This window comes from Sphingomonas yabuuchiae (genome assembly GCF_001477495.1).
In the GTDB taxonomy this organism is placed as follows: domain Bacteria; phylum Pseudomonadota; class Alphaproteobacteria; order Sphingomonadales; family Sphingomonadaceae; genus Sphingomonas; species Sphingomonas yabuuchiae_A.
The window spans coordinates 54,771-112,441 of the sequence record NZ_LDTF01000007.1 but is presented as its reverse complement, the minus strand read 5'-3'; the positions used below and the strand labels follow the sequence as shown (position 1 = coordinate 112,441).

Genomic DNA, 57,671 nt, shown 5'->3' with positions numbered 1-57,671 from the left:
GGAAGGCGCAGTGGGTCAGCATCGCAAGCAACGGATTACCGATCTATAGCTGGGCCTTCGGGAACGCCGCGCCAGGCGGCCGGCCTGTCCCGCCGAGCCACGCCTTGCGCCACGAGATCGGGCATGATCTCTTCATTCGCCACCTCGTTCCGAGTTCGAGGGATGGTCAATATGGAGGCGATGCGCCCGATTGGCTCGACGAGATGGCGGCCATCGCCTTCGAAGGTGCCGACGTAACCGCGATGCGCCGTCGCGAGGCCGCGCGTCTCGCAAAGAGTGGGACGCTCATACCCATGGATCGCTTCCTCACCATGGTCCATCCCGAACTGACCGAGCTTCCGGCATCCGCCGCCGCTTCTGATGGCCCAGCATACCGCATCAGGCTTGCCGCCTCTGCAGACACGCCTCGCTTCTACGCAATGACGCGCGCCTTCTATGACTATCTCGTCGCGCGAACGGGGTCGCCTGCGGTCATCGCCGAACTGGCAGGTGTGTTCCGCAGGGGCGAGCGCCTCGACGCCTGGATTTTGACCCGCAGCAGCAGCCGTGACGAATCCGCGTCGCTCGAGACACTAGATGCCGAGTTGCGCAGCTGGATTCAATCGGACTCCCGGTACGCCGCGACGACTGGTAGCCCGAGCGGCGGCTGACAGATCACTATGTCTCATAATTGGAAACGGACCGGCAAGACACGCCGCCATTTGGCAGGCCTGGATGGCGATAGCGTTGCCGACTGCGCGTCGCTATCGCCCTCAAACGTCGTTAACGATATGATGGACCAGGCTGGCCGACGTGCCCCGCCACCTGTACAACGCACACTACGATGCGCCCTGCTGTACAGCGCGTCCCGGCGACACCGCCTCCTCGCAATGGGGCTCCTTACGAGCGTGGCATCGATTCCCGCCGCGGCACAGGAGGTATCCTCTCCGCCAACTCCTTCGTCATCCAGGCCGGTCCCAGCTGGAAGCGCAACCCTAGGGGATCGCCCCGAGCCCGCGATCGACTTCCGCGGTGCCGATGGCGGGGCGATGTCACCCGAAATCCAGCGCAAGGTCATTGAGCAGTTAAGGAAAGAACCTCTACCGCCCGCCCCCACGCCGCCGCCCCGGCTAACACGGCCAGGTGTCGAACAAAAGGCGGTGACCGGCCCCGACGGCGACGTCGTGGTTTCCGGGCAGCGGGCACGCGGATCGGTGCTGGGCAGCTTTCCACCGGAGCGATCGTTTAGCCCGCTCGACATCCGGGCGCTTGGGGTCAACAACATCGGCGATCTCCTCGACGCGATCCGGCCGCAAGTCAGCAGTGACAGGGGGCGAGAGGATGGCGACCCAGTCGTGCTGCTCAACGGGAAGCGAATCTCCAGCTTCCTGGAGATCGCCAAGTTCCCAACCGAGGCGATCGAGAGGATGGAGATCTTTCCCGAGGAACTGTCGCTGAGGTACGGTTTCCCGGCCGATCAGAAGGTGGTCAATGTCGTCACCTTCGAGCGATACGCCGCAGGTGTCGGCCAGATCGATCACGCCACGTCGACGGACGGAGGGCGCGACACCTCGAGCGCCGACGCGAACTACCTGCGGATCAGGAACGACACGCGGTTCAATCTGAACGGCGAATATAATCGCGCGTCGGCGTTGCTGGAAAGCCAGCGCGACATCGTGCGCGATCCCAACATCGTGGACGACGGGCGTTTCCGAACCCTGCTGCCCCGCACCGAGCAGTTCGCCCTGACGGGCACCGTCAGCGGTAACGTCGTGAAAGGCGTGTCGTCCACCCTCAACGGCCGCGTGCAGGCAAGCAGCACCCGCAGCCTTTTCGGTCTAGCCGGGGACCGCCCCCTCACCCGCGACACGGATGCGAGCGTCCTCCATCTAGGCACCGTATCAAGCGGATCGGCCGGACAATGGTCCTGGACCCTCACCGGCAATTACGATCGCGCGACGGCGGACACCTTCACCGATCCGGGCCGCATCGCGGGAACGCGGGACGTGGCGCGTTCGGTCAATTCCTTCACAAACGCCGATCTGTTATTAAGCGGCTCCCCATTGAAGCTGCCAGCCGGCCCGGCTTCGCTCAGTGTGCGGGGTGGCGTCGAGTTTCGCGATTTTAACGCCAGATCATCGCTGTCAGGCAATGACGGGCGGACCAAGCTCTCGCGCGATCGGACCGCCGTGCAGGCGAGCCTCGACCTTCCCATCACCCGTGCGCGGCCGCAACGCGCGAATGGACTCGGCAGCCTTTCCGTCAACGCCAATCTTGAAGTCGAGGACCTGTCAGACGTCGGGGTGTTACGAACGTTCGGCTATGGGCTTAACTGGTCGCCGCTCAGGGGCATCAGTTTCATCGCATCGATGACGGACGAGGACGGCGCGCCGACGGTCGAGCAACTCGGCGCACCGCTCGTCGTGACGCCGAATGTTCGCACGCTGGATTTCACGCGGCGCGAGGCGGTCGATGTGACGCGCGTATTCGGCGGAAATCCCGCGCTGCGCCCCGACAATCGGCATGTCACCAGGCTGGCGCTCAATCTCCAGCCGCTTCGCGCGACCGACTTCACCGTCAGCATCAACTATATCCGAACACGCACTGACGATCCGATCGCCGTTTTTCCGATCGCCACGCCGGACATCGAAGCCGCGCTTCCAGACCGGTTCGTCCGGGACTCGGACGGCAGGTTGCTCCGGATCGACACCAGGCCGCTCAACTTCGAACGTTCGTCGCAGGACCAGATGCGCTGGGGCCTGAACTTCACCAGACCGCTCGGTGCGGTGCCCCCGGGGCTGCAGAACGCGAACGTCCGGGTGATAGGGGGTGGCGAAGTGGGCCTGCAGGGTGCACTGCCGCCGGGCGCGAGGGTTATCAGGCCGGAAGCCGGAAGCGCAGCGGCCCGGCGGGTAGAGAATCTGACGAGCCGTTTGATCTTCAGCATCTATCACACATGGCGCTTCAGGGACGAAATCATCGTCCGGGAGGGTGCGCCGGTACTCGACCTGCTCAATGGCTCCGCAATCGACAACCGTGGCGGCCGGCCGCGTCACGAGGTGCAAGCGCAGGCCGGCGCCTTTAAGGGCGGTCTGGGCGCGCGGATCACTGCGACCTGGCAGAGCGGGACCTATGTACGCGGCCTAGCCGCCACGGCGGACGGCGCGGCGGGGAATTTGCGGTTCTCCGATTATGGCCGCATGGATCTCGAGCTGTTCGCGAACCTCGCCGATCAGTTCGGAGGCGCCAGCGCGCCGGGCTGGCTCAAGGGCGCACGGATCGGCTTCAACGTCGACAATCTGTTCAACAGCAGGCCCGCCGTGCGGGACGACAACGGATCGACACCGTTCAACGTCCAACCCAGCTTCCTCGAACCCCTTGGTCGCTCCTTGAAGTTCAGCCTTCGAAAAATCTTTTAACACTACTTCGGCAGAAGCGTGCGAGCGGGGCTTCCAACACCGTGGACGCATCGCCATAAGAAGCTAGCCGTCATACTGGCTGGGGCCGTATTTACAGGTTCTGCGTAACACGCTTGGCCACGGACGTGACCGCCCACATTGTCAGGCTGATCGGCACTGAACACCGATATGTTCCTTGCCTATCTGACTTGTGCCTCGCGCCTGGGTTTGACCGTGGCGACGTCGTCGCCATGGACAAGCTGTCGAGCCACGACATCTCCCCCGGTACGCGCGGCTATCGAGAGCGCTGCCGCAATGCCCCTCGGCTTATGGTCCGTCTAAAACGATCTACAGCCGATTCATCCGCTGGAGCCGGCTTGGGATAGGAACATTCAATTGGATATGACGGGCCGATAGCGGAAGGCGTGCCGCCGGGCGAACTGATGATCGCCGCCACGCACTTAAAGTCAAATCGAACAGCCCCAGCCCGAGCAAGGAAAGGCTCACTCCTGATGTATCGGGCACACCAAAAACAGATTTAACTCATAACTGTACAACCCAATTGCCGCCTACTGAGCCATCCTAACCAAAACCCCATTAACAGTCATCACACACGTGTCAGTAGAATCCGAAAAATACTGCTATTTATTAAAGCATCAATCTCGACTGAGAATTCGAAATAATTCTACTACGCCATTCTCAGTCAAAACGACCACAGATCATGATTATCTCCATTTCCTTCCTATAACTTTCTATATCCATTATAACTTATATATTTGGATACTAGAAATACTCACAAGGGAATTGATGAAATATGATCGCGAATCTGATGTCAGCGATGCTGCTCAATATCGCCTACATGCCAACCAGCTACGTTCCTTTTCAGGTGCAAACCGAACTCGGCAGAATCACCCTGCCACGTCTTGAAGTCGAACAGGCAACGCGAGCCTCTGGTATCGACCAGCGTAACGGTTCGATCGTAAGCACCACCGGCAAGGATTTCAACAAATCCATCAACCGCAGCATCTCTCAAGACGATGTTATGATTGACTACGGAGGTCCCGAGCAAGATTCCCAGACCGCTGCGATTGTGTATGCGCAATATCCCATCGTTACTACCCAACGAATTGGGCAAGAATTCGAAAGCGACATGGATATCCTTAGCCCTCGCCGTCGCGGATCTGGCAAAAACCAGGGCGATGATGCTTATGATCGCCGCCATATACGCGATGAAGGTTCCAGCAACCGAACTGACGGCCGCTTCGATCGAGATGCGGTTCGCGCGAGAGGCGACAGCGACCTGCTCCGCGGCCAGGCAAAGAGTGGCATCGTGCTTTTCGTTCTCGCCGGCTGTTGCTTCGGCGCCGCGTACGGCTTGGCCCTTCTGCTCGGGTTGCTGACTACCGGCAGCAGAATTCGCGACGTAATAATTGGCGGGGCGAATGCACTGGTTTGGTGTTTCGTCTTCGCGCAATACATCTAAACGAGCGCGAACGTTTAAAGCTGGCCCCACATAGAACGCCAAGAGGCCGATGATCAACAAGATAACGCCCAACCACGCCTGCACGCGAGGACGGCGAACCATTCTGTATAACGACGATGCCATCGCTCTCATATCTGCCATGATCGTCAATATTGGATTAACAACCCAGCAGCCTTCTTTGATTTACAAGTATTTGTAAAAACTTGATTCACCACACCGCACAAATATAATTTATTATACGAAATCATTCATTTCTTTACGATCTACACAAATTTTAATTATATCTGGATAAGAATTATAACAATATTTACCGCGATTCTAATCTACGCGAATCTAGATTGCCTTGAGACCTTTAGACTCAATGACTCCACGGCAAACTGGGACATCTTCGGGGGTATTACGCCTATTCTCGACGGCGATGATAAGCCGGTACTTGTCCTCCCATCATTCGAACATGAGTGGTTTACGGCTCTCGGAGCCCCACCGAAAAACCGAGCAATTTCAGTCCGTTGCGATTCGCCGAAGGTTGCGGAGATCACGGGGATCACTTGGGCTGCCACCGCGCATCTCGACGGGGTCTTGATCGAGATAATCAGGCGTTCCTATACCCGTCACTTCGTCGTCCTGCGCAGCCGCTAGGTTGTCAGGCACAACGTCGCGTAGCTTAACCGATACCGACGCTTCGCCGAGGATTGGGAGAAGACCATCGCCTCCATCGCGCCAACGACCCGGTACCTCGCCAAGCTCGAATTATGAGTCGGGCTCCCAATGATGGCACTAATTACTCGACACCATCAGGGCGTCAAGCGTCTGCGGCGTTATGGTCCCCGTCACCGGAAGAGAGCGCTGCCCTTGAAATTTGCGAAGCGCAGTCCGGAGTTTCGGACCCACAACCCCATCGATGGCACCATCGTAGAGCTGCCGGGCCATCAAGGCAATTTGGACCCGGCGGACGATGGAGGCAAACCGCTTGGTCCTGCCCGATAGTGTCTTGGGTTCAGCCTCGACGGGGGCGGCCCGCTCGTTAGGCGAGAACAGGGGCGATGGCGCCGGAGGGGTGATCGGTTCCGACCGGACCGGCGGCGGAGTGTAGATCGTTCGCGCCGGTGCGGCCGAGCCGCCGATGTAACTGCCCCCTGTGCTCGAACGGTGACTGGTGTGACTGTAGTGCCCACCACCGCCATAGCCGGATCGATGGCTTGAATGACTGGAATGACTGCGATGGCTTCGATGATCCGCCAGGATCACCGTATGATCCTGGCGGAACACGTCCAGCAGCGACGACCTGTCAGGATCGTCACGCGGACCCGACGTCGTCCTGACGTACATTGCCTGCGCCGGATCGCCGTATCCGAACCCTGCGGCCAGAAGGCTGGGGATGAGAAACCTGATGCGTTTCAAAGCGGCGTCACTCCGTCCTCGGCCTGCTGTATGGGATGCCATTCGAAGAAGCCGCTGCATGCGTCACGCTCGCGACATGGTGCACACGCGTCCGCATAGCGGCGCTTCCAATCGGATATCGATGCACGCGCCAGATCCCGCCAGGGCTCCGGCACGGTGCAGCGAGGGAAGTTGAAGAGCTGGGCGCGGATGCCGTGAAGGGCGGCGTAATCGATCGCGTCGCCGATCGGACCGAAGTCTCGGGCATGTTCGACGAACAGTGATGCCCATCGCGCACGCGCGAACCCGATGTTCTCGAGCTGCATGATCGACCAGACCTCAATGAATCGCAGCCGCTTGGCGACGTACCTGGCCAGCCGGGGGAGCGCGTCCGCGTTGTCGGCAACCAGCACCGTGCGCAGCTCGATGCGCGCGCCAGCTCGCGCCAGCACGGCCATGCTCTTCTCCAGTCTGCTGAGCGCGCCGTCCTTGCCCACGATGCGATCGTGAAGCGCGGCGTCGGCCGCGTATATGGGAATTCCCCAACTGACGCGAGTATACCGCTCATCCCGCAAGCGCGCGACATCGTCGTCATCGAAGAACTGGCCGTTGGTCAGAACATGGAACTCCAGGTCCGGACGCTCGGCCAACACGCGTTCCAGCATGCCGAGGAGGTCGTCCTTGTAGAGTGTCGGTTCGCCCCCCGAGACGCCGATAAGGCTGTCAGATTCGGCGAGAAGACAGGCCTGCTCGAAGAGTGCGAACCGGTCGACGTGCGTCTTCTTCGGCGGTTGAGAGCACATCAGGCACAGCTGGTCACACCGTTCAGTCACGAGCAGCGTGTTGTGGCCCGATCCTCGTCGTAGGATCCGCTCCGCGCGTCCTCCGACCGGATCTACGATGACGACGTCGCGGTCCAGCTCTGTCGCCGAGGCACCATCGATGGCCAATACGCCGTGACGACCGAGATACGTCACGCCTTCGGCATCCTCGTCGACGAGCGCCGCATCGGCTTCATCCACCCCGCCGCGGCCGGTGTTCAGTCGGGCGACATAGGGGGCTTCGGCGTCTGACGCCGCGGGGAGCGTGAGGCGGATCACGACAGACGCACTCCGAACTTGGTGGGCGTGCCGGGCAAGCGGAGCCAGCGTGCCAACGAGTACCGGACGGCGGGGTCGGCGGAATAGATCAGCTCGAAGACGAGGTCGAACATCGCGAGGTGCCTGCGACAGAACTCGGTTTCGTGGCGCGGCAAGTCGATGCGGCCATAGCGCGAGAGATCGTCGACGAGATCGCGTCCGCAGAAGGGCTGATATGCACAACCCATGCAGGTCGGATCGAAGCGGTTGGTCGCGTGCGCATTGAGACGGTCCCTGGCCTCGGCCTCCCAACCATCGAAGACGTCGCCGATCGCCAGGTCGATCACGCCGGAACGCGTCAGCATCCGCGCCTCGTCAGTGGGATATACCCGACCATCGTGATCGACGACGACGTAGTCGACCCCAACGGGATTGGGATCACGCAGATCAACGTGCCGATCGGCTCCCGGTTGGAACACCCGCCGAAGGCATATGCTGAAATAGGTCTCTTCGAGGACCCGGCTTCGATCCTCCCAGTTCCGCTCGATCAACCGCCGGACGAAGGCTGAGTGATAATAACGCCAGGCGGCGTCCAACTCCCGGACCTCGGCATGACGCTTGCGCGCGAAGCCCTGGTAGTTGATCGGCCTCAGGAAGACTCCATCGATGCCGTGGGCTGCGTAGCTGTCGATCAGCCCGTCCATGTCCGGCAGGCGGGCGGGATCGACGGTGGGCAGCGCCGAAACCTTGGTCGGACCGTACCGATCCAACACGAAACGCAGATTGGCGAGGAATGCGTCGGTCGTCGCTCCATCGCCAGTCCGCTGCCTGGCATGCGTGGCGGCGTCACCATCCAGCGACGTGCTGATGAAGACATCGGGCCGATCGAAGAGCGCCAGCACGTCGTCGTCGATGCGTTGCAGGTTGGTGCAGATGACGAACTGGCGGATCGGAATCCGCTCGCATCGATCGATCACTGCACGGATCAGGTCCGGCCTCAAGGTCGGCTCACCGCCCTGGAATTCGATCTTCACCCGCTCGGTCTCCAGGCCATCGATCAGGCGAAGGACCGCAGCCAGCGTCGCCTCGTTCCAGTCGAAGCCAGTGCTGCGCTCCGCCACACGCGAGACCTGACAATAGCTGCAACTGAGGTTGCACCGGAGGGTGGGGACCAGGATCAGATAGTCGAGGGCACCGGCGTGCCCTATCCGTTCCGCGACGCCATAGGCATATGCCACCCGCCCCAGAGGATCGCCATCGTCGATCAGAAGACCCTCGCGGCTCAAGACGTCGCGATCCTCGTCAGTCAGCGCGTCGGCGCACAGGCGTTCGACCATCGACCGCTCGGCCAGCGCGAAATCGCCCGCATCACCGACGAGCAGCATTCCGTCTCCGTTCGTTGGTCGGACCCTAACTGGAGCGAACGTCATGAAAGGAGTTCTGCCAGCACGAGGCGGCGTGCTTCGGCGTTTGCGTGGAGCAAGCGCTCGTTCGTCATGACGCACAACCAGGCATCCTCGATGCGCTCGCGCGTCGACGTCTCGGAACGAAGCGCAAAGCCACCATCGACGCGTTCGATCGCTATCGATGGATCGATGATCGCGAGACGATGCAGCGCCTCTTCCGGCGGATCGACGATGTCGATCCAAATTTCCGCTACGCGGACTTCCCCCTGCAACGCCCTCTCCCCTTGGCGTGATCGGACGAGGCTAGGACGAGCCAAGATGCACCACAATACCCATCACATCCATTTTCGAGGCAATTCCGCGAGTTGAGGCACGCCGGAGAGCATGTATGTTCAACCTGCAGGACAGTGGGGGATGGCGATGAACCGAAGGTCGATCGGCACGGCGTCAAAGAGCTCGAGCCGTGGCGTCGCATGGACGATCGGGGTCATCGGGACGCTGGTCGTTCTGGTGAACGTGTCGAAATGCTCTTCGAATTCGCCACGGACACCGGCGGAAGTCGCGGCCTCCGATCCTGCCATCAAGACTTTGACGTCCTCCGTGGCCGCTCAGACGCCACCCGCAGTCCAACCGTTGAGTTCGCCAGCAGTGCGCGAAGGTCTTGCCGAAATGGGCAAGGCCTTCGCGTCCGAGGGCTTGTCGGGATCCATGATCTACAGCCAGAACTGCTACGACGCCCTGTCTCATGCCTTCAGCTGGCGCCTGCTCGACACCTGCGGCGCCGCCGATCTGAAGGGCGTCGCATCCGTTCCGGAGGACGAGGTGAACAGCATAGATAAGGAGATCGCCTATTTCCAGAGCGAAGTGGCGGCTGCCAGATATCTCGGAGCAACGACCGGTGCCGGAGCTTCGGCCGATGACGCCGACACGCGGCTGGCAGAAATTCAGCGGCGAGTGCCACCGGCCAAGCGCGCCCCTGCTGATGACTCGGAGATCTACAACGCCACCGCCGTTCCGGCTGATATGATGACAAACGTCGATGACGGAGCTCAAGCGGAAGCAACCTAGGTTTTCAACTGCCCCACGATTCTCCTAGTATGCGCTTGATTTCCTCGGGCGTGGGCTCCCGGACCACGTGGCCGTCGAGGACGTCCAGCGCGTGCTGGAGATGCGGCACGCTCGTCCGATCTCCCGCCCCATCCAAGAGCTCCAACGCGCGCTTCATCAACGACCGCGCCATCTCAATGGCGCCACCCTCGTCCGGGCCCTCAATCAAAACGGAAACCTCCCTCGGTCCGGGCGTCCAGGAATAAGGACCGCCGTATCCGAAGCGTGATCGCATGTCACGATAGCGACCGAGCCTGCCCATGCGGCTCCCTGCCGTGATAGGGAGCTGCCTTCGAAGCGAAGGGGACGTGAGCAGTGGCTTGATCACGCTCACTCCCCCTCCATGTCACTTCACCGGCTTCGCGCCGACGGTATCGCACTTGGTGAAACGCCCTTTGGCATCCTTGCACTTCACGGGCTTCGGCTTGGCGGTTTCGCACTTGATGAATTTGCCCTTCGCGTCACGGCACGGAGCTGCATGGGCGGACACAGTCGCGAACGAAGCCAGCGCGGCGGCGACAAGAATCGACTTCAGCATTTCGGCTATCCTCCGGTCGTTGATCGACGCATCCGTAAGTACAGCAGGCGACCGAAGAACACCACGGTGACGACATCTCGAAGCGTCCGCAAGCGACCAAAATACGCCGTTAGCTGGTGTCGCGTTGAAGATCAGCTTCCGCCAAAAACCAGCCGTTCTCAGCGCGAAGCCGTCCGGCAACATTGCGCCATTCCGACCGTAGACGGCCCATGACAGCGATCCTGATTGCAGAAGGTAAGTCACCGTCAATCTTCGCCGTCAGCAGCCTTCGTCGATCGCGCCTCCCGCAGCAGGCCCAGCCACAGATCTGGCGGAAGCGGCAGCCCGGCATGCCTGCATGCCATCGCAAGCACCGGCCAGTGGCCTAGCGAGATAGCGGACAGATTTTCGAACCCCGTCGTTGACGCGCACTCCGCCTCTAGCATGCGCATCGCGCGTTCGCCGTCCGTCGTGATCGGTATTCCGCCGAGCGACGCCCCGTGCGACCGATCGCCCAAGTATAGGAGGTTCTCACTGTCGGCGCCCGCTAGCCAGAACTGCATGTTGCAGTGGCCCAGTTCCTTCTCTGCGAACTCCGAGAGGAAGCGGGCGCCCATGCCCTCGCCGAAGGTCGACGCCCAGAGGGAGAGCAGAGGAAAGAGCGAGCTGCCCTTCGTTTGACCCTCACGGTATTCGGACGTGCGCTCGCGCGGATGGACGAGCAGCGACCGATAGTCGGCGTAGATCGTCGGGTATCTGCTGTGGGACCGGAAGGCGTAGACCGTGCGCTCGATGACCGCATCGGCGTAGTTGCCGGCCGCTTGGTTCCACCCTCCCATCATCGTTAGGAAAATCAGGGCGCTCCCGATCTCGACAGACTGCTCGTCCGTGAAAGGTGTCAGGAGGATCGGGTTGTTGCGGATGAGCTGGACGATCTGCTGCGCCAATTCCGACGCTTCCGGGCAGTCCCAGTCGTCTCGCGCCATTGGCAGCCGGTCGCCGCCTCCCGCGAACCACAGGTGCCACAGCCCCCGCATCGCCATGCGCCCGATCAGCGTGAAGAGCTTCAAGTTCACGTCGACCGGCGAGGCCGATCCTACGGCGACCGAGATCGCGTGTTCGTGATCGACGAAGGGGAGAATCTTCCCGCTGGCAAGCTCGTCCCAGATTAGGAAGTGCAGGTTTAGGAGTTCGGCGAATGCTGACCCGACCTCCTCGGACGCCTTCGTGCTCTTCGGCACATCTGCCCGGATCAGGTGCCACGCAAGCAGGATCGCGAGTTCACTGGCTCGATACGGTCCCTCCACGTTCCCGGCATCCCGTGCCCAGACGAACTGGACCCAGAGACAGATGTAGATCTGGCGCAGGATCGTGGCCCGCTGCCGGGGGGTGGAGTCCTCTACCTTGCAGAGCCCGCGCACAAGCCGCTCGAAGTGCTCGAACGCGATCTGCGGCTCGTCGACCATCGCGACCGCCTTCTGGAAGCTGGCGCGAAGGGACTTGTCGACCAACTGCTCCCGAAGGACGCCGTTGACCAGCAGCCCCGCCATATAGTCGCCGTTCCATTCGGCGAACGAGATGCCGTTCTTCGTCTGCTGCCTCGTAAACTGCGTGACGTTGTCTCGGACTGCTTCCTGGATATCGCCACCAAAGCACAGGCAGATGACGATCTCGAGCTTCGAATAGGCCTCGGGAACGCGCGTCGGGATGTAGACATCGAGTATGTCGTTGATCGAGCCGCGCAGCGCCTGAGGACTGCCGTCCCAGTCTGCGCGGGTCAGATCACCCTGCTTAATCGAAAACAGGAACAGCTTCCGGCAGCCGTCCGCGTCCCGGCCCACCGCCGCGACGTCTACGCCGTATTGGCGGGTACCCACTGACGGCCTAGAGATCACGGTGTAGCCGAGCTCGCTCAGCAGGTCCGGCAGCACCGCGTCGAGCTCTCTGCGCTCCTTGAGGGATGCGAGATACTGTCTGAAGACGAGCTTCATTCCGGGCGAGCCTCCGCTCTGAATGATAGCAACATCAGCTGCAGCCCGACCGGATCCACAATATCCACGCGAGGCACCTCGAACGAGGTGCTGATGCTTCCCATCTCGGTCTCCATACGGCGGGGTTCGTCTCCAGCGTGCTGGACCCAACTCACGGCGCGCTTGCCGTAGAGGATGACGGACTCTGTCGCGATCTGAGCGAAGATGGATTTTCTCCTCGCGTTGCGCATAGCCTCCGACATGCTGTCCGTGTGACGCTCCCACTCCAGCTGACGTTCCCTCTCCGACGGGCAAAGTTCGGGAACGAAGCCCGGCGCCCTCAGCCTCTCCAGGTAGCTGTCCTGTGCTGCGATCGCGCGCGCTATCGCAGGCGCCGCCGGATCAGTCGCGTCTTCGGAGATTGGTATCAGCAGGTCACGGGTCGATCCCGCATAGTTCTGCAGGACCGGATCGACGAGTACCTGCTCTACCTCCGTCGACACTTCCGCGGGGGCCGTCCGGAGGAGCGAGGAAAGCAGCGACGACATGAGCACGGGCTTCAGGAAGAAGCTGCTGACGACCTTGCGCGCCAAGTAGGGATACTCCGCTTCGCGAAGTCCATATCGGGAGAAGTCGACGCGCAGCGGCCGCTCATCCCGGCCGGCGCCGAACATCGCTCGGTCCATAGCGGCGCAGAGCCGGTGGTCGCCGTCGCGCAGCCAGGCGACTACCCAGTCGGGTAGCGCGTCGTTCGGATTCTCAACCACCGCGCGCACCGTGGAGTCGAGGCGGCCCAGCTTAACCGCTCCCTCGTCCCGCCTGATAAGTGCCTCGGCAAGCTGCCTGACATCCACAACCTGCCCCGCCGTCACCATTTTTGACAGCGCGATGTCGAGTAAGTCGATGGCCCCCTTGTTCTCGGCGTCGACCTCGCGCAGCTTCTCCAGCATCCTTGCCTTCAGCGCGGCGCTCAGCGGCTCTGGATACAGGGCCAGCAATCGAGACGCGGAATGGAGCGTATGTTCCCCACCCTTCGACAGCGCCAGACCGGCCAGCGTCTCGAGCGCGTCGATCCGCTCCGCCGGTGCGTCCTTCAGTCGCTCTCCGATCGACGAAACGAAGTAGGCGCGAAATGTGTCGTCGGGGTTCGCCGCCAGCGCCGTTTCCAATGCTTCGAGGAGGCGACCCCAGTCGGCCTCGTCTGACATCCCGATCTGGCCAAGCGCGCTCAGCGCGTCCCACCGCTGCCGCTCCGTCCCGCTTTCTAGGAAGCCGTATGCCCGGTCGACGAACAGCGTTCGGTCGACGGCTACGCCGTTCTTGATGGCAATGATGAGGTATCCATTGGCCTCCGCAAAACCCTCGTCGATCAGGGCGAGGAGTTCGGCCGGACGCGATGGATCGTCACCGCACCACTTCGCAAACTTGTCGATGTGTAGGCCAGCCGCCATGTCGTTGCCGCCGCCGATGCGTAACGTCTCGACGACCCGGACCATCTCCCGGACCGAGCCGGTAATCCTCGGGATGAGCCGCTCATAGAGATGCTGCCCGTCGAAGAAGTTCGGCCCTGTGTGCCGCTCGACGGCCTCCGTCGTGATGATGCTCAGGAGATCGATCTCGCCTGCATTGTGGAGGTCAGCGAGCAGGCCGATCGTAGGGCTCTCCTCGTCCAGCCAAATGCGGCCGTATTCGGCAAACAGGGCGTCGACCAGCGTGCCGTCGCCCCACTTCGTCAGTATCGCATCCCGGTTGGGCAAATGGGCGTCGTTCATTTCTGGAACATATCATGCACACAAGCGGATGCCAGCCCGCGAGCGGCCGCCGACTGCGAAAAGTTGCGACCCCGCTCGGCAGTTGTGGCCGCGCGGACGCCAATCGGGTGCAGCCCTATTTACTGCCGCTGCGCTTCTTCGTTGATGCCGGCTTTCGGTTCGGAGGCCTTTCGCCTAGCGGCAGCCTTCACCCGCGCCTGATCGCGCTGCACCTTGATCGGCACCACTTTCGAAACATCGATGGTGGCAACAATCGGCTGCGGGCCCAGGGCCGACGCTTCGCGGTTCAGCCGGGCCTTCTCGTTCAGGTGGGCTAGGACGTTGTCGAAGGGAACCTTCGGCGCGCCTGGTGTCAATTCCCAGCCGTCGCGCCGTGCGTTCTGGTAGACGAGCAAGAGAATGCCGTGCCGCGTGGTATCATGGCGAAGGTATTGACCGCACAATTGCGTGGCCAAAGCCGCCTCCATCTGTGCGACCGAGAGTCCGTCGGCAACCTTGATCTCGATCGGCAGCTCGACCCCGCTATGGCGGCTGGCGAGCACAATGTCGGGTTCCTTCTCTTCGACATAATGGGTTTCTCGATGGACGGTGTAGGCCTCTTCCTGACGGGCCTCCAAAGTGCTGGCTACCCAGCGCTGGACCGCATTCTCGTCGACTAAGCCCTGCACTGTGTCGCCCTGCGCGAACTTATGGTTGATCAGATCGTGCTGGATACCTTCGAGGCGGCGTTGAGCGATAAATTGGAGGTCGGCGGTCGTTGTCGGCGGACGGTCAAACTTTCGCTCGAACACCAGCAGATCACTTGCCATCCACGCTGGCAGGTAGGCGTCGCCCTCCGCCCGCCGATACGCATGAATGTGCAGCCATTCTGGCTCGATAGGGAAGCCGGGGATATTCGCCAACCGCAGGAGCGCGGCGTGGGTGGCTTCGCCGGGCGTCTGCAACAGCCGATTGAAGATCGCGCTGCGGGCATCCTGCGCCTCGTCACGCAATTCAGGCGAGTAGACCTCCCCGCTCGGTCGATTGATATCCTGGTCGGGCCGGACGCCTTCAAACGCGAGGACCAGAAGCTGTTCAAGCCGCTGTACCGAAAGCGCCACGGGCACCTCGATCGATCGGTGGAAGCGGCCGCCAAACAATCGCGGCAGCAACGTGCAGCAAAGGGTGGCTTGGTCGTTGGGGCCGAGCGGCAGCATCTTCCGTTCAAGCGCATCGACCGCAGGATCGCCAAGAATGCCGAATAGCAGGAAAAGGTAGTAGGCAGCGATGACAGGGTCGGCGGCATTGTCGATGCGCTCGGCGACAAAGGCAGCCACGCCGTCTGGCACATCCGGCAAGGCACGAATGATCACCGACACGGCCTTTTCGAGCATCACGGCCGATATCGAGGGATGCGTCTCCAGATAGCTTAGGAGATCAGGAGCCATCAAACGAGCAAAGGCGGGATCGGCATATTCGAGCCGATCGAGCATTCCGTGGCCTTGCGGATCGGCACGGTCGAGCTGGCGTTCGATCGCCGTCCGCAGCACCGATCGCACACGATCCGGATGGGCCGTCGCCAGCGGTAGCAAATACGCGGGCAGACCGTTCAGTTCGATCATCGCCAGATGGGCGGCTTGGTCGGCGCGCTCCGGACTGATTGTCTTCGCCCAATTGGGAATGGTGCTGGCGGCGAGCGCCATGCCGCCCAGGGCCATTGTGTCGAAATTCGTGACGGATCGAGCGCCGCCTTCTTGTTCGGTTGCCCCTTGCGGTGTGTGAGCATAGGCAAAGGCGATCAACGCGTCGCCGAAACGCCGCGTCAACTCCGGCCCGAAGATGGGGGCCACCACGTCGAGGCTCTCGATCGAGTAGACGCTGCGCGACTGTGTCCGCCACGACAGAAACTGCCAAAGATGGAAGAGGCGTGAATCGACTGAATCGGCTGTCTGCGGCGAGAGGCGGTCAAAGAAGGTCGGATCGGCACGCAGCGTATCGATTAGCTCGATCCAACTCGTATCCCGTTGGGTGGTGCGTTCCTCGTTCCGCTTCCGAAGCTCCTCCATTCGCGCCATGTGTCCGGCCATTTCTGGTGTTTCGGGCGGCGGAGATTGCCAAGCGGTGAGTTGCTCCGATAGGCGGGCGTCGCTCTCGGCCGCTGCAAACATCGACGCGAGGATCGCGGGATCTTGACCGAAATCCCGCCACAGGACGTGCGCGGTCCGCAGCGCGGTCTGTCGATCCCGCGGATCGGTCCGCTTTTGAATATCGGGAACGAGCCAAGCGAGATCATCAGCGGTGAGCACCACCGGCCAACCGAGATGCTGCACCATGAACAGGTTCACGTCGTCGGGGCTGGTGATGTAAGGATGACTGCGGATACGATCGACTGCCCGCCAGAAGGACGATTGTCGGCGCCCCCTCGATGTGCCGAACAGCTTGCCGAGGGCCTGAAAGGCGTCGTTGTTGCCCGAATAGCGTTCGGTTTCCCGAAGGAGCAGGACCAGGTCGGTCACCACGTCGGGAACGAAGTCGGGGTGGCTGTCGAGCAGCCGGTTCGCCGCGGCGCTGGCAAGTTCGGCAAACGCCTCTCGGAACCGATGCTCTTCCCCTTCACCCGTAAATTCGCCGGAGCGCGCAACGATCTGGTCGAGGAAGGCTTGGAGGTCCGCCGGCGACACCAAGTTGGTCGGCAGTTCGGGACCAAGGGGCAAGATCGATTTGTGGCCATCGTCATCGGAGACCCCAATCGCATCGATTAATGCGAAAAACTCGTTAACCGAGATGAAGGTCGGGAAGAGCTTCGACAGTGTCTCCAGAACGATCGATCGCCGGAGCGAAGTATGCTCGCTGACGACATAGCGCGCATAGCGACGACGATCTTCGTCGTCGCCGATCGCCATGAGCCCGCGGCCCGCGAGAAGCTGCGAAATCTCGTCAGCGGATTGGTCGAAGGCGACGGCGCGGACGGTTTCGAGCCCGCCGGCCTGCCGCCCGGCATGGATCAACCGCAGGACGATGTGACGTGCTTCCTCGTCTGATCCCGCCGCTAGCCACCAGTCCGCAAAATGAGGATCAAGCGCGGGGTCCGCAAAGCGGCGAAGACTGTCCTCGATAAACCACAGCTTTTGGCGATCGATCGTGGCGAGCTGGCCCAATGCCGCATCGAGGGCCTTCACCCGCGTTGGGATTGGCAAGGAGCCAGGATCGCCATGCTTCAAGAGGTTGAACGGCGAACGAGCGATCAGAGCCTCCGCGACCGCCGGCGACGTTCCGGATAGCCAGGCGGACGCCTCGACCATGTCCGGGCGCACGAGCCGATAGCCATATAGATCGACGAACAGCAGGTCGAATACGGTCGAGAGGGGGCAGCCTTCATCAATGCGCCGTTGCAGCCAAGTCGCAGTGAGATAGGCGCGCAGCGTTTGCTCATTGTCATTGTGCAGACGAGCCCGGCCCAGCGTGGCGGGATCGAAAACCGGGCGCCGCAGCAGATGTAGCCGGTGCTCGTCGCTCCAATCAGGAAGAAGGTCTTCGAGGGGGATGGACGTTTCTGCGGGTGCGGGGTCCAGCCCCGCCGTAGGGATGCGCAACGTATCCTTCCCGCAGAACAGGAAACCGGCGCCGATTCGATCGAGCGCGCGCCGGCCCGCTTCGCCGCCGATTGGATCGTTGCGGCGGCGCATCGGATCAGGATCGAGGAGGCGCGCCTTGATGCTCTCTTCAATCATCGCGCGCAGTGTCCCGAGCCGCTTGTGCGCTCGCCAGAAATCCACCATCCAGCCCAGGTCGAGAGGGCGTGCGGCAAACGACCATAGGTTCCCGTGCTCGATCGCCTTGAGCAGTTCATCAACGTCGGCGATGCCGACACCTTCCGCAAATTTTCGAACCTGCCATGCTGCGAGCGGGTCCATCCGCAGTATTTCGATCGGCTCAACCTCGCCCCGTGGCTTTCGCTCTTTTCGGTCTAGGGTCGCCCTAACTTCGTCCCCGAGATCAGTCGGTGGGGGCGGCAGCTTCGGGAGGCGCAGCCACTTGTCCATTGAACGCTGATCCGCCGTCTTGTCCCAATCTGTGAACCTCCCCGAAATGTAGAGATGGACTCGCCCTTCCAAACCGGCGATCGCATCTGCCAAGCGACGTGCAACGCCATCGAAGTGATGACCCTGGTCCTTGGCTTCGTCGACTGAATCCACGAAGAGCCAACATTCTGCGTCGGACGACGCTCTCCACTCGCCAAATGCTCGTCGCATCTCTGGCGGCATCGCGCCTTCCAACCCCGCGTCGGCAACGTCGCGCACGGTCACGAAAAATGAAAATAACCCCTCGCTCGCGACCGCGGCTTGCTGCCGCTCGAACTCAGTGGACTTGCCGCTGCCGGCTTCTGCCAGAATGACCACCCGACGCTTTGCGAGCAAATCTGGCCACGTGGAACTAAGTTTGTCGTGCCCAAGCAGGCCATGGAAGCGGCGGTCGTCGTCCTCAGCGGCGGGCCGGAAGCGTCGACTCAGATCAATGAGTTCCCCTGTCATCGCCGCTAATATATGGTGGGCGTCTTCGTCTCCAAACTCATAAAGAATGCGGCGGACCACTGATCAGCTGCAGCAAAGGCCGAAGTGCTCGGCACGACATACCTCATCACACCATCGTTCCCCGAATGTGCGATGTCGGAGAGAGCAAGTTGCTTTCGTCTCAGTTGCCGCAAAGATGACACGGCGGTAGGTAAACGCCGAATGTCGGTTCCTGACGAAACCGGTCATTCGGCATGTCGCGAGGGAATGACCGCTAAGTCCCACGAACGACCGGCAGCACGCGACCAGCTCGAGACGTTGCGAGACTGGTGGTGGAACGACGGCGCATACCGAAACCCGCCATCCCGCTGTGTTGATCAGTCGTCGGATCTGATCGAGGAGGTCTAAGGCTGAGCCGACCGCTGGACTGCCGCCGGCTGGGAGCGGCTTGGCTTGCTCAAGGCTGATTGGCTGAAAGCTACTGTTGTCGTAGGCACCTGGCGGACCTATCCTCAAGCTAGGACGAGATGCCATCAGGCATCTCTTGGGGATGCTTGAATGCCTGTGGAGCCTACCGAGCGTTATCGGGTGATATTCACTCGCGACATCGACGAAATTACCTTTCCCGAACCCGCGACAATCGTGATCTCACCGAGCGATATTCGAGAGACGAATGCTGGTTTCCGGATCCTTGTCGAAGTTGTGATAACCCCGCAATTTACCTTCGACCCACATCCCAATTTTCGGATGCAGGCGTTCCTTGGCTTCCACGGCAAGTCGCGAAAGAACGGCGATCTGCGAGAGCTACTTGACGCGATGGACGGCGCCAGGTCGGACATGATCCCGGCTGAGGACATCCCCGACTACTTCACGATGCTTCCCGACATGCAGGCCTATCGGAACATCATCAGGACGCTTGGGCCGCAGGAGGGTTCGCTCGTACTCGCCGCCATGAAAGACATGGTGGCAGCCGGCGCAGGCGCATCTGCCGGTTGGACTCGCGAGGCCAAAGAGACAAAGGTGTTCACCCGCGCGTTCATGCGCCAATCCGAGACCTACTTCGCCTGGAAGAACGCCGACACCATTCTCGATGGTGAAGAGTTCGAGGAAATCGGCGCTCTTTCGGAGGAATTACACATCCGCTTTCAGCTGGAAGGCCGACCAAATCCTCACGATCTGCGCTTCCGATTCGAGCAGGATGAACCGGTGCTGCCGAAGCGCTTCGCGGTCGTCATAGGAAAGAACGGCGTTGGCAAGAGCCAGGTTCTCGGCAGGATCGCCCGGGCAGCCCTACGTGTTAACGGCGAGTTGACCGATGGGGACGGTGGAAGGCCCCAACTGAACCGGTTGCTGGCATTCTACCCGACCCTACCTGGCTCATCCGTGTTTCCAGTGCGTCGCCGCGGTGAGCGTGTTTGGTATCGCCGGCTGTCTCTGACCCACGCTGGCGCCGGTCGATCGCGACAGACTGCGACTGATCTGATCATCCAGTTGATGCGGACTGACGAGCGGATAGCAGGCGTCCCGCGGATTGAAATTTTCCTCAGCGCACTCCGAGCGATCGATGCCTACGACCAGTTGGTACTCGGGTTCGATCGCGCGGGGCGCAATGGAATCCACATCTCGCGGCTGGTCAGCATCCGCGATGAGGACGAGCGGATCGATGTATTCGGATCCATTGAAGAGGGCCAGGAGCCCAAGCGTCTCGTGGGAAATCGCGCCTACCCTCTCAGCAGCGGCGAGCTCTCGTTTGTGCGCTTCGCCGCCCTGGCTAGCCTCTACATCGAGAACAGCTCGCTTCTCTTGTTCGATGAGCCAGAGACGCATTTGCACCCAAACTTTATCAGCCAATTCGTCGCTCTGCTCGACAGTCTGCTGAAGCAGACCGGGTCGGCAGCAATCATCGCCACGCATTCGGCCTACTTCGTTCGCGAGGCATTCGAGGATCAGGTGCGCGTGCTGCGATCGGACAAGGACCGCTGGGTAAGGGCTGTGACACCGCGCTTGCGCACATTCGGGGCGGACGTAGGAACGATCTCCTATTTTGTGTTCGGTGAGGAGGAGCCCTCGCGTCTGGCCAAGCAGGTGGAGGACACGATAGCAGGGAAGAAGCTGCCCTGGCGCAAGATCTTCGACGAGTACAAGGACGAGCTTTCGCTGGAACTCCTGGGTGAGATCCGGGCGAAGGTGGAGGGCGAGAATTGAACCGTCTTCAGCGACCGGTCTTCTTCAACGACGACGCGGCAGTGGTAGCTCTCTCCAAGAATGAGATGGTCGGAAGCTATCCACTGCTCCGCGACAACCTCGCGGCTGTTCGGGCGGGCTACAAGCAATACGCATCGGTGAACGGCGACGTTTCGCAAATTGAAAACGTGCCGATTTCGCCACAACTCGCCACGCTGCTGAAGGGCCACTACACGAATCCCAGCGCAGACATCGCTTTCATTGACAAAATTCGTGCCGATGGTGAGCACAAGACTTGTCCGATGTGCGGCTCGTCGCGTTGTGGCACACTTGATCACGTGATGCCGAAGGCTGGCTATCCCTGCTTCTCAATCTTCGGTATGAATCTCGTACCGGCCTGCAAGTGCAACCTGTTGCGCACCAATCGACTGACCAATCCTGCATTTCCGGGCGCGAGGCTCCTTCATCCCTACTACGACGACATTCTGAGCGAGCGCCTCCTGACCGCACATTTTCGCGATCTCGGTCCAGTGCCGAAAGTCGGCCTTCGTTCGGTCCTGGATGCAGCCCATCCCTTCCGAAACGCGGTGGACTTCCACCTTACGAACGTGGTCAGGAGGTCGGGTGCTGCGGAGTGGATTCGTGGTGAATGGGCCAAGATGGTCTTGAAACCCGGCCTCTTGATCCGTCCCCTAAAAAAGAACCCAGCCACGCGAGCAGGTCTCGTCGATCTCCTCGAAGAGGAGCGCCAGGATGTCGATGAGTCGACGGGCAGCAAGAACAGCTGGATGTCGATAATGCTTTCCGGCTTGCTCGCCGACGACGTGGTTGATTGGCTCTTCGCCGCATTGACTGCGCCAGGCCGGCCGCCGAACGGGCCGTTGGTGTGAGTCTGAGACCTCCGGGAAAGAGAGCTGCCTCGAGTCAGGCGCGTATGGACTCTCGCCGCTCGCAGTCATCCTCGCTGATTTCACCAGTAGACTGACTGCGCGGGCCTCACAGTCGGCCGGTGTCCTCGAGTACCTTACGAACAACGCTCATCTTGGTGCAGACGAGATTAAGCCCGACGCCCCGCTGGGTCACGATGGCTACCAGCTTCGGCACGGTCGACGCGCGGCTCTCTAAGACTTCCGGATCACTGAGCTTCCCAAGATCGACGAGGGGGCCGCCGCTCATTCCCCTCGGCTTTATGGCGTTTTGGGCATTGCCGTCAGCATCATTTGCGCGCCGCCCGTAGCCGAGGAAAAGATGATGGGCGCCGCCATCCGGCAACATTCTCGCACTCACAGCATCGTCGACTATGACATCGGTGTGTTGTAACGCTTCGGGTTTGACCTTTATGGAACTGCGCTCGGTGATTTTGTTGCGGGTGTTAGGAAAGCCGAACGCACTAAACAGGTGACCGGATGTTGCCCCAGATTCCAATCGATCCACTTCTCATCGACAGCGGCGATTACCGCGAGAGCCGTGTCCAGCTCCCCTTCAACGGGGATGACTGCGATATCGAAATGATCGTCTTTCCGCCTTCCAGCCACCTTCGAGGTGATCTATGCCTGTCCACCGATCGGCACGAACTGACCGTCAGCGCCAGCGAACATGCCAGCGTCTTCGCATTCATCGAGCACATGCGCGGCCGTAAGCAGGAACCGCGCGTCGCCAACAGAGATAAGAATCGCTGTTCCAATTTGATCGGGCCGCATTTCGTCTGCGGAGTAGATTGGGAGGGTTGCCGGCAAGAATAGCTTTTCCGCCGCCGCCGCCGCACGTTGCCGCGCCGCCCTGATATTGGTGGCCTCGCCAATCATTGGTATCGTCATGCAATTCGCTTGATACAGCCCACCGCGCCCAATCCATAAAACACGGACGTAGCTACGACTGCTTCCGGCGGAAGTCGCCATTGCTGTATTTTGACAGGAATGACGGCTTCGTCCCACTTCATGCCATTTGGACTGATCGATCATGCCAAATTTGGATTCGAAATCATCCGAAAAGCTGACCAATCCATCATGGGTCTTTTTTGGCTGCAATGATTTCGCATTCATTCACGCATACGGCAGGAACGTCCCTCTATGGTTGTCCGGACAACACACAATGCATCATCTCTCGCGATCTCCTCGTCAACGATATGTATCGTCGCCGAGCATCCGCTGGATCAGGTGTCGAGCAGATCAATCCGTCCGTGGTGAGCGTTACGAGATGTCGCAAAGCGGTAGTAGGCGGCACCGCCGCCGCCAAACAGGCCGATGTTGCACTGATGGGGCGGCCCTTTTGCTCGTTCACAAACAGATCGAGCAGGATGTCCCATGACGGCTCACCGAAGTAGCCGCTGCCGATCACCGCATCGCGATGACGTCTGATGCCCAGCAAAGTAGTCGCCACATCGTATGGTGACGAACCTGCGTTCAGTGTCGTTCCAGCTCCGGCAATCGCGCGGAGGCGATTGGCCATTTCGAGCAATTCCGTTCCATTCTGCATGCCAGTTTGCTCTCAGAAGATTGTCCAATCCCGCTCGGGCACATCGCGCGTCCTGCTGCGGTGGCGTACGATCCCCACCAGAAGGATCAGCATGACGGGATAGGCGCTGTAGGCGTGCGCGAGTTTGTACACCTGCCGCTGTATGACCGGGGCGAGCCAAACGCCGATCTGAAGCTCGACCCCCACCAGTAGGAATGCTGCGAGGACCATCGGCCATATCCGCTCAGCCCACAGCGCCACGACTGTGACCGCGACCAGCGTGATGACGTCGAGAAGCAGAATGCCTGGTTCTCGGACGACGAACACCCCCCGCGCGGCATTCACCATCATCGTGTCGACGATGGCCGATGCTGCGAGAATTCCAGCGACCCAGCGTTCGGGACGCCCGCCACATCTGATCGAATAGACGAGAAGCCCGACGAGACCGGCGTAGAAGACGACGACGTTTAACATAGACGCCGTCGTCCTATTCAGGCGGCCGACCGGATCGCCACGACCGTTCCAGCAGGCGCATCCCGCGCCTCATCGTAGGTCGGAACCGTATCACCCCAGGAGGTCACGGAATGCCCCTTCCGTTCGACGATCTCCAGAGACTTCGAGTGCGCACGCGCGAGATGGTGACGCCCTCGAAGATGATGCGCCATCGCCTCGTTGATGTCCGCGAAGACCGATTGCGGCTCTCCGAAGGTCAGATCCAGTTGCGCGCTGGCCTTCTGTGCGTCGAGCAACAGTTGCGCGTATTCCTGCAGAGCGGCATCGGATGCAGATTCCGCCGCCTTGAGGCGCGCATAGAAAACACTCGTTACCTCGTTCCCCACATTATCCCCCGTCACGTACTGTCGGAGCTCAACGCCCCGAACGATCAGCAGATGATCGGGAGGGATCGTATATCGCGATCCCTCCGACCACAGCCATGGCGCTGAGTCCAAGACCCATGGAAAGCGCCAACGCCACGCCAATGATTACACCCAGGCGATGGAAGGGCCGGAGCCGTTCCAAACCCCGGGATGTGCCCCGGACGTCGTCAGACTGTGTGACGAGTGCTGACACCGGAGTTTCGTCCGGCTCAACCCGGATCGGTTCCCCCGGTAAAACTACGGGACTACTAACCGCCTCAGAAAGCGCCATAAAGGTGGTCGCTGCATGCTGACGATTCCGCGCGCCGAGCAGCGCCACCGCATCGGCGATGTAGCCGTCCACTGTCTTCGGAGAAATTCCGAGATCTGCCGCGATCTCCTTGCTCGTTCGATGAGCGGCAACGCCGGCTAGACATTGCTTCTGGCGATCACTGAGGCGGTTGAGCATACGTCCTGCTTAGCGGCAACGAACTTCGAAAGCACCGATTCGGTTGATTCACGTCCGGGTGAACGAAATCTATGATGGCGTTCCAGGCGCTTGGCATACTGCTCAAGAACCCATCCTCCTCCATATTCTTTAAGATTGCCATGGATCGCATCGTTCGATCCGCTTCACGCTGAGCGTATCGAAGCCCTCCCTAATTCCGGAGAGGACAACCCGTTGGCCGACCCAGCGCCGCACCAGCCACCATGTCCGCAAATTGAGGTCGAGGCGCCATGTACCCCCGCCATCCGCGCAGAGAAGCCAGCCAGCGGTGCCTAAGCTCAAGCGACCGACGACCTGATGCTTGGTTCCGATCGGCACATTGCTCTCCCTGTACAACCTTCGGCGGATAGCCTGCCACAAGATCATAAAACAGGCGAATGCCGGGCTGGCGATTCTACAAACCGACTAGCCACTCCCACTGACGTCCCTGTCCTCAAGGCAAGGCGCCGTAGTCGTGACCACTTAGCCGTCAACCATAGGATGCAAAGGGATTGCACCCGATCAAATGGAGAGCGCGTCTTCAGGTCGAAAGGAAGCTTGGTTCTTGGCAATTATGCTCGTGGTAAGAGCAACGTCTCTGCCGGGACCGATCCTATGGATCATCAACTGGAATTTATTGATGAAGAATCAGGAGAGCAAAGCCCGACCACCCCGCGACCGGCACCCTGGATGCAGGCTCGCGTATCATACCCACGGCTTCCGATACTCAACCATCTGACGGTTGAGGATCTTGCATATCAACGCAAAGCCCGCCTCAAGCGGGATTGCTCAGCAATTGCTCGCATAATGCGTCGAATGACAATGGCGCGCCCGGAACGATTCGAACGTCCGACCCTCAGATTCGTAGTCTGATGCTCTATCCAGCTGAGCTACGGGCGCTTTTTGGTCGCCTTGACCTATGTTTCCACTGGCGCGCCCGGAACGATTCGAACGTCCGACCCTCAGATTCGTAGTCTGATGCTCTATCCAGCTGAGCTACGGGCGCGCTGTGGAGGTGGGCTGATAGAAGCGCTTCGGAATCTTGGCAACCCCTTTGCAAAGGTTATCCACATTTTTTCTCCGGTCGGACCTTTGCCATGCTTTGCGGCATTTGGTCCCTCACTCGGAATGCGGTTAGGAAGATCGCGATGACGCCCAATCGCCTCGCTCCGTTCGCCCGGCCCGCCCATATGATGCGCGCCTGTGTCCTCATAGCCGGCTTGAGCTTGGGCGGTTGCGCGCGGGACCATGACACGACCCCCTATCCGTCGCTGGCGGTGCGGCCGGTCGAGAAGCAGGGCTTTGCCGAACCCGCCGCCAAGCCGGTCGTGCTTCGGGCCGATCCGGCGCTGGACGCGCAGGTCGCGGAGATGACCCGCCGCCTGACCGCCCTGGAAGAGGAGTTCACCAAAGCGCATGACCAGGCCCGCGCCGACGCCGCCAAGGCGCGCGGGGCGGCGGTGGGCAGCGAAGCATGGCTGACCGCGCAGACCGAATTGGCGACGCTGGACGAAATCCGTGCGCGCACCTCTTCGCTGCTGACCGAGATCGACGACCGGGCCATCCAGCGGGCCGCCGCGTTGGAACCGGATTATCCCACGCTGACGAGCCTGCGCGACCGGGCGTCGGCGGCGGTTACGCGGCAGGCGGCGCAGATCAAGGCGATCAGCGACAGCCTCCCCGCCGCCTGACCCCGTCAGAATTCGCGGATGAAGGGCAGGATGCTGGAATAATCGTCGGTCCAGGCGGCGAGACCCGGCGGCGCCACCGCCGGGGTCCAGTCTCCCCCTCGCGCCTCCAGCGTCTTCAGCACGCGCGCGTCCCGCGACAGCGCCAGCCAGACCGAAGCGGTGGCCTGCGCCTCGCGATCCAGATCGGTCGGTACATAGCTCATCCGCGAAATCGCCCAGCCCCCTTCCCTGGCGGCGGCGGCGACCAGCGGCTCCAGATCGACGAAGCGGTTGGAGATATGCACGAGCAGCAGCCCGCGCGGTGACAGGACGCGGGCATAGGTCGCGAAGGCCTCGCGAGTCAGCAGATGCGCCGGAACCGCGTCGGAGGAAAAGGCATCGAGCGCCAGCAGGTCCAGGCTGGCGGGCGCTTCGGCCGCCAGGCGAAGTCGCGCGTCGCCGATGCGGATGACGGGATCGGGCTGGCAACGGCGCAGATAGCTGAACTGCCCAGTGTCGCGCGCGATGCGGACGATCACCGGATCGATCTCATAGAAGCGCCAGCTTTGCCCAGGCTGGGCATAGCAGGCGAGCGTCCCCGTCCCCAGCCCGACCACACCGATCCGCGCCGCCGGGCCGTACAGCATCGGGGCGGCGCGCATCGCTCGGCCGACGCCGGAATAGGGGGCGTAATAGGTGGTGGGCGTCCGTTCCCGCGCGTCCGATCCGCGAAGCTGTATGCCGTGGACGGTCGAGCCATGGTCGAGCTCGCGGTAACCCGGCCCATCGCGCACCGTGTAGACGCCGAAATAGCTGCGCATCCGGGCGTCGCGCTCCATCGACAGCGATAGCGCGCGATAGCCGCCGAACAACACCAGCGCGCCGCCGAGCAGCAGCCCGAAGCCGGTGCGCGCGCCGATGGTCAGGAACCCCAAAGCGGCGATGACCAGGAACGCCGTACCCTGCCGCTCCTCGCCGAACCACGCCGATGGCCCGACCACCCGCAACGCAAGAACCAGACCGATCGCCACCGCCAGTGCGACCAGCATCGCGCGCGGGTGCCGCCACCACAGATCGCGGATCGCCGGCAGGATGAACTGTTGCGGGATCAACATCCCCGCCGCCAGGATCAGCAGCGGATATTCGTACGTCCAGTCGAACAGTACCGGCGCCAGGATGCCCGCGAACACCCCGCCCAGCGCTCCGCCGACCGCCATCCACAGATAGAAGCCGGTCAGCCGATCGACCGCAGGCCGCGCGCGGTACAGGGCGGTGTGCAAGGCGACCGACACCATGAACAGCAGCAGCAACGCCACGACGACATTGGAATAGGGTCGCTCGGGATAGCCGCCCATGATGACCCCGCCGAACAGCAGAAGCGTCACCGGCGCAATCCGGGTCAGCGTATCCGCCGCGCCCCGCCGGGTGGCGAAGGCGATGATGAAGCTCGCCAGATACAGCCCCAGCGGCAGCACCCAGAGCAGCGGCATCGCGACGATATCGGTGGTGATATAGGTCGAGGTCGCCAGCACCAGTCCCGAGGGCACCGCCGCCAGCGCCACCCAATAGCCGATTCGCCGCCATCCCGGCGCGGCCGAGGTCGGTGCAGGGTCGGCCGCCGGATCGCGAGACGCCGGAAGCCGCGTCGCGCAGGCCAGGACCAGCAGCGCGAGCAGGCCGTAGCCCAGGCTCCATAACAGGCTTTGGCCATGAAGCGTCATCGCCGGTTCGACCAACAGCGGATAGACGATCAGTCCGGCAAAGCTGCCCAGATTGGACGCGGCGTAGAGCGCGTACGGGTTACGCCCCGGCTGGGCGAGCGCGAACCAGCGCTGGATCAGCGGTGCCTGCGCCGACACCGCGAAGAAGAGCGGCCCGATCGACAGGCCGAGCAGCCACGGCACCCACAAAGCGGGTTCGGCATCGGGAGGCAGGTTCACCGCCATCAAACCGATCGGCAACCACAAGGCCGCCGCCGCCAATAGCAGGATATGCACCCCCGCCTGCACCTTGGGCCGCCACCGCCCCAGCGCATGGGCATAGGCATAGCCGCCCAGCAGCAGCGCCTGATAGACGAACATCGCCGAGTTCCAGACGGCGGGCGCGCCGCCCAGCCGGGGCAGCGCCATGCGCGCGACCAGCGGCTGGACCAGGAACAGCAGGAACGATCCGGTCAGGATCGTCGCCACGAACAGCGCACGCGCCGCCAGGTCCGGGATACGGCGTGTCACGGGAATGGAGGTCAGGCGTTCAACAGTCGCGCGGCATGGGCGGCGTGGTAGGTCAGCACGCCCGAGCATCCGGCGCGCTTGAACGCCATCAGCGTCTCCAACACCATCGCGTCGCGGTCCGCCGCCCCCGCTGCGACCGCCGTCTCGATCATCGCATATTCGCCCGACACCTGATAGGCGAAGGTCGGCACGCGGAACTCGTCCTTCACCCGGCGGATGATGTCGAGATAGGGCAGGCCCGGCTTCACCATGACGCTGTCCGCGCCCTCCGCCAGGTCGAGCGCCACTTCGCGCAGCGCCTCCTCGGCATTGGCATGATCCATCTGATAGGTGCGCTTGTCGCCCTTCAGCAGACCGCGCGTGTTCACCGCATCGCGGAACGGGCCGTAAAAGGCACTGGCGTACTTCGCCGCATAGGCCATGATCTGGACGTTGACGAAGCCCTCTTGCTCCAGGGCGGCACGGATCATGCCGATGCGGCCGTCCATCATGTCGGACGGCGCGATCACGTCCGAGCCCGCGCGCGCCTGGGTCAGCGCCTGTTCGACCAGTGCGTTGGCGGTGTCGTCATTCACCACATAACCCGCCGCATCGACCAGCCCGTCATGGCCGTGCGTCGTATAGGGATCGAGCGCGACATCGGTCAGCACGCCGATATCGGGCACCGCATCCTTGATCGCGCGGATCGCCCGGCACATCAGATTGTCGGGGTTCATCGCCTCGCGCCCGTCATCCGTGCGCAGGTGCGAGGGCGTATTGGGGAACAGCGCCAGACAGGGAATGCCCAGCGCCGCCGCTTCCCTGGCCCGCGCGACGATCCCGTCCAGCGACCAGCGTGATACGCCGGGCAGGCTGGCGATCGGCTCCTCCACGCCCTGCCCCTCGGTCACGAACAGCGGCCAGATCAGATCGGCCGGGGTCAGCACCGTTTCCGCATGAAGCCGACGGCTCCACTGCGAGGCGCGGGTACGACGAAGGCGAAGCGCGGGATAAGATGCGGTCATCAAAAGGGCTTTTGCGGGATCGGACCGCGCTTGCCAAGCGTTGCGTGCAAAGCGTTCCGGGGGCGAAAGGATTATAGGCGTGCGAGAGATTCGATCGGCAGCGATGGTGGTGAACGCCAAGTCGCGGCGCGGCCAGGCCTTGTTTCAGCGCGCCTGCGCGGCAATGTCGGACCTTCCCTACACGGTCGACGCCCGTGCGGTGGAGGACCCGAAGGACCTGGAGCCTACGGTACGCGAGTTGCTGGCGGCCAAGCCCGACCTGCTGATCCTGGGCGGCGGCGACGGGACGATCAGCGGGCTCGTCGACTTGATGGTCGGGCATGACGTGATGCTGGGCGTGCTGCCGCTCGGCACCGCGAACAGCTTCGCCCGCTCGCTCGGTATTCCGCTCACCATCGAAGGTGCGGTGGAGGTCATTCGCACCGGCCGGCCGCGCCGCATCGATCTGGGCATGATCGACAATGATTATTACGCGAACTGCGCCGCGATGGGGATCAGCCCCAAGATCGCCGAGACGGTCCCGCACGGCCTGAAGCGCGTCGCCGGGCGGCTGGGTTACCTGGGCTGGGCGGCCTATCAGTTCCTGCGCTTCCGCCCCTTCACCCTGATCGTCGAGCAGAATGGCGAGCGCGAGCGGCTGCGCGTCGTCGAGGTGCGCATCTCCAACGGGCCCTATCATGGCGGCACCGAACTGGTGGATGCCGCCGCCGTCGATTCGGGCGAGATCGTGGTCCAGGCGGTGTGCGGTCACGTCAAGCGCCGCCTGATCGTCAACTGGGCCGCCAGCATCCTGCGCAGCGACTATCGCAAGGAAAAGGTCCGTGACTTCCGGGGCCGCGAGATCAAGCTCACCACCATCCCGCCGCTGCCCATCTCTATCGACGGCGAGGTGCTGGCCCGCACGCCGGCGACGGCAAAGATCGCGCCGGGCATCATCGAGGTCATCGCGCCCGCCGAGTGATCATTCCTCCCCTGCAAGGGGAGGAATTTCGGGTTCTACCCCACCGGCATGGCCTTGTTCGTCGGCTGGCCCTCGGCCAGTGCCTGTTCCTCGCATTCCTCCTTGCCCGCCGCCGGAGCCATCCGCCCCTTGCGCCAGCCACCATGGCGGTAATAGCCGATGGTCATCAGCATCGAGGCGAGCGAGCCCGCCGGGAAGCTCCACCAGATCGCATCCGCGCCCAGGCCCGGCTCCAGCAGGTTGGCCAGGCCGAAGCGCACCGGGAACATCGCGATCGCCAGGATGACAAGCGGCCCGACCACCGCGCCGTTGGCGCGCACGGTCGCGGCCAGGACCATCGACACGCCGAACAGCATGAAGCTCCACCCGCCGATCAGGTTGATCCTGGCCGCGATGCCGATCGCGCCCGCCTCATTCCCCAGGAACAGCCACAGCACATGCCGGTCTAGCAGCGTGACGGCCAGCACCAGCACGCCGGTCAGCAACAGGTTCATGCGAAGACCGGCACGGGTAATCCTATCGACCCGGTCCCACTGCCCCGCGCCGATATTCTGCGCCGCCATGGCGCTGACCGCCGCCCCCACCGCCATGGCGGGCATCTGGATATAGGTCCAAAGCTGGTTGGCCGCGCCGTAAGCCGCCGTGGTCGACGTACCATGCCGGTTGACCAACCCCATCATCGCCAGCGCCGAGGTGGAGACGACCAGCATCTGGAGGCCCATCGGGAACCCCTTGACCACAATGGTCCTGAGCAACTCGGCGGTCGGGAGCAGGTAGCGCCACTCCGCCCCGCGCAGCCGGATGACCAGATCCTTGGCATAGAGATAGGTGACGAGCGCGAGCAGCGATCCGGTATTCGCGATCAGCGTCGCGATCGCCGATCCCTCGATCCCCAGTGCCGGGATCGGCCCCAGCCCCAGGATGAAGACCGGGTTGAGCGCCACGTCGAGGACCGAACCGAGCGCCATGAACTTCAGCGGCGTGATCGAGTCGCCGACCCCGCGCAGCGCCATGGTCAGCAATACCGAGATGAAGCCCGGCGGCATCGCCACGAAGATCACGCGCAGATAGGCAAGCGCGAGCGGGAACACCTCGGCCGGGGTCGCCAGCGCGCGGAGGATGGCGGGGGCGGCCAGCCAACCTATTCCCACGGTCGCAGTCGAAATGACCGCGAACAGCCCCAGCGCCGATCCCAGCACCCGGCGCATCGCCTCCACATCGCGCCGCCCCATCGCCTGCCCGATCAGGATGGTCGCCGCCATGCCGAAGCCGAAGGTCGCCGCGACCAGCAGGAACATGATTATATTGGCGTTGGTCGTCGCCGCCAGCGCCCGCTCGCCCAGAAACTGGCCGATCCAGATCGCGTTGATCGACCCGTTCAGCGATTGCAGCACGCTCGACCCCAGGGTCGGCAGCGCAAACAGCAACAGCGTCTTGCCGATCGGCCCGGCGGTCAGGTCACGGCGTCCGCTTGGGGGTTTCACGGTGTCTTGTCTCCGGCCAACCATTCGTTGTCGATGCAACGCGCCATCGCGGCATATTGGGACATCGGCGCCCGATTTCCCCGCCCCGAACAAAGGCCCCGCCCATAGCACCGGTCGAACGCCATCAGCCCGGTGCGGGGCATGACCGTCGGCAGGGCGCCCAAACTCTCGACGACACAGGGCGACATCGCCCGGCCCCGCCGGATCATTGGCCTGCGGTTTCCTTGCGGATGGCGCGTGTCATCTCCGACACCTGCTGCACCCCCTGGGCATGGGGGCGGCTGTCATAAAGTCCGTTCAACAGTCCCCGGTCGAACGCCGTCAGTTCCGCAGGCGCCGTCGCATCGGTGTCGAACAGGGTCAGGATCGTCGCCGACGTCATCCCCTCGACCGGCCTGGTCGCCGCCATGGTCCGCATCACAGCATAATCGGCAATCTGGCCCAGCGTCTTGTTCAGCAGGGCCTGACGCTTGATGACCACGACCGAGGCGGCGATATCCTGACGGATGGGGCTCAACAGCCGTGACGCCGCCCCGACCTTCATTTGGGGCCAGTTCGCCGTTGGACTATCCTGTTGCAGCACCAGATCGCCGTCGCGCGACACCCGCATGGCGGCGTTCCAGGCATAGACGGGACCCGCTCCCTTCACGATGCGGCTGACCGCCGGGCGGGACAGATCGCCGAATATCTGGGGAGAACGCTCGCGCAACGCCAAGAGCTGTTGCTGCGGATCGTCGGCGAACAGGACCAGAATATTGGGTGTGCAGCCATCGGGAGCCATTTTCATGCCCAGCGATTCGACCGTCGCCATCATGCGGCGAAGGATTTCCTCGCTGGCCGCGACCGGCAGCCCGGCGGTACCGATGCAGACCGGCGCACGAAACCGCATGAGCGGCATGGCCGATGTCGGCCGCCCGGTGACGCTTATGACCTGATCGCGCACCTCGCGCTCGGTGGCCTGGGGTCGGGCCGTCACGACGACCGCCTCGCCGGTGGTCACGGACGGAGTCGCCGTCTGCGGCGGTGCCGCTTGTGCCAAGAGCAGCGATGGCGAGGGAAGCATGGCCCCCATCAAAAAGGCCGCCGTCATTCCCCTGCGCATCGCCACTCTCCGCTGGCTGATGAAATTACCCCGCGATCGCGTCCCGGACCGCCTGAAGCGCCTCGGCGCCCTTGGTGCCGTCGGGGCCGCCGCCCTGGGCCATGTCGGGACGGCCGCCGCCACCCTGCCCGCCCAGCGCCGCCACCGCCTTGCGCAGCAGGTCGACGGCATTGTGCCTGGCGGTCAGATCGTCGGTCACGCCGACCGCAACCGAGGCGCGGCCGTCATTCACCGCGACCATCACCGCGACGCCCAATCCGCCCAGACGCTGCTTGGCATCGTCGACTGCGCCGCGCAGCCCCTTGGCCTCGAAGCCGTCGAGCACCTGGCCGATGAACGCCACGTCGCCGATCTGCTCCGGCCCAGCGGCCGCGCCACCGGCCCCGCCGCCCATGGCCAGCGCCTTCTTCGCCTCGGCCAGTTCACGCTCCAGACGGCGGCGATCCTCGACCAGCGCGGCGATGCGCGCGGGCACCTCGTCGGGCGTGGTCTTCAGCGTCGCGGCCGCGGCCTTGAGCATGTCGTCCCGGTGCGACAGATAGGCGCGCGCGCCCTCGCCGGTCAGCGCCTCGACACGGCGCACGCCGCTCGACACCGCGCCTTCGGACACGATCTTGAACACGCCGATCTCGCCCAGCGCGTTCACATGCGTGCCGCCGCAGAGTTCGAGGGAGTAGGTGCCGTCGGCATCCTCGCCCATCGACACGACGCGAACCTCGTCGCCATACTTCTCGCCGAAGAGCGCCATCGCGCCCATTTCGATCGCTTCGTCGGGGGTCATTAGACGGGTGACGACCGGACCGTTGCCGCGCACCTGCTCGTTCACGCGTGCCTCGACCTCGGCGATGTCGTCGGCGGTCATGCCCACCGGCTGCGAGAAGTCGAAGCGCAGGCGTTCGGGGGCGACCAGCGAGCCCTTCTGCGCGACATGGGTGCCCAGCCTCTGGCGGAGCGCCTCGTGCAGCAGGTGCGTCGCCGAGTGGTTGGCGCGGATCGCGGCGCGGCGGGTGGTGTCGATCGCCAGCTTCACGCTGTCACCGACCTTGATGCCGCCTTCCTGGATTTCGGCATTGTGCACGAACACGCGGCCGAGCTGCTTGGAGGTGTCGGTGACGACCGCCTTCAGACCCGTATCGCTGGAGATGGTGCCGCTGTCGCCGACCTGGCCGCCGCTCTCGCCGTAGAAGGGCGTCTGGTTGACGATGATCGACACCGTATCGCCCGCCGCCGCGCTGTCGACCCGCGCGCCGTCCTTGACCAGCGCCAGCACCTCGCCCTCGCCGGTGTCGGAGGCATAGCCCAGAAATTCGGTCGAGCCGGTTTCCTCGGCGATGTCGAACCAGACATCGTCCGACGCCTTCGCGCCCGAGCCCTTCCAGGCGGCCCGTGCGGCGCGCTTCTGCTCGGCCATGGCGGCGTCGAAGCCCACGCGGTCGACCGACAGGTTCTGCGCGCGCAGTGCATCCTCGGTCAGGTCATAGGGGAAGCCGTACGTGTCATAGAGCTTGAACGCCGTCTCACCCGCCAGCGTCGCGCCCGGCGCCATGCCAGCCGTCGCCTCGTCGAGCAGCTTCAGCCCCTTGTCGAGCGTCTGGCGGAAGCGCGTCTCTTCTTGGCGTAACGTGGCTTCGATCAGCGGCTGGGCGCGGACCAGTTCGGGATAGGCCGCGCCCATCTCGGCGACCAGCGCCGGGACCAGCCGGTGCATCAACGGCTCCTTCGCGCCCAGAAGATGCGCATGCCGCATCGCGCGGCGCATGATGCGACGGAGGACATAGCCACGGCCTTCATTGGCGGGCAGCACGCCGTCCGCCACCAGGAAACCGGCCGAGCGCAGATGGTCGGCGATGACGCGGTGCGACGCCTTCTGGCCGTCTTCGGCCTTGGTATGGGTCAACTCGCAGGATGCCGCGATCAGCGCCTTGAATGTGTCGGTGTCGTAGTTGTCGTGCACGCCCTGCAGGACGGCGGCGATCCGCTCCAGCCCCATGCCGGTGTCGATCGACTTCTTGGGCAGTTCGCCGACGATCTCATTGGCCTCCTGCTCGAACTGCATGAAGACCAGGTTCCAGATCTCGACGAATCGGTCGCCATCCTCCTCCGGGCTACCGGGAGGGCCGCCATAGATATGGTCGCCGTGATCGTAGAAGATTTCGGAGCACGGACCGCACGGCCCGTTCTCGCCCATCGCCCAGAAATTGTCCTTGGTCGGGATGCGGATGATCTTGTGATCCGGCAGCCCGGCGATCTTCTTCCACAGGTCGAACGCCTCGTCGTCGGTGTGATAGACGGTGGCGGTCAGCTTTTCGGCGGGAATGCCCCAGACCTTGGTCAGCAGGGTCCAGGCATGGATGATCGCCTGTTCCTTGAAATAGTCGCCGAATGAGAAATTGCCCAGCATTTCAAAGAAGGTATGATGCCGTGCGGTATAGCCGACATTGTCGAGATCGTTATGCTTGCCGCCCGCGCGCACGCACTTCTGCGAACTGGTCGCGGTGGAATAAGGCCGCGACTCCAGGCCGGTGAACACGTTCTTGAACGGCACCATGCCCGCGTTCACGAACATCAGCGTCGGGTCGTTCTGCGGCACGAGCGGCGCGGAGGGCACGATCTGGTGCCCTTCGCTTCCGAAATAGTCGAGAAAGCCGCGGCGGATGTCGTTGGTCGAGGTCATTGACGCGGCTTAGGCGAGGTTTCGCGCGCGCTCAAGCGCCCGCGCGCCAAGGGCGTCCGGTCGCATCCTCAGGCCGCTGATTTCCATCAATCGCCCAGCGCAATCCGCCGGGCAAGTCGTCCGCCGATAGATCGATCTGTAATACGCGGCGGTGCCGTCCCGGAGTGGAGCGGGCGGAGGCGTGGAGGATCAGAGTATGGTACATCCACACGGCCCCGGCCTCCGCCAGGCAAATTGCTTCGCCCATTTCATGGATCACGTTCGATATCGCCCCTTCCGGGATCAAGCCCAGACGATGCGATCCCGGCGCGACCAGCAGCGGCGCATTGTCGGCGTCAACCGGATCGAGATGGAAACGGACCGTCACCATATGTTCCAGCAGGGAAACCGGCGGCGCGACATGAACCCGACCCTGTTTGACGGTCCAGGGGCCGAAACCTTCGACCTGTCTTTGCTTCGCCACTTCGATCGTGCGGTCCTGATGCCAACCCAGCGCCCAGTTCGCGCCGTCCTGCTTGTCGAAAAGGATGGCGCGGACGGGGCGCACGGCTTCGCCCATATAGGGCCGCATCGCAGCGAAAATCCGCTTTACGCCTGCCAAGTCGCCTGCACGGATAGGATCGATCCGCAGCCCCGGCCGCCCCTTCGGCCACCCGTCGAAAAGCCGCGCCAACTCGGCCAGTTCCTCCCCTGCAAGGCGTGACGGCCAGAGCGCATGGCCCTGCTTCTCCAACGATTCGATCATCCGATCGGCGCCTCGATCGACCTGGGCGGGGTCGAGAACCAGACGGGACCGCTATCCGTCATGTGGAAGCAATCCTCGATCCGGATGCCGAACTTGCCCGGCAGATACAGCCCCGGCTCGTTGGAGAAGCACATACCGGAGGCCAGCGGCGTCGCTTCGCCATGCACGAGGTTGACCGGCTCATGCCCGTCCATGCCGATACCGTGGCCGGTCCGATGCGACAGGCCGGGCAGGCGATAGCCGGGGCCATAGCCCTGGCCTTCATAGAAACGTCGCACGGCATCGTCGATGCTCCCCGCAGGTGCCCCGATCCGCGCCGCTGCCCGCGCGACCTGCTGGCCCCTGGCCACCGTGTCCCAGACCTTGCGCTGTTCCGCACTGGCGCGGCCATGGACCCAACTGCGCGAGACATCGGACTGATAGCCCTGTACCGTGCAGCCGCAGTCCATCAGCACGACCTGCCCCTCTGCGACCCGGTGGACCTGCTTGCTGCCATGCGGATAGGCCGAGGCTTCGCCGATCAGTGCCATGCTGAACTCCGGTGCGCCGCCCAGTTTGCGGGTGGCGGCACTCATCAGCGCGCCGATCTCCGCGCCGGTCATGCCCGCCTCGACGCGGGGATGGACCCAGCGATAGGCCGCCATCGTCACGTCGGTCGCCACCTGCATCAGCGCGATCTCGGCGGGCGTCTTCACCATCCGGCATCCGCGCACCACCGGATTGGCCGAGACCAGCCGCGTATCGGGTAGCAGCTTTCGCACCCCGTCGAATGCGAAGAAGCGGGCCGTCTCCTCGATCCCGACCGGCCGGTTCGCCAGTTTGCGGTCGCGCAGGAACCCCGCAACGACGGCCAGCGGATTTTCATTCTCCTGCCACACCCGCACCTCGGCAGGCACGGCCAGCGTCTCACGGACCGAGGGCTCCTCGAAGAACGGCGTGACGATGCAAGGCTGGCCCTCGACCGGGATGATCGCGGCGGTCAGCCGCTCGCTGCGCCACCATTGGACGCCGGTGAAATAGACCATAGTCGAGCCGGGCTCGATCAGGATCGCGCCGATCCCGTTCGCCTTCATCAACGCCTGCGCCCGCGCCAGCCGCCGCCCCCGTTCCTCCAGGCCGATCGGCACCGCCCCGCCGGTGATGTCGGACAGCGCCGACAGGTCCGGCTCGGCGGCGTGCAGCAGGCCCGGCCGGACGAGGAACGGCAGGGCGGCGGCCGCGATCATCGCACGGCGGGACAACAGGGTCTGCATGACGGTGACGATAGAATTCTTGACCTGAGCGCCGCAATGCCCTTGGCTCGCCCGTAGATTTTAATTTGGGGTATGCATGGCCAAGCGGCTGACCTTGTACATCTTCATCGGCCTCGTCCTGGGGCTGGTCGTGGGGCTCTCGCTCAACCTGTCGCTGAATGACGGCAGCGCGGCGGCGACCGCGCAACTCAAGACAATCGCCAGCTATTTTGCGATCGTCACCGGCCTGTTCCTGCGCCTGATCAAGATGATCATCGCGCCTCTGGTCTTCGCGACCCTGGTGTCGGGAATCGCGCAGATGGGCGATACCAAGGCGCTGGGGCGGATCGGGGTGCGCTCGCTCGCCTGGTTCATCTCGGCCAGCCTCGTCTCGCTCACGCTGGGCATGTTGCTGGTCAATCTGCTCCAGCCTGGCGTCGGCCTGAACCTGCCGCTGCCCGCCGTCACCGCCGATAGCGGCGTGGTGAAGGCCGGGTTCGACCTCCAGAAATTCGTCACTCACCTCGTCCCCGCCTCGCTGGTCGAGGCGATGGCGACCAACGAGGTCCTGCAGATCGTCATCGGCTCGCTGTTCCTGGGCGTCGCGATCACGGCGGTCGGCGAGCGCGCCGCGCCGCTCGTGCGCGCGGTCGACGCACTGGTCGCGGTGATGCTGCAGGTGACGGATTACGTCATGCGCGTCGCGCCGATCGCGGTGTTCGCCGCCGTCGCGGGCACGCTGACCGAACAGGGGCCGTCGGTGATCGGCAAGCTCGCCATCTTCATGGGCAGCTTCTATCTGGGCCTTATCCTGCTGTGGTGCGTGCTACTCGGCATCGCGGCGCTATTCATCGGTCCGCGCGTGCGCGACCTGATCGCGCATATCCGCGCGCCGCTGATCCTCGCCTTCTCGACCGCCTCGTCGGAGGCCGCCTATCCGCGCATCCTGGAGGGGCTGGACCGGTTCGGCGTGCCGCCGCGCATCGCCAGCTTCGTCCTGCCGCTGGGCTATTCGTTCAACCTCGACGGCTCGATGATGTACATGACCTTTGCGTCACTGTTCATCGCCCAGGCTTACGGCATCGACCTGTCGATCGGGCAGCAGATCACGATGCTGCTGGTCCTGATGGTCACGTCGAAGGGGATCGCTGGCGTACCGCGCGCCTCGCTGGTGGTGATCGCCGCGACCATGCCGATGTTCAACATCCCCGAGGCGGGCTTGCTGCTGATCCTGGCGGTCGACCATTTCCTCGACATGGGTCGCTCGGCGACCAATGTGATCGGCAATGCGGTGGCGAGTGCGGTCATCGCGAAGTGGGAAGGCCCGCTCGACCCGCCCGAGCCGGTCGATGTGGCGTCGCTCCACGCCCCCTCGGGCACGCCTGCGAAGGACGCCCCCGACAGCTTCCGCCAGATCGGGGGACATTGATCGCCGGACCCTATGCCTCAGGCATAGGCATAGGGTCCGCCCTTGGCGAGCGCCGCCTGATAGGCCGGGCGGGCGTGGATACGCTCCAGCCAGGCGATGGTGGCGGGGCGGCGCTCGTCCAGCCCGGCGCGCGACCGGGCCGCTTCCAGCGGGAAGCTCATGATGATGTCGGCGGCCGTCATCTGTTCGCCCGCGAACCAGGGCGAACGCGCCAGTTCGCTTTCGACATAATCGAGATGGCGGTCGACCATCGGCTGGAACCGCTTCATCGCCACCTTGCCCATGACCGGAATACGGCTGAGCACCAGCGTGACGAACAGCGGCGGCATCAGCGACCCTTCGGCATAATGCAGCCAGAAGCGCCAGCGCTGCATCGCCTCCCGATGCGCGGGCGGCCCCAGCCGACCATCGCCCTTGCCGACAAGATATTCGATGATCGCACCCGTCTCGGCAATTACCAGTCCGTCGTCCTCGATTACCGGTGACTTGCCGAGCGGATGAACAGCGCGGAGTTCGCGCGGGGCCAGCATGGTCTTGGGGTCGCGCTTATAGTGCTTGACCTCATAGGGAAGGCCCAGTTCCTCCAACATCCACAGGATGCGCTGCGACCGGCTGTTTTCCAGATGATGGACGATGATCGTCATGGCTATTCCCCTCGATTGGGCCGCTCAACGCGCCAAGAGGGGTAGCGGACGCATCGAGGGATCATTCGTCTATCGCGAGCTCAAAAACCGACTGAAAGCTTGCTGCCCGGATCCGCAATCGGCTTATTTTCCGTCCCTTTCTCCCAGACAGGAGGCAAGAGCAGTGCGCTGGCTAGCTCAGGATAACGTAGGTCGCCCCACCCCAAGCACGGCATTTGCGGAAGCGCCCATCCACCGCCCTGCCCTTGAAAGAGAGCGGCGGATCACCCTGACGTCATCCTGCTCTCAGCCTTCGCTTTCGCAAAACCAAGTCTGCGCGATCCCCCCCCTCTTTGTGAGAGGCTTGGGAATAAGGGGCGGCACTGAATGTCGATCCACTCTGGATCAGCCATCCCCATGCGCAACGGCCCGCCAGATCCATGCCGAGGCTGGCAATGCAATCCGGTCGCCGGTGCGATAGGGCAACAGCGTCTCTCGCAAAGCCGTCTCCATCCGCCGCCGTTCATCGGGGGCAGCCTGTGCCAAGGCCCGCGCCGCGGGGCCGATTTGGGACAGGAAGGACAGCGCGTCCTCGACCGGATCATCGCCTTCGCCGACCACATAGTCGAACCGAACGCGCACGACATTGTCGGGCTGCCATCCGCTTTCCGTCAGCCACGCCCCGACCTGATCCCTATCGGCAAAGCCAAAGGGGCCGGGCACGTAGCCCTCGTCCTGCGGCGGAGTGATACCGATCACCGCATCCGCCAGCGTCGCGAAACCATTGGCGGCCCGTTCCGCAAAGCAGGAGAAGACCAGCCGCGCACCGCCGCGCGCGGCCTGCCGCAAGCTGGCCAGCGCTTCGACCGGATCGGGAAAGAACATTACGCCGTGACGCGAGCATAGCAGATCGAACGGCCCTTCGGCGGCCGCCACGGCCAGCGCATCGCCGCACTGGAAACGCAGGCCCTCGTCAGCCGCCACGCCCGCCCGCGCCTGTGCCACCGCCATCAATTCCGCCGACAGGTCGACACCCGTCACGCGCAATCCCGGCCGCGCGGCCCGGAGCGCCAGGCTGGTCGCCCCCGCCCCGCAACCGATATCGAGTGCATGGCCCCGTTCGGGCGCGACCGATGCGATCGCCGCGTCGAGATGACGGGACAGGTCCGCCAGGCTGCGGTCGGTGCGTCGCCATTCCGCGGCCCAGACCTCGCCGACCCGCCCCCGCCAATCCATTCCGCCCGTCACGATCCAGCCCTCGATGCTCATAAACAAAAAGGCCCGCCATTGCTGGCGGGCCCTATATTCTTAGATGTCGTCCTCGGCATCGGGGCCGGTCATCATCTCCTCGGCGACCTTCTCGGTCCGCTGGCGGATCGCCCGTTCCAGACGATCGGCCATATCGGGATTGTCGCGCAGGTAGTTCTTGGCGTTCTCACGCCCTTGGCCGATGCGGACCGAGTCGTAGGAGAACCAGCTGCCCGACTTCTCGACCAGACCCGCCTTGACGCCCAGGTCGAGGATCTCGCCGATCTTCGAAATGCCTTCGCCGTACATGATGTCGAATTCGACCTGCTTGAACGGCGGGGCGACCTTGTTCTTCACGACCTTCACACGGGTCGCATTGCCGGTCACTTCCTCACGATCCTTGATCGCGCCGGTGCGACGGATGTCGAGCCGGACCGAAGCATAGAATTTCAGCGCGTTGCCGCCCGTCGTCGTCTCCGGGTTGCCGTACATCACGCCGATCTTCATGCGCAGCTGGTTGATGAAGATCACCATGCAGCGCGAACGGCTGATGGAGCCGGTCAGCTTGCGAAGCGACTGCGACATCAGGCGGGCCTGAAGGCCGACATGGCTGTCGCCCATCTCGCCCTCGATTTCCGCACGCGGCACGAGGGCGGCGACCGAGTCGACCACCAGCACATCGATCGCGTTCGAGCGGACGAGCGTGTCGGTGATCTCGAGCGCCTGCTCGCCGGTATCCGGCTGCGACACGATCAGTTCGTCGATGTTAACGCCCAACTTCTTGGCATAGACGGGGTCGAGCGCATGTTCGGCGTCGACAAAGGCAGCGGTGCCGCCCATCTTCTGCGCCTCGGCGATGACGTGCAGCGCCAGCGTGGTCTTGCCCGAGGATTCAGGGCCATAGACCTCGATCACGCGTCCGCGCGGCAGGCCGCCGACACCGAGCGCGATGTCGAGGCCGAGCGAGCCGGTCGAGATCGCCTCCACCTGCATCGCTTCCTTCTGGCCCAGCTTCATCGCCGAGCCCTTACCGAATGCCCGGTCAATCTGGGCGAGTGCGGCGTCCAGCGCCTTTTGCCGGTCTGCGTTTGCGGTTGCCATGCCTGTTTCGATCACTTTCAGATTGGCGGCCATCAGATGCTTCCCTCGCTAGACCAACCTCGTGGTCCATTCAACGCATCTGCAATGTATGTGTTTTGTTCCATGAGAACAAGATGCGAACAAAATCTATCGCAAAAAAGTCGGCAGAGCCCACCATCCTCGTTCCCGCGCCTGCTCCGCCGCCGCATCGCGTGCGCCGATGTCATCGAAAATCCCAAAGCAGGTCGCGCCCGATCCCGACATGCGCGCCAGTTCGACGCCCGGTGCACTCGCCAGCAAAGCCAGCACCGCGTCGATCTGCGGCGCGATGGCACGGGCGGGCGGCTCCAGGTCGTTGCGCCCCGCCTTGGCGACGGTCATCACATCACCCTGCCCCAGCGCCCCCCGGTCCACGCCGTCCCAGCGCCCGAACACCGCCGCCGTCGATACGCCGACGCCGGGATTGACCAGCAGGACCGGCCGCCCACCCAGTGGCTCCAGCGGTTGTAGCGCGTCGCCCTTCCCCTCGCCGCGCGCCGTCTGCCCGAGCAGGCACGCGGGCACATCCGCGCCCAGATCGGCCGCCAAAGCGAACAGCGCGTAGTCGTCGGTCGCCACGCCGTGCAGCCGCGCCAGTGCGCGCAGTGTCGCCGCCGCATCCGCCGAGCCGCCACCAATACCCGACGCGACGGGCAGATGCTTGTCGAGGGCGATGGCATGCCCTTCGCTCACCCCGAACCGCGCACAAAAGCCACGCGCCGCCCGCATGACGAGATTGTCGTCCTGCGTCTCGCCCGCCAGCACGCCTGCGAACGGCCCAGTCAACGTCAGGCTGTTGCTGTCCGCCCGCTCCACCGTCACGACATCGCCGTCACGGCAAAAGGCGAACAGCGTCTCCAACTCATGATAGCCGTCAGCGCGACGGCGACGCACATGGAGCGCCAGGTTGATCTTGGCCGGGGCGGTTTCGACGATAGCGGTCATGCCCACCCCATGCGTCGCATGGGCGCGCTCGGCAAGGCCGGTCAGCCCGCGATCTTGGCGGCCAGCTTGGCCTGCTCCGTGTCGTCCGCCGTCAGTGCCGCCGCGCGCCAGGCATAACGCGCCTCGTACCGCCGCCCCAGCGCCCAATAGAGGTCGCCCAGATGGTCGTTGATCTCGCTATTGGCGGGCTCGGCCATGGCGGCGCGTTCGACCAGCGGCAGGCCGCGCCTTGTCTGCCCGGCCTTGTGATAGGCCCAGCCCAGCGAATCGGTGACCGAGGCGTCGTCGGGGGCCAGCTTGCTCGCCTTTTCGAGCAGGCCGAGCGAGCCCGGCACGTCCTTGCCCCGCTCGATCCGTGCATAGCCCAGATAGTTGAGCGCCAGCGGCTGGTCCGGACCCAGCGCGACCGCCTTGGCCAGCGCCACGTCCGCCTCGTCCTTGCGCCCGGCCTGATCGAGCGCCCCGCCATATTGCAGCCAGGCCGCCCAAGGGATCGCAGGGTCGGCACGGGTCACGCGTTCATACCAGGGCACCGCATCGGCCGGACGCTTGGCGGCGATCAGCTGGTCGGCATAGGTCTGCCAATCGTCGAGGCCGGAGTCCCTGGCGGTCGCGAGCCCCTGCGCGAGCATCAGCGCTTCGCCCTGCCGCCCCGCCTCGGCGAGCAGGCCAATGCGGACGATCGCGGCGCGGTGCGCAAAGGCGCCACGCGGCCGAACATCCCCGATCGCAGCGATCGCGGCATCCCATGCCTCGTCCTTCGACAGGGCCTCCGCCATGATCAGCCGGGCGCGGTCATTGTCGGGGTCGGCGATCAGGGCGGTGCGGCTCAGGGCGATGACCAGTGGTCGCGGCCCCTCGCTCGCCAGTTCGCCGCCGATCCGCACCAGCAGTTGCGACACACCGAAACCGAGATCGGGCTTGGCGCCCAGCGCCTTGCGATCGGCCAGGACGAGCGGATCGCTGAGCAGCGCGCGGGCATTGGCCTCGTCGCCGCGCCCCGCCACGATCTCGGCGGCGGCGATCCGGGTGTCGGGGGCCGCGCGCATCGTCTCCAGCAGGACACGGACCGAGGCCGGGTCGATCCGTTTGCTCGCCAGCGCCAGCAATATCCGATGCTCGTCGGCCAGCCGCTTGGCCACCGGTTCCTTGCCCGCGCTGTCGAGGCCGGGCTCGACCGGCTGCTTGCGATCCCACGCGGCCCAGGCGCGCAACACCGGCGACAGGATGCGCAGCGCGCCGCCATCGATCCGGGTCAGCGCGGCGTCATATCCCGCCCGGTCGCCTTTGCGCGCCGCGATCGCCAGGTCGAGCAGCGCCACGTCGAGCGGCGCGACATTCTCCGCCTCCATCACCCGCGCGGACTTCAACGCCAGCGGCACGTCGCCGCCGGTCATCGCCTCGCGATAGGCGCGCACCGCAACGGCCGGGTCGTCAGGCCAACCGGCCAGCGCCACGGCATAATCGTCGCTGGCCGCCGCCGAGCGCCCTTCCGACGCCGCGACCCGCGCCGCCAGATAGGCCGATAACGGCGAGCGGGGCACCTCGACCGCCGACAGGGCAGGCGCGGACCAGCAGGCCCCGACCAGCAGCAGTCCGGTCAGGGCACGAGAAAACGGACGCTTACATATTGGGATAATTTGGTCCTCCGCCACCTTCCGGCACCACCCAGTTGATGTTCTGGGTGGGGTCCTTGATGTCGCACGTCTTGCAGTGGACGCAGTTCTGGGCGTTGATCACGAATTTCGGATCACCCTCTTCCACGCCCACCACCTCGTAAACACCGGCGGGACAGTAGCGTTGCGCGGGCTCGTCGAACAAGGGCAGGTTGTGTTCGATCGGCACATCCGCGTTCTTCAGCGTCAGATGGACCGGCTGATCCTCCTCGTGGTTGGTGTTCGACAGGAACACCGAGGACAGCCGGTCGAAGGTCAGCACGCCGTCGGGCTTCGGATAATCGGGCTTCTTCACCTGATCCTTGCGCCACAGGCTTTCGTGATCGGGCTTGTGCTTCAGGGTGAAGGGCATCTTGAGGCCGAAATGCTCGGCCCACATGGTCGCGCCCGCCAGGCCGGAGCCCAGCGTGTCGCCGTACTTCTTGACCAAAGGCACGACGTTGCGGACGGTCGACAGCTCCTTGTAGAGCCAGGACGCGCGGAACGCCTCCGGATAGTCGGTCAGTTCGTCGCCCTCGCGCCCCGCCTGCACAGCGGCGAAGGCCGCCTCGGCCGCCAGCATCGCCGACTTCATCGCGCCATGCGTGCCCTTGATGCGCGGCACGTTCAGGAAGCCCGCCGAACAGCCGACCAGCACGCCGCCGGGGAAGGTCAGCTTGGGGATCGCCTGCAACCCGCCGTCATTGATCGCCCGCGCACCATAGGAGACGCGCTTGCCGCCCTTCAGCAGCTCGGCAATGACCGGGTGAGTCTTCCACTTCTGCATTTCCTGGAACGGGGAGATATAGGGATTGGTGTAGTTCAGCCACGTCACGAAACCGAGCGCGACCTGCCCGCCCGCCTGGTGATAGATGAAGCCGCCGCCATTGGCGTCATGCCCCAGCGGCCAGCCCTGGGTATGGATCACCCGGCCCGGCACATGCTTGGCAGGATCGATGTCCCACAATTCCTTGATGCCCAGGCCATAGACCTGCGGATCGCTGTCGCGGGCGAGATCGAACTGGCGGATGATCTCCTTCGACAGGTGACCGCGAACGCCCTCAGCGAAGAAGGTGTATTTGGCATGCAGCTCCAGGCCCGGCTGGTAATCGGGCTTGCGCGTGCCGTCGCGCGCGATGCCCATGTCGCCGGTCGCGACGCCCTTTACCCGGCCGTCCTCATGGAACAGGATTTCGGCGGCGGCGAAACCGGGGAAGATCTCGACGCCCAGTTCCTCGGCCTTGCCCGCCAGCCAGCGACACAGATTGCCGAGACTGCCGGTATAGGTGCCCTTGTTGTGCATGAAGGGCGGGGTCAGCGCGTGCGGCAGGTTGCGCTGCTTCGTCGCGCTCAGGATCCAGTGGAGGTTTTCCGTCACCGGCACCTCGGCCAGCGGACAGCCATCCTCGCGCCAGTCGGGCAGCAGCTCGTCGAGTGCGATCGGATCGATCACCGCGCCCGACAGGATGTGCGCGCCGACCTCCGATCCCTTTTCGAGGATGCAGACGGCCAGTTCGCCGCCCTGTTCGGCCGCCAACTGCTTCAACCGGATCGCCGCCGACAGGCCCGCCGGACCTGCGCCGACGATCACCACGTCATAAGGCATCGATTCGCGTTCGCTCATGGCATCCTCGCTTTTTGACCGCGCCGCTGCCGTAGCGTCCCGTTTGGCGGGCTCGTCCGGGCGCGGACGGAAAACATCTTGTCCTGACAGCCGATCCGACAGATTGACGCGCACGTCAACCTTGCAGCATGGGCTTACCCCATATGGGGGCTCTCTCAACGTTCGATACCGCACCGCTCGACGGTGCCCTGGCCGCCAGCATCCTGGACTGGTGGCATGATGTGGGCGTCGATCTGCTGGTCGAGGACGAGCCCCGCGACTGGATGGCGCCGGAGCCGGTGCGCACGCCGCTCGTCATGCCCGGCCAGGCACCCGCCGCCGCCCTGCCGGTCGCGGCTCCGGCGACCTCGCTTCCCGATACGCTCGAGGCATTCCTGGCCTGGCGGCTGTCCGATGCCGCGCCGGAGGCGACATGGGACGGCATTTCGCTGACCGCCACCGGGCCTGCCAATGCCGCACTGATGGTGCTGGTCGACTGTCCCGATCGCGACGACGGCGATGCGGGTCAGATCCTGTCGGGCGCGCCGGGGCGACTGTTCGACCGGATGCTGGCTGCCATGGGCCTGTCGCGCGAGACCGTCCATGTCGCCTCGGTCTGTGCGCGGCGGCCGATCGCGGGACGGACGCCCGCCGGGGTGGAGGCACGGCTGGCCGAAATTGCGCTGCACCATGTGGGGCTCGTCGCCCCGCGCGGGCTGCTGCTGCTCGGCAATGCGGCGAGCCGTTCCGTCCTCGGGACCGAATTGACCGACGCGCGCGGACATTCACACGTCATTGACCATAAAAGCGGAAAAACGAACGCCGTCGCGACTTTCCATCCGCGCTTCCTGATCGAGAAGCCGATGGCGAAGGCGGAAAGCTGGAAAGATTTGCAGAGGGTCATGGGGGATTTGCGCGCATGAAGCTGGGCCGGACGATCGCGAAGGGCGCGACCATCGGGGCTTTGTTGACGGTGGTCGGCGGTGCGGCCCTGGCCGCCGAACCCATCCCCAACGCCGACATCCGCAGCCCCGCCGCCCTCAAGGCCCCGCCCGCCATCCCCGCCTTGCTCGATGCCGATCAGAAGGCGGGCTATATGCGCGTCTTCGCGGCGATCCGGGACAGCCGCTGGACCGACGCGCAATTGGAACTGGACGCCCTCAAGCCCGGTCCGCTCCACGCCATCGCCCGCGCCGAACTCTATACCGCCAAGGGCTCGCCGAAGGTCGATGTCGAGCGGCTGGTCGCCCTGCTGAACGAAGCGCCGGAATTGCCCCAGGCCGAGCAGCTGGCCCGCCTCGCCCGCTCGCGCGGCGCGCATGACCTGCCCCCGCTCCCCGAAGCGCATACCCTGATCTGGCAGGACGGCGCCCCGCGCCGGACCCGCGCCAAGAGTGTGCGCAGCGACCAGATCGCCGCCGATCTGGCCGTCCGGATGCAGCCCTTCGTCAAGGCGGACGACGGCCCCTCCGCCCGCGCGCTGCTCGAATCGACGCAAGGCCTGTCGCCCGAGGCGCTGACCGAGTGGCAGCAGAAGGTCGCCTGGATCTATTTCCTCAGCGGCGACGACGCCAATGCCCGTATGCTGGCAGCGCAGGCTGCCGAAGGATCGGGCGACTGGGCCGTACAGGGCCGGTGGACCGTCGCCCTGTCGGCGTGGCGGCAGAATGACTGCCAGGCCGCCGCGACCGCGTTCGAGGGCACGGCGGCGCGCGCCACCGATGTCGACCTCCGCGCTGCCGCGCTCTACTGGGCTGCGCGCGCCGACATGGTCTGCGGCCGCCCCGACAAGATCGAGGGCCGCCTGCGTTCCGCTTCGCAGTTCCGCGAGAGCTTCTACGGCCAGCTCGCCCGGCAGGCGCTGGGCATGCGCGGCGATCGCGAGCCCCGGGGCCAGCTGGTCGCGACCGACTGGGCCGCGCTCGACCGCCGCCCCAACATTCTCGTCGCCGCCGCACTGGTCGAAGTCGGCGAGACCGATCTCGCCGATCAGGTGATCCGCCAGCAGGCGCGGATCGGCCAGCCGACCGAGTTCCGCAGCCTCGTCCGCCTGGCCGAGTCGCTGGATCTGCCCGCGACCACCGTATGGCTGGCGCATAATTGCCCGGCGGGCGTGACCGCCACCGCCGAGGCGCGCTATCCGACGCCGAACTGGGCCCCCGATAGCGGCTGGCGCGTTGAGAAGGCGCTGGTCTATGCGCATACGCTTCAGGAAAGCGGCTTCCGCAACAAGGTGGTCAGCCCGGCGGGTGCCTATGGCCTGATGCAGATCATGCCCGCCGCCGCGACCGATTTCGCGCGCGAGCGGGGCGTGTCGATCGACCGCAGCGCGTTGACCAAGCCGTCGACCAACATGGATATCGGCCAGCGCCATCTGGAGCGGCTTCGCGACATGACCGGCGTGACCGGCGGCCTGCTGCCCAAGGTGATCGCCGCCTATAATGCCGGGCCCAAGCCGGTCGGCGAATGGAACAGCCTGGTCCGCGACAATGGCGATCCGCTGCTCTATATCGAGAGCATCCCCTATTGGGAGACGCGTGGCTACGTCACCATGGTCCTGCGCAATTACTGGATGTACGAGGGCCAGACCGGCAAGGCCAAGTCGCCCAGCCGCGCCGCATTGGCGCAGGGTCTGTGGCCACGTTTTCCGGGCCTGCCGGGTGCCTCGGCGATCCGCCTGCAGCGGCCGAACGTCGCACAGGCGAGCGTGACGCCCAAGACGACCATCGCGTTGAATGCGACGGTAAGCCCGCAGTCGAATACGGCGATGCCGCAGGCGAACTGACCGAGGCTGGGGGATTCCCTTGGCCTTCGACTTCGCTCAGGCTGAACGGGGATTGGGGATTTAGGCTTATCCCAACTTCCGTTCACGTTGAGCGACGTCGAAGCGTAAGCCACACGACGGTCGGACGCATCCTGCACACCTCCGTTCAGCCTGCGCGAAGTCGAAGGCCACGCTTCTCCGCCAAACAAGCCGCCCCCAAATCCCGCGATCGGACGTTCCCCCGCCATGCCCATCGACACGACCCGCCGCTTCATTCCCGTCCGCATCACGGTCCTGACCGTTTCCGACACCCGCTCGCTGGCCGAGGACCGGTCCGGCGACACACTGGTCGGCCTGCTCACCGACGCGGGCCATGAATTGGCCGATCGCACCATCCTGCGCGACGATGCCGACCAGATCGTGGCGCAGTTGAACCGGTGGATCGACGACGCCGACATCGACTGCGTGCTGACCACCGGCGGCACCGGCGTCACCGGCCGCGATGTTACGCCCGAAGCCATCGAGCGGGTCGCGACCAAGATGATCCCGGGCTTTGGCGAACTCTTTCGCTGGCTGAGCTATCAGACCATCGGCACCTCGACGATCCAGTCGCGCGCCTGCGCCTGTGTCGCACGCGGCACTTATATCTTTGCGCTCCCCGGCTCGACGGGTGCGGTCAAGGATGCGTGGAACGGTATCCTGCGCGACCAGCTCGACAGCCGCCACCGTCCCTGCAACTTCGTCGAGCTGATGCCCCGCCTGCTGGAGCAATAATCAGTCGGGCTGCATCGCCGCGAGTTCATGTCCGTCGACATCGCGGAAGTGAAAGCGCCGTCCGCCGGGAAAGGCGAAGACCGGCACGGTAACCACCCCGCTAGCCGCCTCGACCGATGCCAGCGTCGCGTCCAGGTCTTCGACCCGGATGACCGGCAGCGGGGCCTTCACCCTGTCGGATGCGGCATCCAGTCCGACATCGGTATCCCCGTTCATCGTCGCTGCATAATCCGGCCCGAAATCGGTGAAAGTCCAGCCGAACGCCTGCGCGTAAAACCGCTTCGCCGCGGCCCGATCACCGACCGGCAGTTCGAGATATTCCAGCCGCGCCATCCGACCCTCCGTTCTTTTTTCGTTCCAATGGTGATCGAAGATTGAAGCTGCCGCAAGTCCCATAGGCTTGCGCATATGTTCTTCCTATGTTCTACGTTGGGTATGACGAAGATCGCGTCCCGAGGAGCTACGCACAATGCGACGAGCCGGCGTTTCGCTCTGCCGGAGCGGGAAGCGGATGGCGACTGGCTGGATGCCCAGTCGCTGGTCGACGGCGCGCCGCCGCCGCTGCGAACCAGCGTGACGGTCCTGACGCCGCGCACGATCCTGACCCGCAACGGCTCGCCCGACGTGCCGTTCAGCCAATCGATCAACGCCTATGCCGGGTGCGAGCATGGCTGTATCTATTGCTTTGCCCGGCCGACCCATGCCTATCACGACCTGTCGCCGGGGCTGGATTTCGAGAGCCGGCTGTTTGCCAAGCCCGATGCCGCCGCACTGCTTCGCACCGAGCTGGCCAAGCCCGGCTACCGCGTCGCACCGATCGCGCTAGGGACGAACACCGATCCTTATCAGCCGATCGAGGGGGAGTGGCGGATCACACGGTCCATCCTGGAGGTGCTCGCGGAGACGGATCATCCGGTGGCGATCACGACCAAATCCGATCGGGTGGTACGCGACATCGATATCCTGGCTCCGATGGCGGCCAAGGGACTGGCGACCGTCTGCGTCTCGGTCACATCGCTCGACGCCAAGGTCGCGCGCACCATCGAGCCACGCGCGCCGACGCCCGAGCGTCGGCTGGCTGCAGTGGCGAAGCTGGCGGCCGCCGGAATTCCCACCTATGTCTCGATCGCGCCCGTCATCCCCGCGATCACCGATCATGAGATCGAACATCTGGTCGACCGTGCGGCGCAAGTGGGTGCCCGCCATGCCTTCTTCATTCCCGTACGCCTGCCGCACGAGGTCGCCCCGCTGTTCCGCGCCTGGCTGGACACGCACTATGCCGAGCGGGCGGGAAAGGTGATGGCGATCATCCGGTCCCTGCGCGGCGGGCGGGACAATGATCCCGACTTCTTCACCCGGATGAAGGGTCAGGGCCCTTGGGCGGAGTTGCTGCGGGTCCGCTTTCACCGTGCCTGTCGGCTTCACGGGCTGAACCTGGATCGGCCCCGGCTCGACATCAGCCGGTTCCGTCCGCCAAAAGGCCCGCAGGGCGAGCTGTTTTGAGGATCGTCCTGCCTCTCCAGAACGTTATGTGACGGAAGGAGAGATGCCATGATGACCGATCCCGAACAGACCAGCCCGGAAAATCTGCCCCATGAGGACGAGGCCGACACCTCGGGCGGCGGCTATGGCAATCACGGCGACGCAGGCGAAGAAGAGCAGGATCGCCGCGAAGTCGGCGGCTGACATCGCCTGGGTCTAGGTCGAGCGACGTCGCGAAGGCCCGATTCCCATCGTCCACACAGGCCACCCATCCCGGCGGAGGCCGGTATCCAGTTATGACGCGATTGGCACAAGCTACCGACGCTTGCCGAACTGGACCCCGGCCTTCGCCAGAATGGTGGATGACCTTCGCAATGATAGACGACGGTCCCCCCGCTTGCACGCAACACGGGGATCGCCGCACATCGTTCGCTGCGCGCCTTCCTACCCCACCAGAGCCAGACGCGCCTCGGACGACTTCATCGCCACCGCCTTAACCCCCGGCAAATCCTCGATATGGCTGGCCAGTTCGGCATCGAGCAGGAAGTTACGGCCGAGCGTCAGCAGCGTGTCGCCGCTTTGCCCCTCGATCCGCGCCCGCACCTCGCCCCGGCCATTGCGCAGCGGGTCCAGCATCGCATGCAGCGCCTTGAACGCCACCTTGTCGGTCACCGTCACCTCCACCACGAACTTGGCCGTGCTGGCCAGGCCGTCGAACAACTGGACGCGCTTGATGCTGACCCGCGGCGCTTCCTCGCCCGGTCGGCGATCCAGCTCGACGGTGATGAGGGCGCAATGCCCCTCCTTCGCCGCCTTTTCCAGATCGGCCGCGACCGAGTCGTCGAAACAGGTCGCCAGGAACTGGCCCGTCGCATCCGATAGCTGCGCCATCATGTAGCGCTTGCCGCGCGCCGAGGTCCGCCAGCGCGCATCTTCGACCAGCACCGCCATGGTCGCGCCGATCCGCGCACCGTCATCGGGGATGATCAGGTCGGTCAGCGAGGTATAGGTCCGCGCACCGTGCATCTTGGCGATGTGCGCGTGGCGATCCACGGGATGCGCCGAGAAATAGAAGCCGAACGCCTCCTTTTCCTGCTCCATCCGCTGCGACAGGGACCAGCGGGTGCCGGTCGGCAGCTTGATCGCGTCGCCCGCCACCTCGGTTTCGCCGAACAAACCGCCCTGTCCGCTGGTCCGCCCCTCATGGGTGCGCGCGGCGATGGCGAGGACCGTTTCGGCGACCGCATGGACGCCCGCCCGGTTGGGTTCGATCCCGTCGAACGCACCCGCCGAGGCGAGGGTCTCCAGCTGGCGCTTGTTCATCAGGCGGGGATCGACCCGCTTGGCGAGCGCATCGAGCGAGGCGAAGGCCCCGCCCGCCTGACGCTCGACCACCAGCTTCTCCATCGCGCCTTCGCCCACCGACTTCAGCGCGCCCAGCGCATAGCGGACGGCCAGGCCATCCTCATGCGCCTCGACATCGAACTCGGCCTGGCTGGCGTTGATGCAGGGGGGCAGCATCGTCACGCCCAGACGTCGCGCGTCGTCGACGAAGATGGCCAGCTTGTCGGTCAGCGCCATGTCGTAGCACATCGACGCGGCATAGAATTCATGCGGGTGATGCGCCTTCAGCCATGCGGTCTGATAGGCGAGCAGCGCATAGGCGGCGGCGTGGCTCTTGTTGAAGCCGTATCCGGCGAACTTGTCGATCAAGTCGAACAACTCATTGGCCTTTTGCGCGGGGATGTTATTCACCTCCGCGCAGCCCTTGACAAAGATCGCACGCTGCGCGTCCATCTCCGCCTTCACCTTCTTGCCCATCGCGCGCCGCAGCAGGTCCGCGCCGCCCAGCGAATAGCCCGCCAGGATCTGGGCGGCCTGCATCACCTGTTCCTGATAGACGAAGATGCCATAGGTCTCGGACAGGATTTGTTCGAGCAGGGGATGCGGGTAGATGATCTCCTCGGTCCCCTGCTTGCGGCGACCGAAGCTGGGGATATTGTCCATCGGACCCGGCCGATAGAGCGACACGAGCGCGATGATGTCGCCGAAATTGGTCGGACGCACCGCCGACAGCGTGCGCCGCATGCCTTCCGATTCCAGCTGGAACACGCCGACCGTGTCGCCCTTCTGGAGCAGGGCGTAGGTGGCTTCGTCGTCCCAGGCGAGCGCACCGAGATCGACCTCGACCCCGCGCTTGGCGAGCAGTTGCACCGCCTTTTGCAACACCGACAGGGTCTTGAGGCCGAGGAAGTCGAACTTCACCAGCCCCGCGCCCTCGACGAACTTCATGTCGAACTGCGTGACGGGCATGTCCGAGCGCGGATCGCGGTACAGCGGCACCAGCTGCGCCAGCGGCCGGTCGCCGATCACCACACCGGCGGCGTGGGTGGACGAGTGGCGCGGCAGGCCCTCCAGCTTGGTCGCCAGGTCGAGCAGGCGGCGGACCTGATTGTCGTTGGCGTACTCCTTCGCCAACTCGGGCACGCCGTTCAGCGCGCGCTTCAGGTCCCAGGGATCGGTCGGGTGGTTGGGCACCAGCTTGGCGAGCCGGTCGACCTGGCCATAGCTCATCTGGAGCACGCGCCCGGTGTCCTTGAGCACCGCGCGCGCCTTCAGTTTACCGAAGGTGATGATCTGCGCGACCTGATCGCGGCCGTATTTTTCCTGGACGTAGCGGATGACCTCGCCACGCCGGGTTTCGCAAAAATCGATGTCGAAGTCGGGCATCGACACGCGTTCCGGGTTCAGGAAGCGCTCGAACAGCAGGCCCAGCTTCAGGGGATCGAGGTCGGTGATGGTCAGCGCCCAGGCGACGACCGAGCCCGCGCCCGAACCACGGCCCGGACCGACCGGAATGTCGTGATCCTTGGCCCATTTGATGAAGTCGGCGACGATCAGGAAATATCCCGGGAAGCCCATCTGGATGATGATGTCGACCTCGAAGGTCAGGCGCTCATGATAGGCCTCGCGCCAGCCGGGTTCGCCCTCGCCTTCCAGCTCGGCGATCCGGTCGAGCCGGGCGTTCAGACCGGCGGTCGCGTCGCGGCGGAGCATCGCCGCCTCGCCCTCGCGGTCGCCCGCGAGACTGGGGAGGATGGGCTTGCGCCACGGGGCCATCACGGCACAGCGCTGGGCCACGACCAGAGTGTTCTCGATCGCCTCGGGCAGGTCGGCGAACAGCTGCTTCATCATCTCGGCGGGCTTCAGCCACGCCTCGGGACAGCTTTTGGGACGGTCGTCCATTTCGACATAGGTCGAATTGGCGATGCACAGCATGGCGTCATGTGCATCGCGAAAGCCGCTATCGGTAAAGCAACAGGGGTTGGTCGCGACCAGGGGCAGGTCGCGATCATAGGCCAGGTCGATCAGCTCCTGCTCGGCCGCCATCTCGATCGGGTCGTCGCGACGTGCGAGTTCGACGTACAGCCGGTCGCCGAAGATCGCCGCAAGCCGACCGGCATAGGCTTTCGCCCGGTCCGGCTGGCCTTCCGCAAACAGGCGGGCGATACCGCCCTCGCCACCAGCGGTCAGTGCGATCAGGCCCTTGCTGAACTTCTCCAGCGTGTCGAAACCGACATGCGCCGCGAGTTCGATCGGGCGATCCAGATGCGCCGCCGACACCAGGGCGCACAGATTGTCATAGCCGGTCATGTCCTGCGCATAGAGCGCGATCCAGTCGACCACCGCGCCGACCGTGTCGGGCATGTCGGGACGCGCGATGCCCAGCATGGTGCCGATGACCGGCTGTACGCCTGCCTTCTTAGCCGCATCGGAAAAGGCCATCGCGGCATAAAGGCCGTTGCGATCGGTCAGGCCCGCGGCGGGAAAGGCGTTCGCCTTGGCCTGCGCCGCAATCGCCTTGGGATCGATCGCGCCGTCGAGCATCGTGAAGGAGGAAAAGATGCGAAGCGGCACATATCCGGAATGCATCACCGATCCCTACCCGACCCTGCGTGATTCGACCAGTGCGGAACCCGGCCGATAGCGATCCGTTACGGCAACAGAAGGATCCATCCAGATCAGGGCGAATGACGATGACCGACACCGACCGTTCCTTTGCCACCTCCCTGCGGCCCGGCGCGGGTTGGGGCTGGATCCTGGCCTATGGCGTCGTGTCGGCGCTGCTCGGGCTGGCCGCGTTCCTGTTTCCCGTGCCGGCCACCTTGGCCGCGACGCTGGTGATCGGGGCGTTCCTGATCGCATCGGGTCTGGTGTCGATCGGCGCAGGCATTTTCGGCAAGGGGCATGAGGGACGCGGCTATGCGATCGGGTTCGGCCTCGTCTCGCTGATCATCGGTCTCATCATGGCGTTCGAGCCTGCGACGGGGGCGATCTCGATCACGCTGCTGGTGGCGGTATGGCTGGGCCTGCGCGGGGCATTGGAGATCGGACTTGGCGCGCGGATGCGGCGGCGGCGCGGGTGGATGATCGCGCTGGGGGTGCTGAACATCCTGCTCGCGCTGTTCGTGCTGGCGACGCTGCCATGGAGCGCGATAACGCTGCCGGGCTATATCCTGGGACTGAGCTTCCTGTTCGGCGGGATCACGGCGATCGCGTCGGCGCTCGACCACAAAAAGGGTGCCAGCGCCTTTTCGCTTTGAGGGACTCCCATGGCCTTCGCCTTCGCTCAGGCTGAACGGCGGTCGGGGCGCACTGGCCCGTTCCGTGCGCGCCGAGCGACGTCGAAGCCTACGTTCCGCCTTAGTCGAGCAGCCTTTCGATCGCCTCGACCAATTCCTCGGGCTTGGTCGTCGGGGCATGGCGGCCGACCACCTGCCCGTCCCGATCGATCAGGAACTTGGTGAAGTTCCACTTGATCGCCTTTGTCCCGAGTACACCCGGCGCCTGCCCTTTCAGCCACTGGAAAAGCGGATCGGCATCGTCGCCATTGACGTCGATCTTAGCCATCACCGGGAAGGTCACGTCATAGGTCAGGGAGCAGAAGTTCGCGATCTCCGCCGCATCGCCCGGCTCCTGCGCCCCGAACTGGTTGCAGGGAAAACCCAGCACGGTCAGCCCCTGGTCCTCGAAACGACGGTGCAGCGCCTCCAGCCCCTCATATTGCGGGGTGAAGCCGCATTTGGACGCGGTGTTGACGATCAGCAGCACGCGGCCCGCATAGCCCGCCATATCGACGCGCGAGCCGTCCGCCGCCCTGACGGTGAAATCTGCGATACCGCTCATGCATGTTTCCCCAGCAGATAGTCGAGATTGGCACGCACGCCCGGCCACTCACGGTCGATGATCGAATAGACGACGCTGTCGCGGATGCGTCCATCGGCCATCATCTGATGCCCGCGCAGGACGCCGTCCTTCTTCGCGCCCAACCGCTCGATCGCCCGCTGGCTGCGCGTGTTGAGCGTGTCGGTGCGGATCTGGATCGCCTGGCACCCCATGACATCGAACGCATGGGCGAGCAGCATCCGCTTCGCCTCGGTATTGACGCCGGTGCGCTGAACGCGGGTGGCGTAGAAGGTGCCGCCGATCTCCAGCCGCCGATGCTGGGGCGCGATCCGCATATAGCGCGTCGTGCCGACCACCTCGCCACCCGGCGTCTCGACGGTGAAGAGCAACGCGCGGCCGACATCCCGCTCCTTCAGCGCCGCCTCCAGCCAGCGCTCCGGCACCTTCATCATCGAGACATTGGCGTAGAAAATGTCCCACAGGTCGCCCTCGCGCGCCGCCTCGACCAAGGCGGGCAAGTCGGCCTCGACAAAGGGACGCAGCGTGACGTGCCGGCCGGTGAGTGTCGGCGTTTCGGTCCAGACGCTCATTGCAGGCGACCCTCATGGAGACGGACGACGCGGTCCATCTTCATCGCCAGCCGCTCGTTGTGCGTGGCGACCAGTGCCGCCGAGCCCTCGCCGCGCACCAGCCTCAGGAACTCCGCCAGCACGATTTCCGAAGTATGCTCGTCCAGATTGCCGGTCGGCTCGTCGGCCAGCACCAGCGGCGGCTGGTTGGCGAGCGCACGGGCGACCGCCACGCGCTGCTGCTCTCCGCCCGACAATTGGCTCGGCCGGTGGGTCAGGCGGTGGCCCAACCCCAGCGCGGTCAGCAATCCCTTGGCGCGCGCCTCGGCGTCGGCGGGCAGCTTGCCCTGGACGAGCTGCGGCAGAACGACATTCTCGATCGCGTTGAAGTCGGGCAGCAGGTGGTGGAACTGATAGACGAAGCCCAGATGATCGCGCCGCGCAATGGTGCGGCCATGCGAGTCGAGCTTCGACACCTCCTCGCCCGCAATGCGGATCGAACCGGAGAAGCCGCCCTCGAGCAGGCCGACCGCCTGGAGCAGCGTCGACTTGCCCGAACCCGATGGCCCGAGCAGCGCCACGATCTCGCCCGGCGCGATGGCCAGGT

48 protein-coding genes and 2 tRNA genes (2 of these 50 cut by a window edge) are annotated in these 57,671 nt (G+C 64.2%); 15 read left to right on the top strand and 35 right to left on the bottom strand.

Going from position 1 to position 57,671, the window contains the following annotated elements; translation table 11 throughout:
• From NS355_RS01805 to NS355_RS18505, 3 genes are all read left to right on the top strand, one after another.
• Positions 1 to 650, top strand: partial view of a hypothetical protein gene (locus NS355_RS01805; RefSeq protein ID WP_153007987.1) — the 3' portion only. 238 nt of this gene lie to the left of the window's left edge; the window shows 650 of its 888 coding nt (coding positions 239-888); the start codon falls outside the window, past its left edge; it ends in the stop codon at positions 648 to 650.
• Between the two features lie 378 nt (positions 651 to 1,028).
• Positions 1,029 to 3,398 (top strand): TonB-dependent receptor, encoded by a 2,370-nt coding sequence (locus NS355_RS01800; RefSeq protein WP_153007986.1) that lies wholly within the window; start codon positions 1,029 to 1,031, stop codon positions 3,396 to 3,398.
• 793 nt (positions 3,399 to 4,191) lie between these two features.
• Entirely contained in the window at positions 4,192 to 4,860 is a 669-nt protein-coding gene (locus NS355_RS18505) for a hypothetical protein (RefSeq protein ID WP_153007985.1), read from the top strand.
• Positions 4,861 to 5,637: 777 nt separating this feature from the next.
• Here NS355_RS18505 and NS355_RS19465 read toward each other — a convergent pair.
• The 4 genes from NS355_RS19465 to NS355_RS01780 all read right to left on the bottom strand — a co-directional run bounded on the left by NS355_RS19465 (position 5,638) and on the right by NS355_RS01780 (position 8,997).
• Complete coding sequence (locus NS355_RS19465; protein ID WP_430726988.1) at positions 5,638 to 6,189, bottom strand: peptidoglycan-binding protein; 552 nt, start codon at positions 6,187 to 6,189, stop codon at positions 5,638 to 5,640.
• Between the two features lie 68 nt (positions 6,190 to 6,257).
• Positions 6,258 to 7,340: a His-Xaa-Ser system radical SAM maturase HxsC gene (gene hxsC / locus NS355_RS01790; RefSeq protein WP_058744088.1), complete on the bottom strand. Its 1,083-nt coding sequence runs from the start codon at positions 7,338 to 7,340 to the stop codon at positions 6,258 to 6,260.
• Positions 7,337 to 8,749: a His-Xaa-Ser system radical SAM maturase HxsB gene (hxsB, locus tag NS355_RS01785; RefSeq protein ID WP_058744087.1), complete on the bottom strand. Its 1,413-nt coding sequence runs from the start codon at positions 8,747 to 8,749 to the stop codon at positions 7,337 to 7,339. Before hxsB ends, hxsC begins: the two co-directional genes overlap by 4 nt.
• Positions 8,746 to 8,997: a hypothetical protein gene (locus tag NS355_RS01780; RefSeq protein ID WP_058744086.1), complete on the bottom strand. Its 252-nt coding sequence runs from the start codon at positions 8,995 to 8,997 to the stop codon at positions 8,746 to 8,748. Before NS355_RS01780 ends, hxsB begins: the two co-directional genes overlap by 4 nt.
• Before the next feature lie 142 nt (positions 8,998 to 9,139).
• Between NS355_RS01780 and NS355_RS18500 the strand changes: the two genes are divergently transcribed.
• Positions 9,140 to 9,793, top strand: coding sequence for a hypothetical protein (locus NS355_RS18500; protein ID WP_153007984.1), 654 nt, complete (start codon positions 9,140 to 9,142; stop codon positions 9,791 to 9,793).
• 385 nt (positions 9,794 to 10,178) lie between these two features.
• Here NS355_RS18500 and NS355_RS01760 read toward each other — a convergent pair whose 3' ends face one another.
• From NS355_RS01760 to NS355_RS01745, 4 genes are all read right to left on the bottom strand, one after another.
• Positions 10,179 to 10,370, bottom strand: coding sequence for a hypothetical protein (locus NS355_RS01760; RefSeq protein ID WP_058744082.1), 192 nt, complete (start codon positions 10,368 to 10,370; stop codon positions 10,179 to 10,181).
• 245 nt (positions 10,371 to 10,615) lie between these two features.
• Complete coding sequence (locus tag NS355_RS01755; RefSeq protein ID WP_058744081.1) at positions 10,616 to 12,340, bottom strand: hypothetical protein; 1,725 nt, start codon at positions 12,338 to 12,340, stop codon at positions 10,616 to 10,618.
• The gene (locus NS355_RS01750; RefSeq protein ID WP_058744080.1) at positions 12,337 to 14,091 is read right to left on the bottom strand and encodes a hypothetical protein; all 1,755 of its coding nucleotides are present in this window, start codon (positions 14,089 to 14,091) and stop codon (positions 12,337 to 12,339) included. Before NS355_RS01750 ends, NS355_RS01755 begins: the two co-directional genes overlap by 4 nt.
• A 119-nt stretch (positions 14,092 to 14,210) precedes the next feature.
• A complete protein-coding gene (locus tag NS355_RS01745) occupies positions 14,211 to 18,662 on the bottom strand; it encodes a hypothetical protein (protein WP_153007983.1) in 4,452 nt (1,483 codons plus the stop codon).
• A gap of 477 nt (positions 18,663 to 19,139) precedes the next feature.
• Here NS355_RS01745 and NS355_RS01740 point away from each other — a divergent pair, with 477 nt between their 5' ends.
• Both NS355_RS01740 and NS355_RS01735 read left to right on the top strand, forming a co-directional pair.
• Positions 19,140 to 20,786, top strand: coding sequence for an AAA family ATPase (locus NS355_RS01740; RefSeq protein WP_058744078.1), 1,647 nt, complete (start codon positions 19,140 to 19,142; stop codon positions 20,784 to 20,786).
• Positions 20,783 to 21,655, top strand: coding sequence for a hypothetical protein (locus NS355_RS01735; protein ID WP_058744077.1), 873 nt, complete (start codon positions 20,783 to 20,785; stop codon positions 21,653 to 21,655). The genes NS355_RS01740 and NS355_RS01735 overlap by 4 nt, the downstream gene beginning before the upstream one ends.
• A gap of 106 nt (positions 21,656 to 21,761) precedes the next feature.
• Here NS355_RS01735 and NS355_RS18495 read toward each other — a convergent pair whose 3' ends face one another.
• From NS355_RS18495 to NS355_RS01700, 9 genes are all read right to left on the bottom strand, one after another.
• Positions 21,762 to 22,199: a hypothetical protein gene (locus NS355_RS18495; RefSeq protein ID WP_153007982.1), complete on the bottom strand. Its 438-nt coding sequence runs from the start codon at positions 22,197 to 22,199 to the stop codon at positions 21,762 to 21,764.
• Between the two features lie 113 nt (positions 22,200 to 22,312).
• Complete coding sequence (locus NS355_RS18490) at positions 22,313 to 22,807, bottom strand: hypothetical protein (protein WP_153007981.1); 495 nt, start codon at positions 22,805 to 22,807, stop codon at positions 22,313 to 22,315.
• Positions 22,808 to 22,832: 25 nt separating this feature from the next.
• Positions 22,833 to 23,240: a transcriptional regulator gene (locus NS355_RS18485; RefSeq protein ID WP_153007980.1), complete on the bottom strand. Its 408-nt coding sequence runs from the start codon at positions 23,238 to 23,240 to the stop codon at positions 22,833 to 22,835.
• Positions 23,241 to 23,252: 12 nt separating this feature from the next.
• Positions 23,253 to 23,693, bottom strand: a complete 441-nt coding sequence (locus NS355_RS01720) for a hypothetical protein (RefSeq protein ID WP_058744074.1) — start codon at positions 23,691 to 23,693, stop codon at positions 23,253 to 23,255.
• Positions 23,694 to 23,710: 17 nt separating this feature from the next.
• A complete protein-coding gene (locus NS355_RS01715; protein WP_084787431.1) occupies positions 23,711 to 24,058 on the bottom strand; it encodes a hypothetical protein in 348 nt (115 codons plus the stop codon).
• A gap of 28 nt (positions 24,059 to 24,086) precedes the next feature.
• Positions 24,087 to 24,545: a helix-turn-helix domain-containing protein gene (locus tag NS355_RS18070; protein ID WP_084787430.1), complete on the bottom strand. Its 459-nt coding sequence runs from the start codon at positions 24,543 to 24,545 to the stop codon at positions 24,087 to 24,089.
• A gap of 129 nt (positions 24,546 to 24,674) precedes the next feature.
• Positions 24,675 to 24,950, bottom strand: a complete 276-nt coding sequence (locus NS355_RS19255; protein WP_058744072.1) for a DUF5818 domain-containing protein — start codon at positions 24,948 to 24,950, stop codon at positions 24,675 to 24,677.
• A gap of 436 nt (positions 24,951 to 25,386) precedes the next feature.
• Positions 25,387 to 25,463: transfer RNA gene (locus NS355_RS01705), tRNA-Arg, on the bottom strand.
• A gap of 29 nt (positions 25,464 to 25,492) precedes the next feature.
• Positions 25,493 to 25,569, bottom strand: a tRNA-Arg gene (locus NS355_RS01700).
• 142 nt (positions 25,570 to 25,711) lie between these two features.
• On the opposite strand from NS355_RS01700, the gene NS355_RS01695 reads away from it, so the two are divergent.
• The gene (locus NS355_RS01695; RefSeq protein WP_244489514.1) at positions 25,712 to 26,254 is read left to right on the top strand and encodes a hypothetical protein; all 543 of its coding nucleotides are present in this window, start codon (positions 25,712 to 25,714) and stop codon (positions 26,252 to 26,254) included.
• Between the two features lie 5 nt (positions 26,255 to 26,259).
• Here the strand turns inward: NS355_RS01695 and NS355_RS01690 are convergent, their stop codons facing one another.
• Together NS355_RS01690 and hemB are read right to left on the bottom strand one after the other, a co-directional pair.
• Positions 26,260 to 28,464, bottom strand: a complete 2,205-nt coding sequence (locus NS355_RS01690) for a spermidine synthase (protein ID WP_084787429.1) — start codon at positions 28,462 to 28,464, stop codon at positions 26,260 to 26,262.
• Positions 28,465 to 28,475: 11 nt separating this feature from the next.
• Positions 28,476 to 29,468 carry a porphobilinogen synthase gene (hemB, locus tag NS355_RS01685; protein WP_058744071.1) on the bottom strand — a complete coding sequence of 331 codons (993 nt, stop codon included), beginning with the start codon at positions 29,466 to 29,468 and terminating at the stop codon, positions 28,476 to 28,478.
• Between the two features lie 103 nt (positions 29,469 to 29,571).
• Here hemB and NS355_RS01680 point away from each other — a divergent pair, with 103 nt between their 5' ends.
• On the top strand, positions 29,572 to 30,429 hold the full coding sequence (locus tag NS355_RS01680) for a diacylglycerol/lipid kinase family protein (protein WP_058744070.1): 858 nt from the start codon (positions 29,572 to 29,574) through the stop codon (positions 30,427 to 30,429).
• 35 nt (positions 30,430 to 30,464) lie between these two features.
• Here NS355_RS01680 and NS355_RS01675 read toward each other — a convergent pair whose 3' ends face one another.
• From NS355_RS01675 to NS355_RS01650, 5 genes are all read right to left on the bottom strand, one after another.
• Positions 30,465 to 31,913, bottom strand: a complete 1,449-nt coding sequence (locus NS355_RS01675; RefSeq protein ID WP_244489513.1) for an MATE family efflux transporter — start codon at positions 31,911 to 31,913, stop codon at positions 30,465 to 30,467.
• A gap of 205 nt (positions 31,914 to 32,118) precedes the next feature.
• On the bottom strand, positions 32,119 to 32,976 hold the full coding sequence (locus NS355_RS01665) for a hypothetical protein (RefSeq protein ID WP_153007979.1): 858 nt from the start codon (positions 32,974 to 32,976) through the stop codon (positions 32,119 to 32,121).
• Positions 32,977 to 33,040: 64 nt separating this feature from the next.
• Positions 33,041 to 35,689 (bottom strand): alanine--tRNA ligase, encoded by a 2,649-nt coding sequence (alaS, locus tag NS355_RS01660; protein WP_058744066.1) that lies wholly within the window; start codon positions 35,687 to 35,689, stop codon positions 33,041 to 33,043.
• A gap of 31 nt (positions 35,690 to 35,720) precedes the next feature.
• A complete protein-coding gene (locus tag NS355_RS01655) occupies positions 35,721 to 36,434 on the bottom strand; it encodes a phytanoyl-CoA dioxygenase family protein (RefSeq protein ID WP_058744065.1) in 714 nt (237 codons plus the stop codon).
• Positions 36,431 to 37,687 (bottom strand): M24 family metallopeptidase, encoded by a 1,257-nt coding sequence (locus tag NS355_RS01650; protein WP_058744064.1) that lies wholly within the window; start codon positions 37,685 to 37,687, stop codon positions 36,431 to 36,433. Before NS355_RS01650 ends, NS355_RS01655 begins: the two co-directional genes overlap by 4 nt.
• A gap of 76 nt (positions 37,688 to 37,763) precedes the next feature.
• On the opposite strand from NS355_RS01650, the gene NS355_RS01645 reads away from it, so the two are divergent.
• Positions 37,764 to 39,095 carry a dicarboxylate/amino acid:cation symporter gene (locus NS355_RS01645; protein WP_058744063.1) on the top strand — a complete coding sequence of 444 codons (1,332 nt, stop codon included), beginning with the start codon at positions 37,764 to 37,766 and terminating at the stop codon, positions 39,093 to 39,095.
• Between the two features lie 17 nt (positions 39,096 to 39,112).
• Here the strand turns inward: NS355_RS01645 and NS355_RS01640 are convergent, their stop codons facing one another.
• From NS355_RS01640 to NS355_RS01615, 6 genes are all read right to left on the bottom strand, one after another.
• Positions 39,113 to 39,739, bottom strand: a complete 627-nt coding sequence (locus NS355_RS01640; RefSeq protein WP_058744062.1) for a glutathione S-transferase family protein — start codon at positions 39,737 to 39,739, stop codon at positions 39,113 to 39,115.
• A gap of 384 nt (positions 39,740 to 40,123) precedes the next feature.
• Entirely contained in the window at positions 40,124 to 40,987 is an 864-nt protein-coding gene (locus NS355_RS01635) for a class I SAM-dependent methyltransferase (protein WP_244489512.1), read from the bottom strand.
• A 39-nt stretch (positions 40,988 to 41,026) separates the two neighbouring features.
• On the bottom strand, positions 41,027 to 42,100 hold the full coding sequence (recA, locus tag NS355_RS01630) for a recombinase RecA (RefSeq protein WP_042482753.1): 1,074 nt from the start codon (positions 42,098 to 42,100) through the stop codon (positions 41,027 to 41,029).
• A 93-nt stretch (positions 42,101 to 42,193) separates the two neighbouring features.
• Entirely contained in the window at positions 42,194 to 43,030 is an 837-nt protein-coding gene (locus NS355_RS01625) for a 4-(cytidine 5'-diphospho)-2-C-methyl-D-erythritol kinase (protein ID WP_058744061.1), read from the bottom strand.
• 41 nt (positions 43,031 to 43,071) lie between these two features.
• Positions 43,072 to 44,685, bottom strand: a complete 1,614-nt coding sequence (locus NS355_RS01620; protein ID WP_244489511.1) for a hypothetical protein — start codon at positions 44,683 to 44,685, stop codon at positions 43,072 to 43,074.
• On the bottom strand, positions 44,654 to 46,309 hold the full coding sequence (locus tag NS355_RS01615) for an electron transfer flavoprotein-ubiquinone oxidoreductase (protein ID WP_058744059.1): 1,656 nt from the start codon (positions 46,307 to 46,309) through the stop codon (positions 44,654 to 44,656). The genes NS355_RS01620 and NS355_RS01615 overlap by 32 nt, the downstream gene beginning before the upstream one ends.
• A 143-nt stretch (positions 46,310 to 46,452) precedes the next feature.
• Between NS355_RS01615 and NS355_RS01610 the strand changes: the two genes are divergently transcribed.
• The 3 genes from NS355_RS01610 (at position 46,453) to moaB (ending at position 49,826) form a co-directional block, all read left to right on the top strand.
• Positions 46,453 to 47,211, top strand: coding sequence for a uracil-DNA glycosylase (locus NS355_RS01610; RefSeq protein WP_058744058.1), 759 nt, complete (start codon positions 46,453 to 46,455; stop codon positions 47,209 to 47,211).
• Positions 47,208 to 49,073 carry a lytic transglycosylase domain-containing protein gene (locus NS355_RS01605; protein ID WP_058744057.1) on the top strand — a complete coding sequence of 622 codons (1,866 nt, stop codon included), beginning with the start codon at positions 47,208 to 47,210 and terminating at the stop codon, positions 49,071 to 49,073. The genes NS355_RS01610 and NS355_RS01605 overlap by 4 nt, the downstream gene beginning before the upstream one ends.
• Before the next feature lie 225 nt (positions 49,074 to 49,298).
• A complete protein-coding gene (moaB, locus tag NS355_RS01600) occupies positions 49,299 to 49,826 on the top strand; it encodes a molybdenum cofactor biosynthesis protein B (protein WP_058744056.1) in 528 nt (175 codons plus the stop codon).
• On the opposite strand, the gene NS355_RS01595 is transcribed toward moaB, so the two are convergent.
• A complete protein-coding gene (locus NS355_RS01595; RefSeq protein ID WP_058744055.1) occupies positions 49,827 to 50,159 on the bottom strand; it encodes a VOC family protein in 333 nt (110 codons plus the stop codon).
• Between the two features lie 102 nt (positions 50,160 to 50,261).
• Between NS355_RS01595 and NS355_RS01590 the strand changes: the two genes are divergently transcribed.
• Positions 50,262 to 51,329 (top strand): PA0069 family radical SAM protein, encoded by a 1,068-nt coding sequence (locus tag NS355_RS01590; RefSeq protein WP_058744054.1) that lies wholly within the window; start codon positions 50,262 to 50,264, stop codon positions 51,327 to 51,329.
• A 48-nt stretch (positions 51,330 to 51,377) separates the two neighbouring features.
• A complete protein-coding gene (locus NS355_RS19370; protein WP_275934703.1) occupies positions 51,378 to 51,512 on the top strand; it encodes a hypothetical protein in 135 nt (44 codons plus the stop codon).
• Positions 51,513 to 51,752: 240 nt separating this feature from the next.
• On the opposite strand, the gene dnaE is transcribed toward NS355_RS19370, so the two are convergent.
• A complete protein-coding gene (gene dnaE, locus NS355_RS01585; protein ID WP_058744053.1) occupies positions 51,753 to 55,244 on the bottom strand; it encodes a DNA polymerase III subunit alpha in 3,492 nt (1,163 codons plus the stop codon).
• 101 nt (positions 55,245 to 55,345) lie between these two features.
• Here dnaE and NS355_RS01580 point away from each other — a divergent pair, with 101 nt between their 5' ends.
• A complete protein-coding gene (locus NS355_RS01580) occupies positions 55,346 to 55,912 on the top strand; it encodes an HdeD family acid-resistance protein (RefSeq protein ID WP_058744277.1) in 567 nt (188 codons plus the stop codon).
• Positions 55,913 to 56,012: 100 nt separating this feature from the next.
• Here the strand turns inward: NS355_RS01580 and NS355_RS01575 are convergent, their stop codons facing one another.
• The 3 genes in view from NS355_RS01575 to NS355_RS01565 are tightly spaced (each overlapping or abutting the next) and all read right to left on the bottom strand, a layout consistent with a single transcriptional unit that may run on beyond the window.
• The gene (locus NS355_RS01575) at positions 56,013 to 56,495 is read right to left on the bottom strand and encodes a glutathione peroxidase (protein ID WP_058744052.1); all 483 of its coding nucleotides are present in this window, start codon (positions 56,493 to 56,495) and stop codon (positions 56,013 to 56,015) included.
• Positions 56,492 to 57,085: a GNAT family N-acetyltransferase gene (locus NS355_RS01570; protein WP_058744051.1), complete on the bottom strand. Its 594-nt coding sequence runs from the start codon at positions 57,083 to 57,085 to the stop codon at positions 56,492 to 56,494. The genes NS355_RS01575 and NS355_RS01570 overlap by 4 nt, the downstream gene beginning before the upstream one ends.
• Positions 57,082 to 57,671, bottom strand: partial view of an ABC transporter ATP-binding protein gene (locus NS355_RS01565; RefSeq protein ID WP_430726987.1) — the 3' portion only. 130 nt of this gene lie beyond the right edge of the window; 590 of the gene's 720 nt are visible here — the last part of the coding sequence; the start codon falls outside the window, past its right edge — the gene reads right to left on this strand; it ends in the stop codon at positions 57,082 to 57,084. Before NS355_RS01565 ends, NS355_RS01570 begins: the two co-directional genes overlap by 4 nt.

Coding starts and splice junctions, on each gene's coding strand:
- NS355_RS01800 (WP_153007986.1), top strand. CDS start 1,029: ATGTCACCCGAAATCCAGCGCAAGGTCATTGAGCAGTTAAGGAAAGAA.
- NS355_RS18505 (WP_153007985.1), top strand. CDS start 4,192: ATGATCGCGAATCTGATGTCAGCGATGCTGCTCAATATCGCCTACATG.
- NS355_RS19465 (WP_430726988.1), bottom strand. CDS start 6,189: ATGTACGTCAGGACGACGTCGGGTCCGCGTGACGATCCTGACAGGTCG.
- hxsB (WP_058744087.1), bottom strand. CDS start 8,749: ATGACGTTCGCTCCAGTTAGGGTCCGACCAACGAACGGAGACGGAATG.
- NS355_RS18500 (WP_153007984.1), top strand. CDS start 9,140: ATGGCGATGAACCGAAGGTCGATCGGCACGGCGTCAAAGAGCTCGAGC.
- NS355_RS01760 (WP_058744082.1), bottom strand. CDS start 10,370: ATGCTGAAGTCGATTCTTGTCGCCGCCGCGCTGGCTTCGTTCGCGACT.
- NS355_RS01755 (WP_058744081.1), bottom strand. CDS start 12,340: ATGAAGCTCGTCTTCAGACAGTATCTCGCATCCCTCAAGGAGCGCAGA.
- NS355_RS01750 (WP_058744080.1), bottom strand. CDS start 14,091: ATGAACGACGCCCATTTGCCCAACCGGGATGCGATACTGACGAAGTGG.
- NS355_RS01740 (WP_058744078.1), top strand. CDS start 19,140: ATGCCTGTGGAGCCTACCGAGCGTTATCGGGTGATATTCACTCGCGAC.
- NS355_RS18490 (WP_153007981.1), bottom strand. CDS start 22,807: ATGAATGCGAAATCATTGCAGCCAAAAAAGACCCATGATGGATTGGTC.
- NS355_RS18485 (WP_153007980.1), bottom strand. CDS start 23,240: ATGCAGAATGGAACGGAATTGCTCGAAATGGCCAATCGCCTCCGCGCG.
- NS355_RS01720 (WP_058744074.1), bottom strand. CDS start 23,693: ATGTTAAACGTCGTCGTCTTCTACGCCGGTCTCGTCGGGCTTCTCGTC.
- NS355_RS18070 (WP_084787430.1), bottom strand. CDS start 24,545: ATGCTCAACCGCCTCAGTGATCGCCAGAAGCAATGTCTAGCCGGCGTT.
- NS355_RS19255 (WP_058744072.1), bottom strand. CDS start 24,950: ATGATCTTGTGGCAGGCTATCCGCCGAAGGTTGTACAGGGAGAGCAAT.
- NS355_RS01695 (WP_244489514.1), top strand. CDS start 25,712: ATGACGCCCAATCGCCTCGCTCCGTTCGCCCGGCCCGCCCATATGATG.
- hemB (WP_058744071.1), bottom strand. CDS start 29,468: ATGACCGCATCTTATCCCGCGCTTCGCCTTCGTCGTACCCGCGCCTCG.
- NS355_RS01680 (WP_058744070.1), top strand. CDS start 29,572: ATGGTGGTGAACGCCAAGTCGCGGCGCGGCCAGGCCTTGTTTCAGCGC.
- NS355_RS01665 (WP_153007979.1), bottom strand. CDS start 32,976: ATGCTTCCCTCGCCATCGCTGCTCTTGGCACAAGCGGCACCGCCGCAG.
- alaS (WP_058744066.1), bottom strand. CDS start 35,689: ATGACCTCGACCAACGACATCCGCCGCGGCTTTCTCGACTATTTCGGA.
- NS355_RS01655 (WP_058744065.1), bottom strand. CDS start 36,434: ATGATCGAATCGTTGGAGAAGCAGGGCCATGCGCTCTGGCCGTCACGC.
- NS355_RS01650 (WP_058744064.1), bottom strand. CDS start 37,687: ATGCAGACCCTGTTGTCCCGCCGTGCGATGATCGCGGCCGCCGCCCTG.
- NS355_RS01645 (WP_058744063.1), top strand. CDS start 37,764: ATGGCCAAGCGGCTGACCTTGTACATCTTCATCGGCCTCGTCCTGGGG.
- NS355_RS01640 (WP_058744062.1), bottom strand. CDS start 39,739: ATGACGATCATCGTCCATCATCTGGAAAACAGCCGGTCGCAGCGCATC.
- NS355_RS01635 (WP_244489512.1), bottom strand. CDS start 40,987: ATGAGCATCGAGGGCTGGATCGTGACGGGCGGAATGGATTGGCGGGGG.
- recA (WP_042482753.1), bottom strand. CDS start 42,100: ATGGCCGCCAATCTGAAAGTGATCGAAACAGGCATGGCAACCGCAAAC.
- NS355_RS01625 (WP_058744061.1), bottom strand. CDS start 43,030: ATGACCGCTATCGTCGAAACCGCCCCGGCCAAGATCAACCTGGCGCTC.
- NS355_RS01615 (WP_058744059.1), bottom strand. CDS start 46,309: ATGAGCGAACGCGAATCGATGCCTTATGACGTGGTGATCGTCGGCGCA.
- NS355_RS01610 (WP_058744058.1), top strand. CDS start 46,453: ATGGGGGCTCTCTCAACGTTCGATACCGCACCGCTCGACGGTGCCCTG.
- NS355_RS01605 (WP_058744057.1), top strand. CDS start 47,208: ATGAAGCTGGGCCGGACGATCGCGAAGGGCGCGACCATCGGGGCTTTG.
- moaB (WP_058744056.1), top strand. CDS start 49,299: ATGCCCATCGACACGACCCGCCGCTTCATTCCCGTCCGCATCACGGTC.
- NS355_RS01595 (WP_058744055.1), bottom strand. CDS start 50,159: ATGGCGCGGCTGGAATATCTCGAACTGCCGGTCGGTGATCGGGCCGCG.
- NS355_RS01590 (WP_058744054.1), top strand. CDS start 50,262: ATGACGAAGATCGCGTCCCGAGGAGCTACGCACAATGCGACGAGCCGG.
- NS355_RS19370 (WP_275934703.1), top strand. CDS start 51,378: ATGATGACCGATCCCGAACAGACCAGCCCGGAAAATCTGCCCCATGAG.
- NS355_RS01580 (WP_058744277.1), top strand. CDS start 55,346: ATGACCGACACCGACCGTTCCTTTGCCACCTCCCTGCGGCCCGGCGCG.
- NS355_RS01575 (WP_058744052.1), bottom strand. CDS start 56,495: ATGAGCGGTATCGCAGATTTCACCGTCAGGGCGGCGGACGGCTCGCGC.
- NS355_RS01570 (WP_058744051.1), bottom strand. CDS start 57,085: ATGAGCGTCTGGACCGAAACGCCGACACTCACCGGCCGGCACGTCACG.